The sequence below is a fragment of the Streptomyces aureus genome (assembly GCF_001418135.1).
In the GTDB taxonomy this organism is placed as follows: domain Bacteria; phylum Actinomycetota; class Actinomycetes; order Streptomycetales; family Streptomycetaceae; genus Streptomyces; species Streptomyces aureus_A.
In genome coordinates this window covers 538-50041 of record NZ_LIPQ01000180.1, presented here as the reverse complement: position 1 = coordinate 50041, position 49504 = coordinate 538, and the positions used below count along the sequence as shown (strand labels likewise).

Sequence of the window (49504 nt, the reverse complement as noted above, 5' to 3'; positions counted from 1 at the left end):
CCGCGGACCGTACTCCTGGGCCATGACACCGGCGAACACACCCGCCTGGGTGCCACGCAGGGAGTCCGGGGCGATCCCGGCCCGCTCCAGGGCCTCCCAGCAGGTTTCGAGGAAGGCGCGCTGCTGCGGATCCATCGCGAGCGCTTCACGCGGCGAGATCCCGAACAGCTCGGCGTCGAACTCCGCCGCGCTCTCCAGGAAGCCACCGTCGCGCACATAGGTGGTGCCCACATGGGCGGGGTCGGGGTGGTAGAGACCGTCGAGGTCCCAGCCCCGGTCCGCCGGGAAGCCCGAGATGACGTCGCGCTGCTCGGCGACGACCCGCCACAGCGCCTCGGGGGAGTCCACCCCGCCCGGGTAGCGGCAGCCCATGCCGACGATCACGATCGGATCGTCGTCCTGGCCGGCCCGGTCCTCGGGGGCCGCCGCGTCGTGCTGCCCCTCGGCCAGCACCGCGGCGAGCGCCGCGGGGCTCGGGTGGTCGTACACCACGGTCGTGGGGAGCTTGCGCCCGGTGGCGGCGACGAGCCGGTTGCGCAGCTCGACGACCATCACCGAGTCGATGCCCAGCTCCTTGAACGTCCGCCGCGGCTCGATCTCGGCGGCGGAGTCGTAACGGAGCACGGCGGCGGTGTGGGCCCGCACCAGCTCAAGGGCGGCCGGGCCGGTGAGCGAGCGGGCCGGCTCGGCGTCCCGCGCGTCCTCGGTGTCCTCCGGGGCCCGAACGGAGGCCGCCGGCGTCGATGCGGTGCCGGCCGACGGCAGTGCGCGAGCCACGTCGGGCTGCCCGGCGATCCAGTGGCGGCGCCGCTGGAAGGCGTACGTCGGCAGCTCGGCGCGCGTGCCGCCGGAGGGCAGGACGGCGGACCAGTCCACGTCCGCGCCGTGGCAGAACGCCTCGCCGAACGCGAGCAGCAGCCGCTGCGGGCCGCCCTCGTCGCGGCGCAGGGTGCCCAGCGCGGCGACCGGCAGGTCCGCGGCCTCCGCGGTCTGCTGGACGGCGAGCGCGAGCACGGGGTGCGGGCTCATCTCGATGAACAGCTCGTGCCCCGCGTCGAGCAGCGCCCGCACGGCGGGCTCGAACTGCACGGGTTCCCGCAGGTTGCGGTACCAGTAGTCGACATCCAGCTCGGACCCGTCGAGCGCGGTGGCGGTCACGGTCGAGTGCAGCGGCACGGTTCCGGTACGCGGTGCGATTCCGGCCAGCTCCGCCGGCAGGGTGTCGCGTACGGCGTCGACGTGCGGGCTGTGCGAGGCGTACGCGACCGGCACACGCCGGGTGCGGACGTCCTCGCCGTACCGGGCGGCCAGGGCGTCCAGGGCTGCCCCGTCACCGGCGACCACGGTCATGCCGGGCGAGTTGACGGCGGCCACGCTCAACCCCGGGTGTGCCGCGAGGTCTTCGCGCACCCGGTCGGCGGGCAGCGACACGGTGAGCATGCCGCCGCCGCGTCCGGCCAGCGCGCCGAGGGCGGCGCTCCGTACGGCGACCAGCCGGGCCGCGTCGTCCAGGGTGAGGGCGCCGCTGACGGTGGCGGCGGCGATCTCGCCCTGCGAGTGGCCGACGACCGCGGCCGGTTCGACACCCGCGGCGCGCCACAGCGCGGCCAGCGCGACCATCACGGCCCACAGCGCGGGCTGCACGACGTCGTCACGGTCAAGGGCCGGGGCGCCGGGACGGCCGCACAGCACATCGGTCAGCGACCAGTCGCGGTACGGGCGCAGCGCGCGCTCGCAGTCCTCGACGACGCGGGCGAAGATGGGGGAGCTGTCGAGGAGTTCGGCGGCCATGCCGGCCCACTGCGAACCCTGACCGGGGAAGACGAACACGGCCTCGCGGACGCCCTGGTGGCTGCTGCCCCCGACCGCGCCCCGATGGACGCCGGCGTCGGCGACCGCGTCGAGGGCGGCCAGCAGCCCGTTCCGGTCGGCGCCGACCAGGACGGCCCGGTGGCTGAAGGTGGTCCGGTCGTGCGCGAGAGCCCGGGCGATCTCGGCGGCACCGAAATCCTGGTGTGCGTCGAGATATTCGCGTAAGCGGGCCGCCTGGGCGCGCAGTGCCTTGTCACCGCGCCCGGACAGCACCCAGGCGAGGGATTCGGAACGATCCGAATCGTCCCGCTGATGCGGCTGGTCCGGCTTGTTCCCGGCGGCTGGGGCGATGTCATCCGGCCATGATCCGAGCACCAGGTGGCAGTTGGTTCCGCCCATTCCGACCGAGGTCACACCGGCGACGAGCGGCCCGTCGGGATTCGGCCATGGTCCGGTTTCGGTGGCGGCGGAGAGCCGAAGATCGGCGAAAGGAATCTGCGGATTCGGCGTCTCGTAGTTCAGGGTCGGTACGAGTTCCCGCTCGGCGAGGCAGAGAATCGTCTTGACAAGTCCCGCGATGCCCGACGCGCCTTCGAGGTGGCCGATATTGGTCTTGACGGATCCGAGCCTGAGGGGATTCTCCGGAGAGCGGGAGGAGGCGAAAACAGCGCCCAGAGCAGATGCTTCGATGGGGTCGCCGACCCGGGTGCCCGATCCGTGTATTTCTACGTACTGTGCTTGTTCCAGTGGTATTCGCGCGTTATCCCAGGCATCGCGTATGACGCGTTCCTGGGCCTTTCCATTCGGGGTGGGAAGGGTGTCGCTCGCGCCGTCGCTGCCGACGGCCCCACCGTGCAGCACACAGTGGACGCGGTCCCCGTCGGCCAGCGCCCGGCTGAGGAGCTTCAGCGCCACCACACCGCCGCCCTCGCCCCGGACGTAGCCGTTCGCCCGGGCGTCGAGTGCGTAACATCGACCGTCGGGCGAGAGGCTGCCGAAGGCGGCCAGGGCGTGGGTGCTCTCCGGCGCGAGGTTGAGGTTGACGCCGCCGGCGAGGGCCACCACGGACTCGCCGCGACGCAGACTCTCGCAGGCCAGGTGCACCGCGACCAGCGCGGACGACTGGGCGGTGTCGACCACCATGCTGGGTCCCCGGAGCCCGAGGACGTACGAGACCCGGTTGGCGATGATGCCCCGGTGCAGCCCGGTGACGGTGTGCGCGGAGGTGGCGTCGGGGCCGGCCGCGTGCGTGAGGGCCGCGTAGTCGTCGGCGATCGCGCCCATGAAGACGCCGGTGGCGGTGTCGGCGAGGGTGGCCGGAACGATGCCGGAGTCCTCGAGCGCCTCCCAGGCGAGTTCGAGGACGAGTCGCTGCTGCGGGTCCATCGCGGCTGCTTCACGCGGGGAAATGCCGAAGAACTCGGCATCGAAGGTGTCGACCCTGGGCAGAAAACCACCGGGGCGCGGCGACCCGTCGGCCATGGAGGCAAGGTGTGCGCGATCTGCGGGCGGCTCGGCTATGGCGTCTCGGCCGTTCCTGAGAAGATCCCAGAATTCGGCGGGGTTCGCCCCGCCGGGAAAGCGGCAGGAAAGCCCGACGACGGCGACCGTACGGTCGTCGATGCCATCAGGTACCCGCTGCGACGGTCCATCCTGGACCGTCGGTTCCCGCTTTTCCGCCGCACCGCCTGAAGGGCCTCGTACCGCGCTGTCTGATGGCGTTGCTGCCGCCTGAATTTGGGCATGGCGGATCATGATGTTCTTGCTCCCCCCGTGAAGCACGATCAACGGCACGGCCGACTCGGCGGCCCAGCCTGACTCAATCTCAATTTGGACCCTAGCATCGAGTCGGCGCTCCGTAAACCAATGGCCAGGGCGCGGGAGTTGGTCCAGGAATCAATATGCCGGTAATCGGGGGGACCGGCATCGAGGACCCGTCTCGCGTAACCGCGCAGTTAACCACACAGAAACAGCGCGTACTTGTGCAGCACGCGCTTTCTCGCCTCGGAAGACGTATGCCGTCAGAGAACGGCGGTCCCTCCGGCACCCCGTGCCTTCCGGCCCGGCGACCTCACCCAGGTCGCTCGACAAGGGTGAGAATCAGCCGGGCCGGAAGGCCGGAAACCCTCGGACCGAGAGCCGCGGGGAAGCCGGCGGGGCGGGCGCGTGCGGGGCACGTGGTCCACGGTTCGACCGTGGACCGGTCACCGGGAAGCGGCCGGGACGTTCCTGTCGGCCGCCGGCTCGCCCGCGGCCTTCGCCGCCGGGTCCGCCTTGGTGAGGGTGCAGACGCCGTCGACGCACTGGCGCTCCAGCCGACCGCGCGAGATCGTCTGAGCCAGGCCGACCATCCAGCAGGTGGGGCAGCCACGGAAGGCGATCAGGGCGAGCGGGGCCGCGAGCAGAGTGGCCGGACCGGCGACGGGCACCATGGCGATCGAGCCGATGATCAGCCCGAAGCCGATGGCGCCGCGCGCCAGGTGGCGCGGGACGGACTTGCTGGCGAAGTTCATGTCGTTCGCCGGGGCCTTCGTGGTGACCCGGATCTGGTCGCCCTGTGCGGGCTTCACGATGTTCACGGTCGTGACTCTCCTCCGACGGGGTGGTCGATGGCTCGATCAAGCCGCCTGGTCGGTGGCCTGTTCGGGTGCTTGGTCGATCGCTTCCAGTGACTGACGTACCGCCGCGCGTGCTCGGTGCAGCCGGGACTTCATCGCGGCGTTGCTCAGACCGAGGGAATGGGCCACGGTCCTGCCGGGCAGCCCCTGGACGTCCCGCATGATCAGGACCTGCCGCTGCTCGCGGGGCAGTGCGCCGACCGCGGCCGCGATCCGCTCCACTTCCAGCCTGTGCAGCACCGCTTCCTCGGCGGACGGTTCCGCGGACGCCTCCGGCCCGGTCGGCGGCTCGTCGTTGCGATGGACGAGAAACCGCACCTGCCGGAGGCATTCGTTGCGCACGATCCGGAACATCCAGGAGGCGAGCGCACCGGTGGCCCGCAGGGTGCCGATCTTCCGGTAGAGGATGATCAGCGCCTCCTGCGCGGCGTCCTCGGCGTCCTGAGGCGAGGCGCACAGCGACTTGGCGAACTTCCGCACATGAGGCTGCGATTCCATGACGACGGTGGTGAGCGACGTGACGTCGCCGTCCTGAGCAGCCTTGATCAGCCGCTCGTCCGGCCAGGAGAAACGTGGGTTCATGTGCTACTCATACCCGGCGGGCGCGCCGCGCGCAGGCACTCGTCAGCTTCGGCTCTTGTAGCGCCGCATGAGGTGCCAGCTGCACGCGCCCACGAGCAGGACTCCGATGACTACGAGGGCCGTGACCATTGTGTTCCTCCTGTTGTTCCGCCGGCGCGTTCGGCCGGTACACACATAAGAGACGGCGACCCCCCAAGAGGATTCAGCTCCGGCCGAAGTTTTTTCGCCGAGCACCGCGCGGGGGCCGTCCAGGGGTGTCGTGACCGTCCGCAGCGCTCGCGTTGGGCCAGGTCAGCGCCTTGTGGGCAGGTGTCTCCGGGGGCTACCAGGAGGACTTGGTCACGCCGGGAAGGAAGCCCGCGTGCGCCTGCCGCCGGGTGCGGACGCGGGAGAGCCCGAACCTCCGCAGGTAGCCGCGGGGCCGGCCGTCGACGCTGTCGCGGTTGCGGACCCGGGTGGCGCTGGCGTCGCGCGGCTGCCGGTCGAGTTCCTCCCGCGCGGCCAGACGCTGCCCGGCGGTCGACGACGGGCGACGGACGATCTCCTTCAGCTCGGCCCGCCTCGCGGCGTACCGCTCGACGATCGCCTTGCGCTTCTCGTTCCGTGTGATCTTGCTCTGCTTCGCCATCAGACCTTCCCCCCGCGCGCCCGGATCCGGGCCACGGCCGCCTCGACGCCGATCGCGTCCACCGTCCTGATCGCCCGCGCGCTCAGGGTCAGCCGGACGCTGCGGCCCTCGCCGGGCAGCCAGTAGCGCTTGTGCTGGATGTTCGGGTCGAAGCGGCGCGAGGTGCGCCGGTGGGAGTGGGAGATCGTGTTGCCGAAGCCGGGCCTGGCGCCGGTCAGCTGGCAGTGGGCGGACATGGGTGGTACCTGCCTCTCTCCGTGGCCGTCGCCGGCCATCGCTTATTGGAAATGAAAACCGTTGCCATATACTAGCCCCATGGCACGCAACGAACTCCGCCCCGTCATCAAGCTGCGCTCCACCGCGGGCACCGGCTTCACCTACGTCACCCGCAAGAACCGGCGGAACAACCCCGACCGGCTGGTGCTGCGCAAGTACGACCCGATGGCCCGCCGCCACGTCGACTTCCGTGAAGAGCGCTGACCGCACCCCGCCGCACGGTGCGGCACGAAGCGGCATCCAGCGCCGTGGAGAGCGGCCTGAGTCGCACAGAAGAGCGGCCTGAGCCGCACAGAAAGCCATACAGAAGGAAGGTCCTGCCATGAAGCCCGGCATCCACCCCGCCTACGGCCCCGTCGTCTTCCGCGACACCGCCTCCGGCTCCGCGTTCCTCACGCGCTCCACCCTCACCGGCGAGAAGACGATCGAGTGGGAGGACGGGCGGACGTACCCGGTCGTCGACGTCGAGATCTCCTCGGTGAGCCACCCCTTCTACACGGGCACCGCCCGTGTGATGGACACCGCCGGCCGCGTCGAGCGCTTCGAGCGCCGCTACGGGGCCCGCTGATGGCCCGGGATCCCCGGCTGCCCGTCGTGATCGTCGCCGGAATCCACTCGGACGCCCGCAAGGAGGCCGTCGACCGCCTCCTGCGGGCCGTCCCCGGCAGCGTCGCCCTCCATCACGACCTGACGGGCGCGCAGGACGGCACGGTGCGCCGCCTCGTCCGCGACGCGAGCGGGCTCCTGTCCGAGGACGGGACGCCCCTCGTCAACGACTGCGCGTGCTGCGCGCTGCGCGAGGACCTCGTACCGGAGCTGGAACGGCTGGCCGGTGGCGGCCTGACCCGGCTCGCCGTGGTCGAACTGTGGGACTCGGTCGAGCCGAAGGCGATGGCCGAGGTCGTGGCGGCGCACGCGGGAGACGATCTGGTCGTCACGAACGTGATCACCGCGGTGGACCCGGCTCTCGTCCTGCCCTACCTCGCCAACGGCGACGACCTCGCCGAAGCCGGCCTGGCGGCCGCTCCCACCGACCGGCGCACCGTCGGCGACACCTTCGCCCGCCAGCTGGAGTACGCGCCCGTCCTCGCCCTCGTCGACAAGGAGGAGGCCGACGACGAGGACCGTGCGCTGCTCGCCCAGCTGCACCCCACCGCCCGCCGGGTGGCGGCCGACTCGGGTGATCTGGCCGAGGCCGCCTTCGCCGGCTTCGACGTCGAGGCCGCGGCGGCGGCGCAGCACCCCGCGTGCGCGCTGCTGCCGCAGGACGCGGACGACGCCGGGGTCACGACCCTCGTCTGGCACCGCCGACGCCCCTTCCACCCCGAGCGCCTGTACGCGGCGCTGGAGGACCTGTGCTGCGCCGCCGCACGCAGCCGCGGCCGGTTCTGGCTGGCCGACCGCCCCGACACCCTGCTGGCCTGGGACGCCGCGGGCGGTGCGCTGTGCGTCGAGAGCGCCGGCCCGTGGCTCGCCTCCCTGCCGGACGCCGCCTGGGAGCTGGTCCCCCCGATGCGCCGGGCCGCCGCCGCTCTGGACTGGGACCCCGAGCACGGCGACTGCTGCCAGCACCTCGTCTTCACCTCGCCCGGGCTCGACCGGGACGGACTGGAACGGCTCCTGGAGTCCTGCCTGCTCACGGACGAGGAGTACGCGTCCGGGCCGGACGGCTGGAGGCATCTGCCCGCCGCCTTCGACTCCCTCCTCGACGCCGCCTGACCCTCGAACGACCCGGCCCCGGAAGAACGACCCGGGCCGGCCGGACATCCCGCCCCCGGAAGGACATCCCCATGGCGCGCCGCCAGGAACCCCGTAAGCCTCTGAAGTCCCGCCCCAACCCGCTCGACGCCGCCGGGATCACGTACATCGACTACAAGGACACCGATCTGCTGCGGAAGTTCGTCTCGGACCGCGGCAAGATCCGTAGCCGCCGCGTCACCCGGGTCACCGCCCAGCAGCAGCGGCAGCTCGCCGCCGCCGTCAAGAACGCCAGGGAGATGGCACTGCTGCCGTACGTCACCCGGTGAGATCCGGGAGGGGCCGCCCGCCGGCCCGGCCGGGGGAGCGCCCATGGCCACGGTCCGACGTCCCCTGCTGCGTCCGGCAGGCGGGACCCATGAAAAGCCCGGCACTTCGCGTGCCGGGCCCGTGGGATGGCCGGCCGCGCGGGGACGCGTTCTCACCCGTTCGTCCTGCCCCGTCTGGCCGGAACAGTGCGGGCGGGATTGGCTGAGCGCACACCGCGAGGAGGCGCCCGTGCCGGACGAGAATCAGAACGAACTGGCCGCGTTGCGCGCGCGGGTCGCCGCGCTGGAGGGGGAGGCGGCCGCCCGGCCCGCTCCCCGCCATCGAGGCCGTTCGTTCCTGGCCGCCGTGCTCATCGTGATCGGATGCGTCCTCGCTCCGCTGGGCATCGTCGCCGCGTGGACCGCCGACATCGTCGGAGACACCGACCGGTACGTCTCCACGGTCGCCCCGCTCGCCTCCGACGCGGACGTGCAGGCGGCGGTCGCCAACCGGGTCACCGGTGCGGTGATGGAGCACATCGACCTGGAGTCCCTCCTGGAGGGGGTCGCCCCCGACCAGCGTCCGTTGCTCGCCAAGGCGCTGGGGAAGCTCGGCGGCTCACTGGAGAGCGCGGTCAGCAGCTTCGTCCACGACAAGGCGCAGGAGGTCGTCGCCTCGGACGCCTTCAAGACGGTCTGGACCGACGCCAACCGGGCCGTCCACACCTCCGTCGTCCGCGCCCTGACGGGCAGCGGCGACGGAGCCGTACAGATCAACAACAACACCGTGACCGTCGATCTCGCACCCGTGATCGAACGGGTCAAGGAGCGGCTCGTCGACGCGGGGCTCACCGTGGCCGGCAAGATCCCGGAGATCCACACCGACTTCACGGTCGTCAAGTCCGATGACATCGGCAAGGTCAAGACCGGGTTCCGCCTGCTTCAGGTGATGGGGCTGTGGCTGCCGGTGCTCGCGGTGCTGCTGGTGGTCGCCGGAGTCCTGCTGTCCACCCATCGCCGTCGCACCGTGATCGCCTCGGCGATCGGTGTCGCCGTCGCGGCCCTGGTCCTCGGCATCGCTCTGACCGTGTTCCGTACGGTCTACCTCAACGCCCTGCCCGACACCGTCTCCCAGCCCGCCGCGGGGTCCGTCTACGACGCGCTGATCCACTTCCTGCGCACCACGGTCCGCATGGTGGTGACCCTCGGCCTGGTGGTAGCCCTCGCCGCTTGGCTCACCGGCCCCAGCCGTCCCGCCGTCGTCACCCGCCGCATGTGGAATTCCGGCATCGACGCGACCCGTGCCGCGGCGGACCGGGCGGGACTGCGGACGGGACCGGTCGGCCCCTTCGTCCGCGGGCACCGCACGTGGATCACCTGGATCCTGGTGGCCGTGGCCGTCCTCGTGTACGTCCTGTGGGACCACCCCACCGCCTGGGTGGTCGTCGGTCTCGCGCTGGCCCTGCTGTTCGCCTTCGCGGTGGTCCGGTTCCTCGGGGCGGAGCCCGCGGACGCCGACGCGGAAGAGTCCGTCCGGGCGTAGGGCGGATGTCCGCAGGAGGCCGGATGGCGCGCTGGGCGGCCCGAGGGCGGCAGCTGCGCGCGAGGGCGGAGCACCGGCTGCCCGTCCTGACCGAGATCGCGAGCCGGCTGCTCGGCGGGAACCTGCTGGACGCGGGGACCCGGCTCGCGGCTCAGGCCTTCCTGGCCGCCGTGCCGCTGCTGTTCGCCGTCGCGGCGTTCGCCCCGGCCTCCGTGCGCGACCAGCTGCGGGATTCCCTGCGCGCCATGTTCGGCCTGACCGGGCGCTCCGACGTCGAGCTGGGGCAGGTGCTGGACGGCTCCGCCGACGACGAGCTCCGGGAGACGACCGGTGCGGTCGGCCTGGTCATCGCACTGGCCTCGGCCACCAGTTTCAGCCGGGCCATGGCCAGGGTCTGCGAGCGGGCCTGGGCCCTGCCCAAGGCCAAGACGCGGCTCGCGGCCTGGCGGTGGGTGGTGTGGCTGCTCGCGCTGCTCCTGGTCGTCCTCGTGCAGGGGCCGCTGCGGGACGGCTTCGGCGCGGGCCTGTGGCTCGGGGTGCCGGTCTTCTTCCTCGTGAGCGTGGGCATCTGGATGTGGACACAGCACCTGCTGCTGGCCAAACGGGTTCCCTGGCTGCCGCTGCTGCCCGGCGCGGTCCTGGCGGCCGCGGCGACGAGCGCCATGGCCCTGACGGCCCGGCTGTACATGCCTGCCGCGCTCAACAAGGCGCTGGCGGAGTACGGATCCCTCGGGCTCGTCCTCACGATGCTGTCCTGGCTGATCGTCGTCTGCGCGGGCATCACCTTCGCGTTCACCATCGGAGCGGTCCTGGCTCAGGAGCCGCCGCTGTCGCACCACCTCGGGCCGAGGGGCACCCCGCCGGGCGGGGCGGCGGACGGAGACACGGCACCCGCGCCCGAGCCGGGTCCGTGACGGGCGGACGGGCGGACCGCTTCGGCGCGTGCCGTGTCCCGTCGCCGCCTCACCGCTGTGCGCGGCGCCGGGCGACGAGCAGGCCGAGCACGACGCCCACGAGGAGGGTGACGGTCAGGACGATCCAGAGCGGCAGGGTGACCGTCGGGATCCAGAGCCTGACGGTGACCGAGCCGGTGTTGGCCGCGATGAACCAGATGGCCAGGGCGGCGAGAATCACGAAACCGATGGTGCGCAGGCGCATGTCCCGCCCCTTGACCGTCAAGGTCGACGGGCCATGCGGCTTGCTCGCGGTCTTCTGGTGCATAGATCCCATTATCGACCGATCGTGCCGCCCGGTCGATCGGACGGCGCGGGCGACCCGCTCGGCCCCTCGGAGCGGGTTATAGGGTGAAGCGCTTCAGAGGTCGGAGCCAGAAGTCGGGTGGGGTGGGGAATGCCGAAGCACCGGTTGTCCAGAAGAGGTCGCTACATCGCGTGGGCGGCGACCGGCGTCGTCGTCGTGGCCGGCGCCGGGGTCGCGGCGCAGACCTCGATGGCGGCCCCGGCCTGGCCGGCGCAGAAGACCTATACGGGCCGGGCGTTCGACGCCTGTACGGCGCCCTCCCCCGCCGCGATGAAGGCGTGGAGGAAGGACGCGTACTACGGCGGCGTCGCGGTCTACATCGGCGGCAGGAACCGTGGCTGCGCCCAGCCCCATCTGACGAAGTCCTGGGTGAAGTCGGCGGACACGCTCGGCTGGCGTGTCATCCCGCTCTACGTCGGGGCCCAGCCGCCCTGCCAGAAGAGCAGGAACAAGGAGAGGTTCACCGCGGCCACGGCCGCCTCGGTCGGGGCGAGCAACGCCAACGACGCGATCGCGAAGGCGTCGGCGCTCGGCATGAAGCCCGGCAGCCCGGTCTACCTCAACATGGAGTCGTACGACATCGCCGACAAGGCGTGCAACGACGCCACCCTGACCTACGTGCGCTCCTTCACCAAGACCCTGCGCGCCAAGACCTACCGCGCCGGCCTCTACGGCTTCAGCAGCTCCAGCGCCAAGGCGATCGCCACCGCCAAGAACCGCACGGACCTGCCGGGGAACCTCTGGTACGCCCTGTGGAACGGTCAGGAGACCACCACCAGGGACTGGCCCTGGGACCCGAAGCTGTACACCGACCACAGCCGCGGCCACCAGTACAAGGCCAACAGCAGGGAAACCCGCGGCGGCCACACCATCACCGTCGACCGCAACGCCTGGGACGCCCCGGTCGCCATCATCGGCTGACCCGGTCGGACCCGTACAGCCGTGACAGCCGTGCCCCCGGTCAAAGGGGCGGTCGTGAGAGATGAGAGGGTCTAGCGGGTGAGCGAGACATCACCGAACACCCTGCAATACCGTGTCGACGGGCAAGAAACGGCTCCCGTCCTCGTCCTGGGCCCCTCGCTGGGTACCACATGGCACATGTGGGACCGGCAGATACCGGAGCTCACCCGGGACTGGCGCGTCGTCCGTTTCGACCTTCCCGGGCACGGCGGGGCGCCCGCCGAGCCCTTCACCTCCGTCGCCGAGCTCGGCGACCGGCTCCTCGCCACCCTCGACTCGATCGGCGTCCAGCGCTTCGGGTACGCGGGCTGTTCCCTCGGCGGCGCCGTCGGCCTCGATCTGGCCCTGCGCGCGCCCCACCGGGTCGCCTCCCTCGCCCTGGTCGCCACCTCGCCCCGGTTCGGCAGCGCCGACGAGTTCCGCCAGCGCGGTGTCATCGTCCGCGCCAACGGGCTGGAGCCGATGGCCCGCACCGCGCCCGAGCAGTGGTTCACCTCGGTGTTCGCCGGCGCGCAGCCCGCGATCGTGGACTGGGCCGTCCAGATGGTCCGGACGACCGACCCCGCCTGCTACATCGCCGCCTGCGAGGCCCTCGCCGTCTTCGACGTGCGAGAGGCCCTCGACCGGATCGCCATCCCGGCCCTCGTCCTCGTCGGCTCGGAGGACCAGGTCACCGGCCCCGCCGAGGCCCGCACCCTGGTCGCGGGGATCGCCGACGCCCGGCTCGCCGTCGTCCCCGGCGCCTCGCACCTGGCTCCCGTCGAGCAGCCCGCCGCCGTCACCGACCTGCTCATCGAGCACTTCGCCGGTACGGCCCCGGACACCAGCGGCACCCTCACCGTGCCGCCGCTCCCCGCGGCCCCGGCGCCCCCGGCCGAGCCGGTCCCGGACGCCGAGCCCGCCGAGGCCGGCCGCCCCGACCCGTACGAGAAGGGTCTCGGGCTGCGGCGCGAGGTCCTCGGCGACGCCCATGTGGACCAGGCCCTCTCCGGCGACGCCGACGGCGCCTTCCAGGACCTCGTCACCCGTTACGCCTGGGGCGAGGTCTGGAGCCGGGACGGTCTCGACCGGCGCACCCGGAGCGTCGTCACCCTGACGGCCCTCATCGCCGGAGGCCACCGGGAGGCCCTCGCCGACCACACCCGCGCGGCCCTCCGCAACGGCCTCTCCGCCGAGGAGCTCCGCGAAATCGTGCTCCACGCGGGCGTGTACTGCGGCTTCCCCGCCGCCGAGACCGCGCTGCGGGTGATCGCCCGGGTCGTCGAGGAGGAGACGACGCCCCCGGCGTAGCCTGGCCCCGTGAAGCTGACGAAGAAGTCCCACGCGTGCGTGCGGCTGGAGAAGGACGGGCGGACGCTCGTCCTCGATCCCGGCATGTTCACCGAGGAGGACGCGGTCCTCGGGGCCGACGCCCTGCTCGTGACCCACGAGCACCCCGACCACTTCGACGAGGGTCACCTGCGGGCCGCCCTGGAGGCCAACCCGGCCGCCGAGATCTGGACACTGCGCAGCGTCGCCGACCAGCTCGCGGCGGCCTTCCCGGGCCGCGTGCACACCGTCGGGCACGGCGACACGTTCACGGCCGCCGGGTTCGACGTCCAGGTGCACGGCGAGCTGCACGCCGTGATCCACCCCGACATCCCGCGCATCACCAACGTCGGATACCTCGTCGACGGCGGCGCCGTCTTCCACCCCGGCGACGCGCTCACCGTGCCCGACCACCCCGTGGACACGCTGCTGCTCCCCGTCATGGCCCCGTGGAACAAGATCTCCGAGGTCATCGACTACGTGCGCGAGGTCGGGCCGCGCCGCGCGTACGACATCCACGACGCCCTGCTCACCGACCTCGCCCGGCCCATCTACGACCGCCAGATCGGCGCGCTCGGCGGCACCGACCACCAGCGGCTCGCCCCCGGCGCCTCCGCCGAGCTCTGAGCCCCTCCGCCGGGCAGCCGCGGCCGCTCCAGCCCGGCACGGCGTCGATTGTCGGACCCCGCACGTAGGCTTGCGCACATGCGCATCGCCACCTGGAACGTCAATTCGATCACCGCCCGGCTGCCCCGACTCCTCGCCTGGCTGGAGAGCAGCGGCACGGACGTGCTGTGCATCCAGGAGACCAAGTGCACCGCCGAGCAGTTCCCCACCGAGGAGCTGCGCGCCCTCGGCTACGAGTCCGTGGTCAACGCCACGGGCCGGTGGAACGGCGTGGCCCTGGTCTCCCGAGTCGGACTCGCGGACGTGGTCACGGGCCTGCCCGGCGGCCCGGAGTACGACGCGGCGGAGGAGCCCCGGGCGATCTCCGCGACCTGCGGCCCGGTCCGCGTCTGGTCGGTGTACGTGCCGAACGGCCGGGAGGTCGAGCACGAGCACTACGCCTACAAGCTGCGCTGGCTGGAGGCCCTGAAGGCGGCCGTCGCGGAGGACGCGGCGGGGGACCGGCCCTTCGCGGTCCTCGGCGACTACAACATCGCGCCGACCGACGACGACGTCTGGGACCGGGCGGTATTCGAGGGCCTGACGCACGTGACGGAGCCCGAGCGGGCCGCGCTCGCCGGCCTCCGCGAGACCGGCCTCGCCGACGTGGTCCCGCGCCCCCTCAAGTACGACCATCCCTTCACGTACTGGGACTACCGCCAGCTGTGCTTCCCGAAGAACCGGGGCATGCGCATCGACCTGGTCTACGGAAACAAGCCCTTCGCCGAGGCCGTCACGGACAGCTACGTGGACCGCGAGGAGCGCAAGGGCAAGGGCGCCTCGGACCACGCGCCCGTCGTGGTCGACCTCGACGTGTAGCGGACGCGGGACCCAGCCGGCGTCGGGACGATCTCCGCGCGCCGGGTGGTCGACGGGCAGGTGACGGTGCGACGCTGTTCGGATGAACATTCCATTCCTGGACATCTGGCGCAAGCGGCACGCACCCGAACCGCCCGGCTCCCCGCTGGCCGCGGCCTTCGACCGTGACCCTGACGGTGTGGCCGCGCTGCTCGCCGAGTGCGAGCTGCTGCGCACCAGGGTCGCGCAGTCCGGGGTGGCACTCGACGACACCCCGCGTTCCCTCCAGGAGCTCGACCAGCTGCCGCCCCGCTGGCGTGACGACCCGGAGGAGCTGCCGTGGATCGGGAACGACGCCGGGCTCTACCTCGGCACCGTGATCGTGCGGAACGTGCCCGGCGCGCGCTGGCAGGTGTGGCCCGGCGGCGGCCCGGTGGTGCGGCTCGCCTCCGGCCGGGAGATCCAGGTCGTCGAGGCCGGCCTCGACTGGGCGATGACGGGCTCGCCGGAGCTCTCCCAGATGTACGCCGAGGCCGCCGAGTACTGAGTCCGCAGCCCCGCTCGGCACGGTCCCACATCTCCACCCCGCCACCCTTTTGCAGTAAATACGGCTTATCTCCGTTTCATGCGTGTCGGGCGTGAAGTCCCTTTTCTGGTGGATAGTTTGCGCTGACTCGACACCGCTGGGAAATGGGGCAGGGCAGCGTATGGCCGTCGTCGATCCGCTGATCGAACTGCGTGGCGTCAACAAGCACTACGGCACGTTGCACGTCCTCCGGTCCATCGATCTCACCGTCGGCCGGGGCGAGGTGGTGGTCGTCATCGGCCCGTCCGGATCCGGCAAGTCCACCCTCTGCCGGGCGATGAACCGCCTGGAAAGCGTGGAGTCGGGCGAGATCGTCATCGACGGACGGCCCCTCCCCGAGGAGGGCAAGGCGCTCGCCCGGCTGCGCGCCGAGGTCGGCATGGTCTTCCAGTCGTTCAACCTCTTCGCGCACAAGACCGTCCTCGCCAACGTCTCCCTCGCGCAGATCAAGGTCCGAAAGCGCAAGAAGGAGGAGGCCGACCGGCGATCGCGCGAACTCCTCGACCGGGTCGGACTCGCCGCGCACGCGGACAAGTACCCCGCCCAGCTCTCCGGCGGCCAGCAGCAGCGCGTGGCCATCGCCCGAGCCCTCGCCATGGACCCCAAGGCGCTCCTCTTCGACGAGCCGACCTCGGCCCTCGACCCCGAGATGATCAACGAGGTCCTGGAGGTGATGCAGCAACTCGCCCACGAGGGAATGACGATGGTGGTCGTCACCCACGAGATGGGCTTCGCCCGCTCCGCCGCCGACCGGGTCGTCTTCATGGCCGACGGGAAGATCGTCGAGGACCGCGCTCCGGAGGACTTCTTCACCGCCCCGCGCAGCGAGCGCGCCAAGGACTTCCTGTCCAAGATCCTCAAGCACTGAGCGGGGTGGGAACGATGCTGCGTACGCACCGCTCGCACCGCACCCCGGCCGTGCTCGCCGTGCTGCTCGTCCTGACGGCGGCGCCCGTCGGCTGCGGCAGGGAGGGCAGCCCGCCCGTCAAGGGCCCGCAGCCCGACCAACTCCCCGTCTACCAGGTCCAGTCCGGATTCACCCTGCCGGACTCCAGCACCTGGAACCGGGCGAAGAAGCGCGGCCGGCTCGTCGTCGGCGCCAAGGAGGACCAGCCGTACATGGGCGAGAAGGACCCGGCGACCGGCCGCTACTCCGGCTTCGACATCGAGATCGCCAGGATGATGGCGGCCTCCCTCGGGTTCGACCCGGCCGGCATCGACTTCCGCACGATCGCCTCGGCCAACCGAGAAACCGCCCTGCAGAACGGACAGATCGACTACTACGTCGGCACCTACACCATCAACGACAACCGCAAGAAGCTCGTCGGCTTCGCCGGGCCCTACTACATGGCCGGCCAGTCCCTCCTGGTCCGCACCGAGGAGAACGACATCGACGGCCCCCAGGACCTGGCCGGCAAGCGGGTCTGCTCGGCCGCCGGCTCCACCCCGTACCAACGCGTCGAGAAGGACTACCCGAAGGCCGAACTCGTCGCCTACGACACGTACTCCGCCTGCGTGGACAACCTGCTGACCTACCAGGTCGACGCGGTCACCACCGACGACACGATCCTCATGGGCTACGCCGCCAAGGTCCCGGACGAACTCAAGGTCGTCGGCGAACCGTTCTCGGAGGAGCCGTACGGCATCGGCGTCCCGCGCGGCGACAACGCCCTGCGCTTCGCCCTCGACGACGCCCTCGCCGCCCACGAGAAGAACGGCGACTGGAAGAAGGCCTACGACGCCACCCTCGGTCTCTCCGGGGTCCCCGCCCCGGCACCGCCCCCCATCGACCGCTATCCGGCGAGCTGACGAGAGGAGCCTCCCGACATGGACGTCCTGACGGACAACTTCTCGCTCTACGCCGAGGGATTCCTCGGCACCGTCGAACTCACCGTCTACGCCTCGGCGCTGGCCCTCGTCCTGGGCTTCCTGATGGCATCGTTCCGGGTCGCGCCCGTGGGATCCTTCCGGGTCTTCGGCACGGTCTGGGTGACCGTGCTGCGCAACACCCCTCTGACCCTGCTGTTCTTCGCCGTCATGCTGGGTCTGCCCCGGTTCGGACTCGTGCTGCCCTTCGAGCTGTTCGCGGTCCTCGCGCTCGGCTGCTACACCTCGGCCTTCATCTGCGAGGTGCTGCGCTCCGGCATCAACACGGTGCCGCGCGGCCAGGGCGAGGCCGCCCGCAGTCTGGGGATGAGCTTCAGCCAGTCCCTCGGCACGGTCGTCCTGCCCCAGGCCTTCCGTACGGTCATCCCGCCGATCGGCTCCACCCTGATCGCCCTCGCCAAGAACTCGGCCATCGCCGGCGCGTTCAGCGTCACCGAACTCCTGGGCACCTACAAGACCTTGAGCGAGCTCGGCTACAACATCGTCTGGACCTTCGTCTGGATCGCCGTCGGATACCTCATCATCACCCTCACCATCAGCGCCCTCTTCAACGTCCTCGAGAAGCGCTGGGGAGTCGCCCGATGACCGATTCCACCGCCCTCTACGACATCCCCGGGCCGCACGCCCGGCGGCGCCACCTCCTCTACGGCGTCGCGTCCACCGTGGTGATCCTCGCGCTGGCCGGCTGGATCCTCCATCTCCTCTTCGACAACGACCAGTTCACGTCCACCAAGTGGTCGCCCTTCCTCTACGAGGGGATCCAGGAGCTGCTGCTCGAAGGGCTCGGCAACACCCTCAAGGCCTTCGCCTACGCCTCGGTGCTGTCGCTCGCCCTCGGCGCGCTCCTCGCCACCGGACGCCTCTCCGACCACCGGGTGCTCCGCTGGATCTCGACCCTCCTCGTCGAGTTCTTCCGTGCCATGCCCGTCCTCGTGATGATCTTCTTCATCTTCGTGGCACTCAAGGTGCAGGCACTGCCCGCACTCGTCGCCGGACTGACCCTCTACAACGGCTCCGTCCTCGCGGAGGTCTTCCGCACCGGCGTCCACGCCGTCGCACGCGGCCAGGGCGAGGCCGCGTACGCCCTCGGCATGCGCAAGACGCAGGTCATGACCTACGTCCTGGTGCCCCAGGCCGTCCGCGCGATGCTCCCGGCCATCATCAGCCAGTTGGTGGTCGCCCTGAAGGACACCTCGCTCGGATTCCTCATCACCTACGAGGAGTTCCTCCACGCGGGCAAACTGATCGCCTCCAACCTGGACTACGACCTGCCGTTCATCCCGGTCGTCCTGGTGATCTCACCGATCTACATCGGGATGTGCATGCTGCTCTCCTGGTTCGCCACCTGGGTGGCCCGCAGGGAGCGCCGCAGCCCGAAGACGAAGGCCGTGGACGTCGCTCCGGCCGAACCAGAGACGCTGCTGCCGGGACCGCAGTAGCGAGCGAGGGCCGCACCCGCCCGGCAGCAGCCGGTGATCACTCCTTCCGCAGCGGTACCGACACGTACGACGGGTCGGCCGAGGGGGAGGAGAAGGTCAGCTGCGCGCCGGTCGGGTTGTGCTCGATGTAGAGCGGGTCGACGGTGTCGACGACCAGCGCGAGCCGGTGCCCCGCCGGGACGTCGTACGCCGTGGAGAACAGCTCCAGATCGACGCCGAACGCCTTGCCCGGGGGCCGGTCGTGGAAGGTGTACGGGGCGTTGCTGACGAGCTTGCCGACGCCGAGCGGACCCACGTCGTAGAGGTACGCCACGAGGGTGCCGCTCTCCTTCGTGGAGGTGACGGTGGTGTGCACCTTCACGGTGCCGCGCACCCGCTGCGGGGTGTCGTACCGCTCCGAATGCCAGACGCCGGCGAAGGCACGGGGGAGCAGGGGGACGGAGACGACGGGCGGGATGCGGAGGAACTGGTCCAGGGCGTTGGTGAGCAGGGTGATGCCGCCATTGGCGCCGGAGTCGATGTTCGCCCAGACCCGCTGCGTACCGCCGAGGTCGAACTTCCGCTGGTTCGCGTGCACGGACTTCCAGTCCGGGTAGCCCTCGTAGCCGCCGGTGGACCGGGACTTGAGCTGGACGGGCTGCTCGCGGTCGATGCCGTTGTCGACGCCCTTGAGATGGCGGTCGAACCAGCGGTGCGCGCTGGTCCAGGTGTCGTTGGGCAGGCCGAACAGGCCGGTGGCCTCGGCGGTGGCGTGGTCGCCGGGGCGGAACTCAAGCCGCTTGGGGCCGGTGAGCTTCTCGAAGAAGCTCGCGTACTGGTTGGGCGGGAAGATGGTGTCGCCCCAGGCGTTGCCGAGCATGATCGCGGCGCCGTTGGCGTTGATCCGGTCCAGCTGCTCGACGGGGGAGCGCTTGCGGCCCCAGGCGATCATGTCCTCCTCCTTGTCCAGGTTGGACGAGAGGAAGTCGCCGAGGATCTGCTTGAGTTCGGGACCGGGGCGGCCGGTGAGGTAGCCGGCGCCGCCGAGCAGGGCGGCTGCCTGGACGTGCTGGGTGCGGCCGCTGTAGATGGACTCGATGAGGTCGGCCCAGCCGCTGAGCGCGGCGACGGCCTTGATGCGCGGGTCGGCCGCGGCGGCGAGCAGGCTGATCCCGGCGCCGTACGAGACGCCCGCCATGCCGATGTGGGCGGGGTCGGCGGCGGTGTTGGCGAGCGCCCAGTCGATCACCTTGGAGGCGTCGGCGATGTCCTTGGGGCCCGCGGTCTCGATCTCGCCGCCGGACTGCCAGAAGCCGCGTGAGTTGTAACTCACCACGACGTAACCCGAGTCGGCGAGCAGCTTGGCCTGGACGAGGTATTCGACCTGGGGCATGGCCCAGCTCGTGGGCAGCACGATCAGGGGGTGGCGGCTGGTGCCGGTGGACCCGGCGGGGGTGACGACGTTCGCCTTGAGGACGGTGCCGCCCTCCCCGACGATGTCGACGAAGCGGATGCCGGTGCCGGCGGTCTCTCCGGCTTCGGCGGCCTGGGCGGCGGGTGCGAGCCCGAGGGCCGTCCCGGCCACGAGGGCGGCCGAGACGGCGAGGGACAGGGGTGTGCGTCGCACGGGTCACTCCTCACTGGGGTACTGCTGGGGCGGCAGTACGGGCACTGATGGGGGGCAGTGAAAGTGACCCGACGGTAACCGCGAGGCCTTACCCGTGGTAACCGGTCGGTAAGTTACGTGCGGGTAACGATTGATGCGCGCGTGGCCCCGTCCAGGAGGGCGACGGCCTCCGCGAAGTCCGCGTGGGCCTCCCCGTAGCGGGCGGCGGCGACGAGGAACATGGCGCGGTCGGTCAGGGACCGGGCGACCGTCTCCGGCGCGTCGGGAACGCGCCGGGCGAGCGCCACGCCCTCGTCGAAGAGCGGGCGCAGGGGTTCCTCGATCCGATGCGAGTGCCGTTCGTGGAGGACGGCGGAGCGCCGGACCAGCCGGTGATGCGCTTCCACCGCCTCGGAAAGGCGGCCGGTGCCGGTCAGCTCGGCGACCCGGGTCTCCAGGGCGGAGACCGCACCGAGATAGGACTCCTTCGTGTCGGGCGACCAGTGGCCGAACTCGGTACCGAAAGGCGGCACGGGTGCCTCCCGTGACCCGGCGGGCTCGGCCGCCCGGCCCGACAGGGCGAACAGGGTGAGCCACCAGGAGCGGGCGTTGCCCCGGCGGCCGGGCTCGCCCGACTCCGCCAGCCGGGCGAGGGCCCGGAGGGCCTCCTGTCGATCCGCCGCGGCCTCCTCCCGCCGGCCGCGGGCGTCGAACATCCCGGAGCGGTGGACGAGTTCCCACACCAGGCCGGCCAGCGGGTACGCCTCGGCCTCCGTCTCGGTCCGGGTGCGGTCCACGAGCTCCGTGAAGGTCGCCAGTGCCTCCTCGTGCCGTCCGGCGGCGTCCAGCACCGCCGCCCACTCGACCGCGGTCCAGAAGTGGAAGTCCAGCCAGCTCGACGGGGTGCCCCTGCCGTGGATGTCGGCCGCCTCCCCGTGCCGCCCCTCCTCGGCGAGCATCGTCGCCAGTCGCCACTGCCCGTACGCGGGACTCCGCACCTGGCCCCGTGCGAAGGCGAGCCGCCCGGCCTCCGCCATCTCCTCGCACACCGCGAAGGCCTCGGCCCGCCGCCCGACGGTGAGCAACGTGCGCTGGTACGAGCTCAGGACGCCGCAGAGCACGTCGGCCCTGTTCGGTTCGTCGGCGTCGACGCGGCGGGCGGCGTCCGCGGCCTCCGCGTGGCGGGCGAGCCGCAGTTCCACGTCGTCCCGGTCCCCGGCCTCGTACCCGTACGAGACCAGCGCCCTCGCCAGCTTCGGCAGGTAGGACGCCGGGCTCACCTTCGCGAGCACCCGGTACGCCCGGACCTCCTGGGAGGTGCTCGGCCGGTCGGATCCGAGCAGCATCGTCCGTGCCCGCAGCACCGCGTCGTGATCGACGTTGTCGGAGTGATTCATGACGGCGATTCTGGGATCCGGAGAGGGGCCGGACAAGGCCGTCGAAGTGTGCGATCAGTCCTACGAAAACCGCCCCTGACCTGTCATGATGGAAACGTCTTCACCCCTGACTGGGAGGCGCGGTGCAGGAGTCGAGCGGCGTACCGGACGTCTTCGACCCGCGGATCTACGCGACCGGGATCCCGCACGACCGCTTCCGCGACCTGCGCGACCACGCGCCCGTCGCCTGGCAGCCGGAGCCCGGGATCCTGGGCTGGCCCGCGGGTTCCGGTTTCTGGGCCGTCACCCGGCACGCCGACGTCGTCCGGGTGCTGAAGGACTCCCTCACGTACTCCTCGTGTCTCGGCGCCACCCAGATCCGCGACCCCGACCCCGCCGACCTGCCCTTCATCCGGCGCATGATGCTCAATCAGGATCCTCCGGGACACGGCCGGTTGCGGCGGCTCGTCAGTCGGGCCTTCACCCCGGGGCGGATCGAGCGGTTCGCCGCCACCGCGCGCGAACGGGCCCGCCGACTGCTTGCCGGGGCGATCGACGCCGGGGGCGAGGTGGACCTCGTCCGGGCCGTCACCGACGACTACGCCCTGCTCAACCTCACCGATCTGCTCGGAGTGCCCCCGAGCGACCGGGGCCTGCTGCACGCCTGGACCGAGCGGGTCATCGCGTACCAGGACCCCGACGAGCCGCCCGTCCTCGACGACGAGGGACGACCGGTCAATCCGCGGTCGCCCGCGATGCTCGCCGAGATGTTCGACTACGCGCAGGAACTCGCCGCCCACAAGCGCGAGCATCCCGCCGACGACGTGATGAGCGTGCTCGCCGGCTCCGAACTCGCCGACGCCGAGCTGGAGATGTTCTTCTTCCTGCTGACCGTCGCCGGGAACGACACTGTCCGCAGCGCCGCCCCCGGCGGTCTCCTCGCCCTCGCCGAACACCCGGACGAGCAGCGGAGGCTGTGGGCGGGCGAGGTGGACACCGACACCGCGGTGGACGAACTCCTGCGCGTGCACCCGCCCGTGCTCTCCTTCCGGCGCACGGCCGCCATCGACACCGAACTCGCCGGGCAGGCGATCCGCCGCGGCGACAAGGTCGTCGTCTTCCACGCCTCCGCCAACCACGACGAGCGCGTCTTCCCCGCCCCGCACCGACTGGACCTCGGCCGGACCCCGAACCCCCACGTGTCCTTCGGTGACGGTCCGCACGTCTGCCTCGGCGCGCACTTCGCCCGGCTTCAGCTCCGCGTGCTCCACGAGGAGGTGCGCCGGGCCTGCGGCGGTGTCGAACGCGCCGGAGAACCCCGGCGCCTCGTCTCCAACTTCATCAACGGCGTCAAGTCGCTGCCGGTGCGACTACGGGAACCGTCCGCGCCGCGCGCGTGACATCGGCCACCAGATCCACCACATCGGGGCCGTACGCCTGCGAGTTGACGACCTTCAGGAGCACCACGAAGGACCCGGAGCGGTGCAGGCGCGCCAGCTCCTCGTAGTGGCGGGCGAGATAGCGGGTCGCGGCCTGGTTGGTGATGGCCCGCTGACCGCAGAAGAGGAACACCGGCCGGCCGCCCTCCCCGGCGGTGAGCCGGGCGAGGATCACGTACTCGCTGACCCCCGGCTCAGAGGGGTAGCGCTCCCCGCCGATCAGGAACGCCCCGCGGTCCGCGCTCGGCTCGACCTCGACGTTCACCTCGATGCCCGGGAGCAGGGTCGCCAGATGGGCGGCCATCCGCCGGTTCGAGTAGGGGCCGCCCACACAGAACTCCGTCCGGTCGCCGAACCCCTGATGGGTCTGATCGTGCGAGAGGATCCGGGCCTGCGCCCCGCAGTCCTTGATCAGCGCGGACAGCTCAAGGAGGGCGAACACGTCGAACCGGTGGACCGAGCGGTCGCCACCCGACTCCCTGTTCACCACGAGCAGGCACTCCGAGTTCCCCGGCAGGCCGAAGAACTCCTGCTTCCGGCGGAGCTTCCGCCGCCAGAGGTACGTGCGGCCCAGCCAGCCCAGCGACGCGCTGACCCCCGTAGCGAGCACCCCGAGCACGATGTTGCGCAGGTCTTCGTCCATGGGCGCGCATGCTAGCGGGGAAACGGCCTCCTGTTCGAGGCGGTCCTGACGGGAGGGGCAGGGGGAAGTTACGCTGCGCGGACGGTCATTGACTGGAGGTAGGGAATGCGTCGCTCCGCCGCTGGCAAGGTCTCCGTTCTCGCCGTCGCGGCGACGGTGCTCTCGATGGGTGCCGCCGCCCCGCCCACGGCCCCACCGGCCGCACCGCCACCGCCCGTCAAGGAACCCGTCGCCGTCGGCTACGGCGGCGCGGTCGCCAGTGTGGACGCCGACGCCTCGGCCGCCGGTGTCGAGGTGCTCCGCGAGGGCGGCAACGCCGTGGACGCCGCCGTCGCCGTCGCTGCCGCGCTCGGCGTCACCGAGCCCTACTCGGCGGGCATCGGGGGCGGCGGCTACTTCGTGTACTACGACGCGAAGAGGCGTACGGTCCACACCGTCGACGGACGCGAGACCGCGCCGCGCTCGGCCGACGCGAACCTCTTCGTGGAGAACGGCGCGCCGATCCCCTTCGAGGAGGGGATGACCAGCGGCCGCGGCGTCGGCACCCCCGGCACCCCGGCGACCTGGAAGACCGCCCTCGACGCCTGGGGCAGCAAGAGGCTCGGCACCCTGCTCGAACCCGCCGAGCGGCTCGCCCGCGAGGGCTTCACCGTCGACGCCACGTTCCGCGCGCAGACCGCGGGCAACGAGGCGCGGTTCCGCGACTTCCCCGCAAGCTCCGCACTCTTCCTGCCCGGCGGACAGCTGCCGGTCGTCGGCTCGGTCTTCAAGAATCCCGATCTGGCCCGTACGTACGAGAAGCTCGGGCGCGAGGGCGTCGGCGCGCTCTACCGGGGGCCGTTGGCCCGGGACATCGTGAACACCGTCCGTACGCCCCCCGTCCGAGAGGGCGCCACCCGGAAGGTCAGGTCCGGTGACCTGACGGAACGTGACCTCGCGGCGTACCGGACCGAGTTCCGCAAGCCCACCAAGGTCTCGTACCGGGGTCTCGACGTCTACGGCATGCCTCCGTCCTCCTCCGGCGGTACGAGCGTCGGCGAGGCCCTCAACATCCTGGAGGGCACCGACCTCGCGAACGCCTCCCCGGCCCGCTATCTGCACCGCTTCATCGAGTCGAGCCGCATCGCCTTCGCCGACCGGGGCCGCTGGGTCGGCGACCCCGCCTTCGAGTCCGTGCCGACGCGCGGGCTGCTCTCCCAGCGGTACGCCGACTCGCGCGCCTGCCTGATCCGGGACGACGCCGCCCTGACCAGCCCCCTCGCGCCCGGCGACCCGAACAGCCCGGTGCCGTGCGCGAGTGGTGGCACGTCGGCCCCGACCACGTACGAGGGGGAGAACACCACCCACCTCACGGTGGCCGACAAGTGGGGCAACGTCGTCGCCTACACCCTCACGATCGAGTCCACCGGCGGCAGCGGGATCACCGTGCCGGGCCGGGGCTTCCTGCTCAACAACGAGCTGACCGACTTCTCCTTCGCCCCGGCGAACCCGGCCGTGCACGACCCGAACCTGCCCGGCCCCGGCAAGCGGCCGCGCTCCTCGATCTCGCCGACGATCGTCCTCGACGGACACGGCCGGCCGGTGCTCGCACTCGGGTCGCCGGGTGGCGCGACCATCATCACGACGGTCCTCCAGACCCTCACCGGGGTCGTCGACCGGGGCCTCCCGCTGGTCGACGCCATCGCCGCGCCGCGGGCCAGCCAGCGCAACCAGGCCACCACCGAACTCGAACCCGGCCTGTGGAACAGCCCGGTCAGGGCGGAACTCGAAGCCATCGGGCACGGCTTCCGGCAGAACCCGGAGATCGGCGCGGCGACCGGCGTCCAGCGTCTGCCGGACGGCCGCTGGGTGGCCGCGGCCGAGACCGTCCGCAGGGGCGGCGGGTCGGCGATGGTGGTCAGGCCGGCGGGGAGGTAGTGGCGGGAGGGGGCACGCGGGTGCCCCCGCCGCGTCCCGCGGGGGACGCGCGTCCTTCACGTCCCGCAGCGGACGCCTGCCCCACCCGTGCGTCCTTCGCGTACTCCGGTGGGTGTGCGTCCCCCCCCGTGCGTCCGGTGCGTCCTCCGGTGGGTGTGCGTCCTGCCGTGCCCCCGCCGCGTCCTACAGCGCCGTCAGCACCAGCGGGCCCTCGTCCGTGATCGCCACCGTGTGCTCCGCGTGCGACGCGCGCGAGCCGTCGACCGTGCGGATCGTCCAGCCGTCGCGCGCCGTGTAGTGGTCGTCGGTGCCGCCCCCGATGAGCATCGGCTCGATCGCGAGCACCATCCCGTGGCGCAGCTTCATGCCCCGGCCCGGTCGTCCCTCGTTGGGGACGCCCGGGTCCTCGTGCATCGTGCGGCCGATGCCGTGGCCGCCGAAGCCGTCCGGGATGCCGTATCCGGCGGCGCGGCACACCCGGCCGATCGCGTGTGCGATGTCGCCGATGCGGTTGCCGACGACCGCGGCCGCGATGCCCGCCTCCAGGGCCTCCTCCGCCGCACCGATCAGCCGGGTGTCCTCCGGCCGGGCCGGGCCGACCGTGAAGCTGATCGCCGAGTCGCCCGCCCAGCCGCCGAGCAGGGCCCCGCAGTCCGCCGAGACCAGGTCGCCCGGGGCGAGCCGGGTGTGGTCCGGGATGCCGTGGACGATCGCGTCGTTCACGGAGACGCACACGACCGCGGGGAACGGCACCGGCGCCCACTCCGGGCGGTAGCCGAGGAAGGGCGATCCGGCGCCCGCTTCGGCGAGGACCTCCCGCGCGGCCCGGTCGAGGTCGGTCAGCGGCACACCGGGTGCCGCCTTCTCCCGTACGGCCGCGAGGGCGCGGGCCACGACCCGCCCCGTCTCACGCATCGCGGCCAGGTTCTCGTTCGTCTTGATCTCCACCATGCCAATTACTATACCGGTATTAGTATGGCCTCATGGTGCGCACACCCCTGACCCCCGAAGAGCGCGAGCGCGGCGAGCGCCTCGGCCTGTTCCTGCGCGAAGCGCGCGGCGAGCGGTCGATGGTGGAGATCGCCGCGGCCGCCGGCCTGTCCGCCGAGACCCTCCGCAAGATCGAGACGGGCCGGGCCCCGACCCCGGCGTTCTTCACCGTCGCGGCCCTCGCCCGGGTCCTCGGCCTCTCCATGGACGAGCTGGTCGTCCGCTGCGCGCTCGCGCCCGTCTGACGGCCCGCACCCCGGGTGCGCGGGAATTCGGTGGCGCGGCGGACCGGAACCGTCGATCATGCGACGCATGAGCGACGCACCCGCGCGATGGACCACGGCGACCGTCTACCCCGACATGTGGGCGGACCCGGACGACGACCCCCGCAACAACAACGGAGGTCCCGGCTCGGAGGGTGAACTCGCGACGTTGCGGGACGGCCTGCGGGACTTCCGCCTGACCCTCCGGATGAAGTGCGAGGGGCTGGACGCGGAGCAGCTGGCCCGCCGGTCGGTCCCGCCGTCGACCATGTCTCTGCTCGGCCTGGTCCGGCACCTCGCCGAGGTGGAGCGGGACTGGCGCAACTGGATCACCGACGGTGAACCGCTGCCGAAGCTGTACGGCGAGAAGGACGCGGACTTCCACGGAGCCGTCGCCGAACAGGCCGTGGTCGACGCCGCTTTCGCCGATCTGGAGCGCGAGCAGGCGGCGCTCGACGCCGAGCTGGCGGAGCACCCGGACCTGGGTGCGCGCGTGGGGCGGGAGAAGATCGCCATCCGGGAGCTGATGGTGCACCGGATCGACGAGTACGCCCGCCACTGCGGCCACGCCGACCTGCTGCGCGAGTGCGTCGACGGCAGGGTCGGCCAGTGACGGGCGCCGGGCGGCTCCAGGGCCGGGCCCGGCGCCGGGGATTGTCATGTCGATCGGGCCGGGCCCGCGAGGTCCGCCGGTCCCTGTCGTCGCGGGGCGGACGGGAGTTCGACGACAGGGCCTAGACCGAGACCGCCAGCTGGACGCGGCTGTGGCGCGGGATCTCGATCTCGTCGAGGAGCGCCCGGGCCAGGTCCGCGTGGGCGATCCGGCCCGCGCCGTCGATCACCGTGCCCACGGCCGTCCGGTAGCCCCCGGTCACCTCGGCCTCCGCGTTCAGGTCCTGCGGCGGCACGACCATCAGCCAGTCGAGCCCGGGCCCGGCCTCCGCGGTCAGCAGCGCGAACTCGGCCACGTGCCCCTGCGAGAACACCCGCCACTCCTCGGGGAATCCGGGTGCGTCCATGATCCGCACCCCGGGCTCCGTCTCCAGGGTCGTGGCGATGCCCAGGGTCAACAGCCTTCGTACCCCCGCCTCTTCGAGGCCCGTGACCAGCGCCCTGGCCGCCGTCGTGAAGTACTCCTCCGAGGAGACGTCGAGGCGGACCGACGTGTTCACGGCCGCGTCATGGCCGGCCGCGAGGGAGGCCACCGAGACCGGGTCGGTGACGTCGCCCCGTACCAGCGCGACCGAAGTCCCCTCCAGATCACCGTACTTCGACGGGTCGCGCACCACCGCCGTCACCCGGTGACCCCGGGCCACCGCCTCCGCGACCGCCGCGCGGCCGACCCGTCCACCCGCTCCGAAGACGACGATGTTCCTGCTCGCGCCGTTGCTCATGTCGTTGCTCATGGCAGGACCGTAGAACCGGAGCACCTGGTTACTTCAACGGTACTGGGCTAGCTTCGGGCGCATGAACCAGCCGCTGCCCGCCGACCTCTTCCACGACCCGGACTGCTCCGACCGCGCCCAGCCCATCCGCGTCGGCGGCAAGTGGACCGCCGTGGTGCTCCGCTGTCTGGAGGACGGACGGCCCCGCCGCTTCTCCGAGCTGCGCGTCCCGCTCCACTGGATCACCCCCAAGGTCCTCACCGAGACCCTGCGCACCATGGAGCGCGACGGCTTCCTCACCCGCACCGCGTACGACGAGAACCCGCCGCGCGTCGAGTACGCGCTGACCGCCCTCGGCCGGTCGCTGATCGACCCCCTCGACGCCGCCTGCGCGTGGGCCCGCGCCCACGTCCCGGAGATCACCGAGGCCAGGACCGCTTACGCGCAGGGCGGCTGACGCCGGAGCGGCGGCCGGGTCCGGAGCCGCGGTCGCGGGGAGTCGTTCGCCGTCCGGGAGGCCCTGGCCCCCGCCTCCGGCCCGACCCCGGCATAGGCTCCCGGGCATGATGCCCGAAGAGCTGCGGCGCGGCCGCTACGTCAGTCTGACCACCTACCGCAAGAACGGCACGGGGGTCGCCACACCCGTCTGGTACGCGGTGGACGGCGACGAGCTGTACGCCTGGACCCGCACGGACTCCTGGAAGGTCAAGCGGCTGCGGAACGACCCCAGGGTCGAGGTCGCCGTCTGCGACCTGCGCGGCAACATCGCCGAGGACGCCGAGCGTTTCACCGGCGAGGGCCGGCTGGTGACGGGGGAGGAGCTGCGCCGGATCCGGGGGCTGCTCTCGCGCAAGTACACCTGGCAGTACTGGCTGACCGACGTGCCCGCCATGCTCGTCCGGCTCGGTAAGCGCCCGCATACCGGGATCGTCGTGCGATTCGGGTGAACTGGGCGGGAGGGCACGCGCAGGAAAACGGTCCGTAGTCGTCCCGTAACACGACTGCGGTCCAATACCCGCGGACCGGAAGGTTCCAGTCGACGGCGGGGCAGGTGTGAAGCGCATGACGGTGTATCAACTCCCGGTGGAAGTCGCCACGTTCAGGCACTGGCTGACGGAGCTCACGCGCCGCGTCCCGTCGGGCGGCGGCTGGTACGACGTCTTCGCGCAACGCGACCCGGACGGGCTGCGGGCCTGCTTCGACGGGACGGAGATCCTGCCCTGGGACATCGTCGAGTCGCTGCTCCAAGACGCCGGCGAACCGTTCGGGGGGCCGTTCGCCCTCCGGGGCGGGGCACTGTACGCGGCGGCCACCGCCGCCCACGACCGCCGCCCCGGCGGAGCGGAGGCGCTCGCCGGACGCCGCGAGCTCATGGACCGCGAACGCCGGTACGCCGAGTCCCGCGCCCGCGAACTGAGCGACCGGCTCCGCGCGACCCCGGCTCCCGGCCCGGACGACACGGCCCGCCTGGAGCACGATCTGGCCTGGACGCGAGACGATCACGCGCGGGCGACCGCCCGGGTCGCCGACCTGACGGCCCGGCTCGCACGCCTGGGGGAGTGGGGCGAGGACGGGGCGACCCAGGGGCCACCGGCCCCGGTCGCCACGGCCGGCCCGCCCGGACCCGTTCCGCCGCCGGCGACGACGGCATCCGCCTCGCCTGCCGAGCCGCCGGCCCCGACCGCCGGGCCACCCGCCCGCCCCGCCAGGACCAAGCGCCGCCCGCGCGGCGCGCGCTACGCGTGGCTGGACGGCGGTGCCGAGGACCAGGGCCCGGTGGCCGAACCCGCCCTCGTTCCCGTACTTCCCGCCGGGGGAGCGGCGCCGCGAGGGGCCCGGTTCGGGGGCGCCGCCCAGCCTTCCGAGCCCGCCGCGCCCGGCGGCGCCGACCCGGCCGTACGCTCCGACGCCGACCCCGCGGAGGCGGGCCGCGCCGCGGCCAACGCGGTCTACGCGCTCCAGCGGCTCCGCGCCCAGGGCCGTAGCGGCGAGGCCCACGCCCTGCTCTGCGAGGCGCTCAGCGGGCCGCCCGCCCGGCTCCCGGCCCTCGCCGGGGAACTGGACCGGGCGGGTCTCGGTGCCGACTGGTCCATCCTGCTCTGGGAGGCGGCCTCGCTGCCGCCCGGCCGGCTCGCCGCCGTCGCCGGGGTGCTCGCCGACGCGGGCCGGGCCGCCGACTGCGATCAACTCCTTCGCCAGGGCGTGGCACGCCCCGTCGAGGAGCTCGCCGGGGCGTGCGCCGCCCTGCGGGCCGAGGGTCACCACCGCGAGGCCCACGCGCTGCTCACCGCCTTCGTCCGGGTCCGCGCCCCCGAGGACGCGGCCCGCCTCGCGGCCGAGGACCCGCGGGGGCTCGCACCCCAACTCCTCGAAGCCGCCCGAGCGGTGTCCGCGGCCCGCGAGGGCGATCTGCTGCACGCCCTCCGCGTGGCCGGCCTCGCGGGCGCTTGATCCGGGTCGGGCAGGCTCCGACATGGCCCGGTGGGCACCCTCGCACGGCCCGGAGCCCCGCTCCGGGCGGGAGGTCTGTCCGTGGACGTCTCCGTCATGCCCGGACGTGCCGGTACGTGTCGGTACGTGTCCGACGTGGACCACTCGGGTATGAAACATGATCGACCCCGCCGCTTCCCGGCGGCGGTCTTGCTCCGAGGTGTGACGGGGCTTACGTTCTCCTCCTACGCATCGCGTCTACGTGCGTAGAGGCTCTCTGACGCCGTGCCGAAGGAGCAGATCATGACCGACGTCGTACGCGCCGCGCTCGTCCAGGCGACCTGGACCGGCGACACCGAATCCATGATCGCCAAACACGAGGAGTACGCCCGGGAGGCCGCCCGCCAGGGTGCCAAGGTGATCGGCTTCCAGGAGGTGTTCAACGCCCCCTACTTCTGCCAGGTCCAGGAGCCCGAGCACTACCGGTGGGCCGAGCCCGTCCCCGACGGCCCCACCGTCAGCCGGATGCGGGACCTCGCCCGGGAGACCGGGATGGTGATCGTGGTGCCCGTCTTCGAGGTCGAGGGCGAGGGCTTCTACTACAACACCGCCGCCGTGATCGACGCCGACGGCAGCTACCTCGGCAAGTACCGCAAGCACCACATCCCCCAGGTCAAGGGCTTCTGGGAGAAGTACTACTTCCGCCCGGGGAACGCCGGCTGGCCGGTCTTCGACACCGCCGTCGGGCGCGTCGGCGTGTACATCTGCTACGACCGGCACTTCCCCGAGGGCTGGCGTCAACTCGGTCTCAACGGAGCCCAGTTGGTATACAACCCGTCGGCCACCCACCGCGGTCTCTCCTCCTACCTCTGGCAGCTGGAGCAGCCCGCCGCGGCCGTCGCCAACGAGTACTTCGTCGCCGCCATCAACCGCGTCGGCATCGAGGAGTACGGCGACAACGACTTCTACGGCACGAGTTACTTCGTCGACCCCCGCGGGCAGTTCGTCGGCGACGTCGCCTCCGACAAGACCGAGGAACTCCTCGTCCGGGACCTCGACTTCGGACTGATCGAGCAGGTGCGCCAGCAATGGGCGTTCTACCGGGACCGGCGCCCCGACGCGTACGACGGGCTGGTGCGGCCGTGAGCAGTCTCTTCGACCGGCACAAGGCCGTCATCCCCGACTGGGTCGCCCTCTACTACAAGGACCCCGTCGAGATCACCCACGGCGAGGGCCGCCACGTCTGGGACGCCGACGGACGCCGGTACCTCGACTTCTTCGGCGGCATCCTCACCACCATGACCGCCCACGCCCTGCCCGAGGTCACCAAGGCCGTCGCCGAACAGGCCGGGCGGATCATCCACTCCTCGACGCTCTACCTCAACCGCCCGATGGTCGAGCTCGCCGAGCGGATCGCCGGACTCTCCGGCATCCCCGACGCCCGCGTCTTCTTCACCACCTCCGGCACCGAGGCCAACGACACGGCGCTGCTCCTCGCGACCGCGTACCGCCGGTCGAACCAGATCCTCGCCATGCGGAACAGCTACCACGGCCGCTCCTTCTCCACCGTCGGCATCACCGGCAACCGCGCCTGGTCGCCCACCAGCCTCTCGCCGCTGCAGACCCTCTACGTCCACGGCGGCGTCCGTACGCGCGGTCCGTACGCCCAGTACACCGACGAGCGGTTCATCGAGGCCTGCGTGGCCGACCTCGAGGACCTCCTCGGCCACACCCGGGACGTCGCCGCGCTCATCGCCGAACCCGTCCAGGGCGTCGGTGGCTTCACCGCCCCGCCCGACGGTCTGTACGCCGCCTTCCGCCGGGTCCTCGACCGGCACGGAATCCTGTGGATCTCCGACGAGGTGCAGACCGGCTGGGGCCGTACCGGCGAGCACTTCTGGGGCTGGCAGGCGCACGGCCAGGCCGGGCCGCCCGACATCCTCACCTTCGCCAAGGGCATCGGCAACGGCATGTCCGTCGGCGGGGTCGTCGCCCGCGCCGACATCATGAACTGCATCGACGCCAACTCGATCTCCACCTTCGGTGGTTCGCCGATCACCATGGCCGCCGGCCTGGCCAACCTCTCGTACCTCCTGGAGCACGACCTCCAGGGCAACGCGCGCCGGGTCGGAGGTCTGCTCATTGAGCGGATCAGGGCCGCCTGCGCCGGAGTCGAGGCGGTACGGGAGGTCCGGGGTCGCGGTCTCATGATCGGCATCGAGCTCACCGAGCCGGGCACCGAGCGGGCGAACCCGGACGCGGCCGCCACCGTCCTGGAGGCCGCCCGCGAGAACGGTCTGCTGATCGGCAAGGGCGGCGGCCACAACACCAGCATCCTGCGCGTCGCGCCACCGCTCTCGCTCACCGTCGCCGAGGCGGAGGAGGGCGCGGCGATGCTCGAAGCGGCCCTGCGGGAGCTGTAGCCACACCGCCCCGCCGTATCGAGAGCCACACCGCCCCCGCCGTGGCGGGAGCCGCACCCGTCCCGCCGTGTCGAGATCGGCCCGCCGTATCGAGCAGGGAGAGTCCCGTGAGCATCCGAACCGTCATCCGGGGCGGCCTCGTCGTCACCGCCGCCGACGAACTCCACGCCGACGTGCTGATCGAGGACGGCCGCGTGGTCGCCCTCGCGGCCCACGGCTCCGACGCGACGGCCGCCTGGACCGCCGACCGGACGATCGACGCCACCGACCGCTACGTGCTGCCCGGAGGCGTCGACGCACACACCCACATGGAGCTGCCCTTCGGCGGCACCTCCGCCTCCGACACCTTCGAGACCGGCACCCGCGCCGCCGCCTGGGGCGGCACCACCACCATCGTCGACTTCGCCGTGCAGAGCGTCGGCCAGGCCCTGCGCGAAGGGCTCGACGCCTGGTACGCCAAGGCCGACGGCAACTGCTCGATCGACTACGCCTTCCACATGATCCTCTCCGACGTCAACGAGCACACGCTCAAGGAGATGGACAAGCTCGTCCAGGAGGGCATCACCTCCTTCAAGCTCTTCATGGCCTACCCCGGTGTCTTCTACAGCGACGACGGCAAGATCCTGCGGGCCATGCAGCGCTCCGCCGAGAACGGCGGGCTGATCATGATGCACGCCGAGAACGGCATCGCGATCGACGTCCTCGTCGAGCAGGCCCTGGCCCGCGGCGAGACCGACCCGCGCTACCACGGGGAGGTCCGCAAGGCGCTCCTGGAGGCGGAGGCCACCCACCGGGCGATCCAGCTCGCCCGGGTGGCGGGAGCGCCGCTGTACGTCGTGCACGTCTCGGCGGAGGAGGCGGTCGCCGAGATCGCGACCGCCCGCGACAAGGGGCTGCCCATCTTCGGCGAGACCTGCCCCCAGTACCTCTTCCTCTCCACCGACAACCTCGCGGAGCCGGGCTTCGAGGGCGCGAAGTACGTGTGCAGCACCCCGCTCCGGCCGAAGGAGCACCAGGCGGCGCTCTGGCGCGGACTGCGGACGAACGACCTCCAGGTGGTCTCCACCGACCACTGCCCGTTCTGCTTCGTCGGGCAGAAGGACCTCGGCCGCGGCGACTTCTCGAAGATCCCCAACGGTCTGCCGGGGGTGGAGAACCGGATGGACCTCCTGCACCAGGCCGTCGTCGACGGGCACATCTCGCGGCGCCGCTGGATCGAGATCGCCTGTGCGACGCCGGCCAGGATGTTCGGCCTGTACCCGCAGAAGGGCACGATCGCCCCGGGCGCCGACGCCGACGTCGTGATCTACGACCCGCACGCCGTGCAGACCCTGTCCGCCGAGACCCACCACATGAACGTCGACTACTCGGCGTACGAGGGGAAGACGGTCACCGGCCAGGTCGAGACCGTCCTCTCCCGGGGCGAGGTCGTCATCGACCAGCGCACGTACGTCGGGCACGCCGGTCACGGCACCTTCGTGCCGCGTTCCACCTGCCAGTACCTGAACTAGGAGAGCGACGTTGGATTTTGGACTCGTCCTGCAGACCGACCCGCCCGCGTCGCAGGTCGTCGGGCTGATGCGCCGGGCGGAACGCAACGGCTTCCGCTACGGCTGGACCTTCGACTCCGCCGTCCTGTGGCAGGAACCCTTCGTCATCTACAGCCAGATCCTCGAACACACCACCAAGCTGCACGTGGGCCCGATGGTGACCAACCCGGGGACCCGTACGTGGGAGGTGACCGCCTCCACCTTCGCCACCCTCAACGACATGTTCGGCAACCGGACCGTCTGCGGCATCGGCCGCGGAGACTCGGCGATGCGCGTCGCCGGCCGCAGGCCGAACACCCTGGCCCGCCTCGGCGAGGCCATCGACGTCATCCGTGACCTCGCCGAAGGACGGGAGGCGCAGGTCGACGGCAACCCGGTCCGCATCCCCTGGATCAAGAACGGGAAGCTCCCCGTCTGGATGGCGGCGTACGGGCCCAAGGCGCTCGCGCTGGCCGGACAGAAGGCCGACGGCTTCATCCTCCAGCTCGCCGACCCCTTCCTCACCGAATGGATGGTCAAGGCGGTCCGCCAGGCCGCCGCGGACGCCGGCCGCGACCCCGACGCGCTCACCGTCTGCGTGGCCGCGCCCGCCTACGTCACCGCCGACGACTCCCCGGAAGCCCTGGCGCACGCCCGCGAGCAGTGCCGCTGGTTCGGCGGCATGGTCGGCAACCACGTCGCCGACCTGGTCGCCAAGTACGGCGAGCACTCCGACATGGTCCCGGAGGAGCTCACCGCGTACATCAAGGACCGGCACGGCTACGACTACTCCCACCACGGCCGCGCCGGGAACCCCGACACCCGGTTCGTCCCCGACGAGATCGTCGACCGCTTCTGCCTTTTGGGCCCGGCCGAGGCCCACATCGAGAAGCTCCGCCACCTGAGGACCCTGGGCGTCGACCAGTTCGCCGTCTACGACATGCACGACAACCGCGAGGGCACCATCGACGCGTACGGATCCGACATCATCCCGGCCTTCGCCGGCTGAGTCGCGCGGCGGCCCGACCCTGCCGTCCTGCCGGGGGCGCCGCGGTCGGCGCGGCCGTCACCGAGGAGGGCCGCACCCCCGCCCGTCCTGCCGGGGCGACGATGTCAACGGCGCGGCCGTCGGCACGCGGGCCCGCACCCCCGACCGTCCTGCCGGGGCGATCCTCCCACCCGACGTCCCGCCCGGGGACTACCCCGTGCGTCACGACGGGTGGGAGAATCACCCCCGCTCCCAGCCGCGAACCGTTGTTGACGGAGCGTCATGGAGTCCTGCCGGTAGCGCACCCCTCGCCCCTCCGGGGCGACACCTCGTTCCGTCCTCCCCGCCGAACGAAGGGTTCCTCCGTATGACCGCGACCGTCCCTCCGGAAAGATCCGTAGGCCCCTGCGAACCCGCCGCACCCGGCGGCCGTGTCGAACTCGCCCCCGGCGCCGCTGCCGACGACCTCCGACCTTCGTCAACGAGGACCTGCTCCCCGTCCCCGTCGCCCGACGCCGCTGGACCACCTACAACTTCGCCGCCCTCTGGGTCGGCATGGCCCACAACATCCCCTCCTGGATGCTCGCCTCCGGTCTCGTCGCCCTCGGTATGGACTGGAAGCAGGCGGTGCTCACCATCGCCCTCGCCAACGTCGTCGTCCTGCTGCCGATGCTGCTCACCGGGCACGCCGGACCCAAGTACGGCATACCCTTCCCCGTCCTCGCCCGCGCCTCCTTCGGCCTGCGCGGAGCGAACCTGCCCGCCCTGATCCGGGCGGGGGTCGCCTGCGCCTGGTTCGGCATCCAGACCTGGATCGGCGGCCAGGGCGTCTTCGTCCTGCTCGACAAGGTCTTCGGCGGCGGGTGGGCGGAGGCGTCGAGGATCGGCGGCCAGCCCTGGACCCTGTGGCTCTGCTTCGTCCTCTTCTGGGCCCTCGAACTCGCCATCATCTACCGGGGGATGGAGGCCCTTCGCCGCTTCGAGAACTGGGCCGCGCCCTTCGTCATCGTCGGCGCGCTCGTCCTCCTCGGCTGGATCGCCGTCAAGGCCGGCGGCCTCGGCCCCCTGCTCGACCAGCCGTCGAAGCTCGGCTGGGGCGCCGACTTCTGGCCCGTCTTCTTCCCTGCCCTGATGGGCATGATCGCCTTCTGGGCGACGCTCAGCCTCAACATCCCCGACTTCACCCGCTTCGGCGCCGGCCAGCGCTCCCAGGTCCTCGGTCAGTCCCTCGGACTCCCCACCACCATGACCCTGTTCGCGCTGCTCTCGGTGCTCGTCACCTCCGGCTCGCAGGCCGTGTACGGGGCGCCGGTCTGGGACCCGGTGGCACTCGCCGCCAAGACCGACAACGTCTTCGGACTGCTCTTCGCCCTGGTGACGGTGCTGGTCGCCACCCTGTCGGTGAACATCGCGGCGAACGTCGTCTCCCCGGCGTACGACCTCGCCAACCTCGCCCCGAGACTGATCGACTTCCGTACGGGCGCGCTGATCACCGGAGTCGTCGGCGTGCTCATCATGCCGTGGAAGCTCACCGCCACCCCCGAGCTGTACATCTTCACCTGGCTCGGCCTGGTCGGCGGTCTCCTCGGTACGGTCGCGGGCATCCTGATCGCCGACTACTGGCTCGTCCGCCGTACAGTCCTCGACCTGGCGGGGCTCTACCGGGCCGACGGACCCTACTGGTACCGGGGAGGCTGGAACCCGGCGGCCGTGCTCGCCTTCGTGGTCGGCGGCGTCCTCGCCGTCGGCGGCTCCCACTCGGCCCCGGGCACCGGTCCCTTCCCCGAGGACGGTCTGATCCCCTTCCTGAAACCCCTGTCCGACTACGGCTGGGCCGTCGGCCTCGCCGCCTCGCTGCTCCTCTACACCGCCCTCATGAGGCGCGGGGCAGCCGGCCGATCGTCCGCTCGATCCAGCTGAGATAGGAGCGCACGCGGGTGTTCACGGCGGGGGTGTCAGTGGCGCACTCCCTGCCGTAGGACACCAGGCCGACGACGTACGGCCGCCCCCGGACCACCCGGACCAGTGGACCGCCGGAGTCGTACTGGCAGGTGTCGCGCCCGGGGGCGTACGTGCAGATCTGCGTGGGGGCGATCTGCGCCATGCCCCGGCTCGCGCAGGCCGAGTTGCTCATGGTGGAGAGGGCCACGGTCCGCAGCACGTCCGACGTGCGGCCGCCGAACGAGGTGGTGCCCCAGCCCGGCACCTCGACCTGGGTGCCGTCGACGCTGCCGGGGGCGGGCGTCACGGGCAGCTCGATCGGACGCACGTCCCGGTTGAGGGCGAGCGGCTCGGCGAGCTCGACCAGGGCGATGTCGTTCCGCTGGGTGCCGGGGTCGTAGTCGGGGTGCGGGACGAAGCGCGCGGGCGAGGCCAGGACCGCGTGGGGGCTCTCGGACCCGGTCGTCAGGTCGTGGTCGCCGAGCAGTACGCCCACCCGCGCGGGATCGCTGTACGAGCCCGTCAGGCAGTGGGCGGCGGTGAGGACGTACCGGTCGCCGATCAGCGCCCCACCGCACATCACCCGCCGTTCGAGGACGTCCACGAGCCCCGCCATGAAGGGGTACTGGTGGGGCCGTGCCTCCCGTCCGCCGACCACCGCCTGCGCGGGCGGCGCGATCCCGAGGGGGCTCACCGTGAGCAGCGCGCCCGCGACCGCCGCAAGGAACCTCTTCGCCCGTGCCACCTGATCTCCGTACCGTCGACGCCGTGTTCCCGGGGCCGTCGGTGTGCGGAGACGTTTCCGCACGTCCACCACCCGCCGTCCCGGCCCGCATGGGCTCAACGACGCGGGCCGGATACGGTCACCTGCCCGCGGGGCCGTACCGGTGACCGATGCCGTGATCGGTGCGTCGGTGCGTCGGTGCGTCGGTGCGTCGGTGCGTCGGTGAGCAGGTGAGCAGGTGAGCAGGTGACACAGTGACACGGCGACCGGGTGGGTCAGCGGTCGGCGTCCGGGGCCCAGCCGGGGACGTGCGTCGCCGCGGCCGCGTCCCAGGCGGGGGCGCCGCCGGGGAAGGGCCAGGCCCGGGTGAGGTCGTACCCGCTGGTGATCGCTCTCAGCTCGGCGGCGAGACGGCGGCCCTGGTGCGCGATCCGCGACGCGGCGAGCGGCCCCTCCAGGGCGGCGACCCGCTTCTCGTACTCCTCCACGGGACGGGCGGAGAGGAGCGCCACCCCCCGGGAGTCCCCGGCCGCCCGCGCAAGGATCAGCACCTCCGGTCGCCCGCCCTCCGCGAGCGCCGCCGTCAGGCGGTCGTGACCGTCCAGCACCACGGGGGAGTTGAGCCCGCTGATCCACCAGACGAACACCGGCGGCAGGACACCCTCCCGGAACTGCCGGCGGTTCGCCTTCACCCGCGGCGCCTCCGGGGCCGACAGTGCCCGCAGTGGCAGCAGGTCGCGCGCGTCCTCCACCGGATCGCCGTATCCGAACCAGGTCAGATGCCCCCGGTCCGGATCGTGGGTGAGGAGTGTGGGCCAGTTGACGGCCTTGAACCACCGGTGGACGTCCGGGGCCAGCAGCCACTCGCCCGCGTGGAGCGGCCCCTCGGCGGCCCCGCGCAGCTCCACTTCCGCGTGCGCGGCCCAGCGCTCCGACCACTCCGCCGACCCCGGTTCCGCGAACTCCGCGACCGTACGGGCCCGTTCGGCCCGCAGCGGGGCGAACGGGGAGGAGTACCGGCCGGTGCGCGCGTAGTGCAGGCCACGGTGGGTGGCCCGCTGCCGGGCGAAGAGCACGGGGGCGGCGCCCTGCGTCAGCACCAGCCGCCGCCCGTCGGCGCACTCCATCCGCAGCCCCGGTTTCACCGGCCCCTCGACACGCATGCCGCCACCCTACGCAGCGGGCCCGCCCGCGGGGCGCGGGGCCCGGGCGGCGTCCCCGGCCCCCGAGCAGCGGCTACGGCACCCGCCCCGTCCACTCCGCCGTCCCGAACTTCGTCTCCGCGAGCTCCTTCGCCCGTGTCAGCTCGTCCTCCGTGACCTGGCCCTCCGACAGGCCGTACCGGCCCCGGAAGGAGGCGATCATCCGGTCGATCACCGTCTCGCGCGGCAGGCCGGTCTGGCGCCGCAGCGGGTCCACCCGCTTCTTCGCGCTCTTCGTGCCCTTGTCGGAGAGCTTCTCGCGGCCGATCCGCAGCACCTCCGTCATCTTGTCGGCGTCGATGTCGTACGCCATCGTCACGTGGTGCAGGACCGCCCCGTGCCCCGTCACCATCCGCTTCTGCGCCGCGCCCGCGATCTTGCCCGCGTCCGTGGCGATGTCGTTGAGCGGCTGGTACCAGGCGCGGATGCCCATGTCGCCGAGCGCGCCGAGCACCCAGTCGTCGAGGTAGGCGTAGCTGTCGGTGAAGGACAGGCCCTGCACGAGGGCGTCGGGCACGGAGAGCGAGTACGTGATGGTGTTGCCGGGCTCGATGAACATGGCCCCGCCGCCGCTGATCCGGCGCACCACCTGGATGCCGTGCCGCTCGGCCGCCTCGGGGTCGACCTCGTTGCGCAGGGACTGGAAGCTGCCGATGACCACCGCGGGGGCGCCCCACTCCCAGACCCGCAGGGTCGGCGGCCGGCGGCCCGCGGCGACCTCGGCCGTGAGCACCTCGTCGAGCGCCATGTGCAGGGCGGGGGACTGCGGCGGCTCGTGGATGAGCTGCCAGTCGTAGTCGGTCCAGTCCGTGGCGTGGGCGAGCGCCCGGCGGACCGCGACCCCGATGCCCTCCGTGGTCAGCCCGAACATCTGCGTGCCCGGCGGCAGTGCCGCGTCGATCCGCGCCGCGAGCCCGGACGCGTCGGTGTCGACCGGTGCGCCCTCCAGGGCGCGGTCGATCGCCAGGATCGCCTCGTCCGGTTCGAGGAAGAAGTCGCCGGCGACCCGGACGTTCCGCAGGACCCCGTCCTCGGCGTCGAGGTCGACGACCACCAGCTTGCCGCCGGGAACCTTGTACTCACCGTGGTACGCGCCGTGCACGGAACCCTCCCTGTATGTAAGGGGTGAACTCGGCCAAAGGGTACTCCCCGGGGAAACAGAGGGTGACAAGTCCGCCGGTCCGGTTGTCAGCGCCCCGTGCTTAGCTGGACGCATGAGCGAAGAGTTCCTTGACCTTGTCCTGGCCGGCCGTACGACCGAGGTGGAGGAGGCGGTCCGCAAGGCGGCCGCCGCCGAGATCATGCCGCGCTTCCGGCAGCTCGCCGCCGACGACATCGTCGAGAAGAACGGCCCGCACGACCTGGTCACCGTCGCCGACCGGGCCGCCGAGGCCCACCTCACGGAGTCCCTGACCGCCCTGCTCCCCGGCTCGGTGGTGGTGGGCGAGGAGGCGGTCCACGCCGACCCCGCCGTCTACGACGCCCTGCGCGGCGACGCCCCCGTCTGGATCGTCGACCCCGTCGACGGCACCCGCCAGTTCGTCCACGGCGACCCCGGCTTCTGCACCCTCGTCGCCCTCGCCCGGCACGGCGAGCTGCTCGCCTCCTGGACGTACGCACCGGCCCTCGACGAGTTCGCCGTGGCCGTACGGGGCCGGGGCGCCACGCTCAACGGGCAGCCGCTGCGCGCCGGTTCACCCGCTCCCGGCGAGGTCCTCGAGGTCGCCACCTCACACCCCGACTACACCACCCCGGACCAGAAGCGGGCCCTCCTCGGCCTGCTCACCGAGGGTGTCGCCCCCCGGCCCTGCGGCTCCGCGGGACTGGAGTACCTCGCCGTGGCGCGCGGCGCACTCTCCGGCACGGCGTTCTCCTGGGAGTACGCGTGGGACCACGCGGCCGGGCTGCTCCTCGTCACCGAGGCGGGCGGGACGCACACGACCCTCGCGGGCGAGCCCTTCAGGACCACCGGCGGGAACGCCCTGCCGTTCACCGCGGCCCGGGACGCGGCGACCGCCGACCGGATCCTCGCCCTCCTCAGGGGGCAGTGAGGGCCCCGGAACCACCGGCCTATCCTGGGAGTCTTGGCCATCGGCTGACGAAGGAGTCCGAAGGTGTCGAAGGTGACGTCGATGCTCGATGCCGTCGTCGTGGGGGCGGGGCCCAACGGACTGACCGCCGCCGTCGAACTGGCCCGCCGCGGCTTCTCCGTGGCCGTCTTCGAAGCGAGGCCGACCGTCGGAGGGGGCGCCAGGACCGAGGAGCTCACCCTCCCCGGCTTCCGCCACGACCCCTGCTCCGCGGTGCATCCCCTCGGGGCCGGCTCGCCGGTCTTCGGGACGATGCCCTTGAAGCGGTACGGACTTGAGTGGCTCCACCCCGAACTGCCCATGGCCCACCCCTGGGACGACGGCACCGCCGCCGTCCTCGCCCGCTCGGTCGCCGAGACCGCCGCCTCCTTCGGGCCGCGCGACGCGGGCGCGTACCGCAGACTCGTCGCCCCCTTCGCCGGCAAGTGGGACGTCCTCGCCCGGGACTTCATGCAGCTGCCGCTCACCGCGCTGCCCCGCGACCCGGTCACCCTGGCCCGCTTCGGCCTCGCCGGACTGCCGCCGTCCACCTGGCTGATGCGCCGCTTCCAGGACGAGAAGGCGCGGGGACTGTTCGCCGGGCTCGTCGCCCATGTCATGGCCCCGCTCGGCGGTTTCGCCACCGGCGCCGTCGGCCTGGTCTTCGCGCTCGCCGCCCACGCGGGCGGCTGGCCCGTGCCCCGGGGCGGCTCGCAGTCCATCTCCGACGCCCTCACCGCGTACCTCAGGGACCTCGGCGGCGCCGTCCACACCGACTTCGAGGTCAAGCGGCTCGACGACCTGCCGCCCGCCCGCGCCTACGTCTTCGACACCTCGCCCAGGGCCCTCGCCCGGATCGCCGGCTTCGGCGGCCACTACGACCACTACCGGTACGGCGCCGCCGCCTTCAAGATCGACTACGCCCTGGACGGCCCCGTCCCGTGGACCGCCGAAGCGGCCCGGCGCGCCGGAACCGTGCAGATCGGCCCCACCGCCGGCGAGATCGACACCGCCCTGCACCAGGCCTCCACCGGCACCGCGCCCGACGTGCCCTTCCTCATCACCGCCCAGCCCAGCGTCGTCGACCCCTCCCGCGCCCCCGAGGGCAAGCACGTGTTCTGGGCGTACGGCCACGTGCCGAACGGCTGGCAGGGCGACCTCACCGACGCGATCGAGCGCCAGATCGAGCGCTTCGCCCCCGGCTTCCGCGACCGCGTCCTGGCCCGCGCCACGGCGGGACCGCCCCAACTCGCCGAGCGCAACGCCAACTACATCGGCGGCGACATCGCCTGCGGAGCCGCCCGCGGCCTCCAGCTCGTGCTGCGCCCCACGCTCTCGCTCCGCCCCTACGCCACCCCGCACCCGGCGGTCTTCCTCTGCTCCTCCGCCACCCCGCCCGGGCCGGGTGTGCACGGCATGTCCGGGCACAACGCGGCGAAGGCCGTCTGGCGCCTGCTGCGAAAATAGACTGCCCCCATGGCGAAGTACTTCGACGTGCACCCCGACAACCCCCAGTCGCGCACCATCGGCACGGTGGCCGACAGCATCCGGAACGGTGCGCTCGTCGCGTACCCGACCGACTCCTGCTACGCGCTGGGCAGCCGACTCGGAAGCAAGGACGGCATCAGCCGCATCCGGGCGATCCGCGACCTCGACGACCGGCATCACTTCACGCTCATGTGCCAGAACTTCGCCCAGCTGGGCCAGCTCGTGCACATCGACAACGACGTCTTCCGCGCGGTCAAGGCGGCGACCCCCGGCCCCTACACCTTCATCCTGCCCGCGACGAAGGAGGTCCCCCGGGCGCTCCTCCACCCCAAGAAGAAGACGGTCGGCGTCCGCATCCCCGACCACGTCGTCACCCAGGCCCTCCTCGCCGAGCTCGGCGAACCCCTGCTCTCCAGCACCCTGCTGCTGCCCGACGAGGCGGAGCCGCTGACACAGGGCTGGGAGATCAAGGAGCGGCTCGACCACCTGGTGGACGCGGTCCTCGACTCCGGTGACTGCGGAACCGAACCCACCACCGTCGTCGACTTCTCCAGCGGCGAGCCCGAGGTCCTGCGCCGCGGCGCGGGGGACACCACGCGGTTCGAGTAGCGGGCCCGCCCGCGGCGGGCCACCGCTGCGGCGAGCGGTCCACCGCTCGGGAAGCGGCCCTTACGGCACGGACCACGATCACCGTACGGTCGGGTGGGTATCCGCCCGCCCGACCGACGGAGGACCGAGCCACGTGATCGTGATCGCTCATGTCAGCGACATCCATGTCGACTTGGAGCAGCGCAGCGCCGACCGCACCCGTGCGGTCATGCGCCACCTGGAGGAACTGCCGTACGACCTGGCGGCCGTGCTCGTCACCGGCGACCTCGCCGACCACGCGAGCCCGGCCGAATACGCCCTCGTGCGGGAGCTGCTGACCTCCCGTCATCCGCTGCTCCTCTGCCCGGGGAACCACGACGACCGGGCCGTCCTCCGGAAGGTCCTCCTCCCCGGGACGACCGGAACCCGCCCGTACGCCCCCGTCAACCAGGTGCTCCGGGGCGAGGGCTTCGTGATCGCCCTCTGCGACTCGTCCGTGCCCGGCAAACACGACGGATACCTGGAGGACGAGACCCTGGAGTGGCTGGACGGCGTCCTCGACGCCACCCCGCGCGACGTACCCGTCCTCGTCGGCTTCCACCACCCGCCGGTCCCGCTGCACACCCCGTACGTCGACGAGATCCGGCAGTTCGGCGAGGAGCGGCTCGCCGCGGTCGCCGACCGCCACCCGCACCTGACCGCCTTCCTCGCGGGACACGTCCACACCGCCGCCGCGACGACCTTCGCCGGGCGTCCGCTGCTCGTCGCGCCCGGGGTCGTCTCCTCGATCCGCCTCCCCTGGGAGCGCCCGGTGACGCATCCGCACATCCACCTCGACCAGCCGCCCGCGCTCGCCTTCCACGTCCTGGGGGACGACGGCAGGCTGACCACCCACTACCGGTCGGTCGCGGTCTGACCCCGCCGGGGGGCCTCCCGGTCGGGTCGACTGAGGTCCGACCCCGCCGGGGGCTTCCCGGCCGGCCGTGGCCCGAGGGGCGGGCCGGGCCAGGGACGGACCTGGGAGGCGGCGACGTCCATGTCGTTTTCTCGCCAGCCCGCGAGCCGTCCGTCCCCGATCCTGGACTCATGCACACCGACACCGAGCGCTGCGTACGGGCCGTCCAGTCGAAGGACGCCCGCTTCGACGGCGTGTTCTTCACCGCGGTCCGCACCACCCGGATCTACTGCCGGCCCAGCTGCCCGGTCGTCCCGCCCAAGCCCGAGAACATGGAGTTCCACGCCAGTGCCGCCTCCTGCCAGCGCGCCGGATTCCGGGCCTGCAAGCGGTGCCGGCCCGACACCAGCCCCGGCTCGCCCGAGTGGAACGTCCGCGCCGACGCCGTCGCCCGCGCCGTTCGCCTCATCCAGGACGGCGTCGTCGACCGGGAGGGCGTCCCCGGGCTCGCCCGGCGGCTCGGCTGGTCCACCCGCCAGATCGAGCGCCAGCTCCTCGCAGAGCTGGGCGCGGGACCGCTCGCCCTGGCCCGCGCCCAGCGCGCCCAGACCGCCCGGGTCCTCATCGAGACGACCCCGATGCCGCTCGGCGAGGTCGCCTTCGCGGCGGGTTTCGCCTCGATCCGCACCTTCAACGACACCGTCCGCGAGGTCTTCGCCCTCACCCCGGGCGAGCTCCGCGGCCGCGCCTCCCGACCCGCCGCCGGCCGGGCGCCCACCCCCGGGGTGATCAGCCTCCGGCTGCCGTTCCGCACCCCGCTGGAACCCTCCAACCTCTTCGGCCACCTCGCCGCGACCGCCGTCCCCGGCGTCGAGGAGTGGCGCGACGGTGCCTATCGCCGGACCCTCGCCCTCCCGTACGGGCACGGCATCGTCGCCCTCGCACCCCGCGCCGACCACATCGCCTGCCGGCTCTCCCTCACCGACCCCCGTGACCTCACCCACGCCATCAGCCGCTGCCGACGGCTCCTCGACCTCGACGCCGACCCCGTCGCCGTCGACGAGCGGCTGCGCGCCGACCCGCTGCTCGCGCCGATCGTCGACGCCGCCCCCGGCCGCCGGGTGCCCGGGACCGTCGACCCCGCCGAGTTCGCCGTCCGGGCCGTCCTCGGCCAGCAGGTCTCCACCGCCGCCGCCCGCACCCACGCCGCCCGGCTCGTCACCGCGTACGGCACTCCCGTCGACGACCCCGAGGGCGGCCTCACCCACCTCTTCCCGGGCCCCGAGGCGCTCGCCGTACTCGATCCCGAGACCCTGGCCCTGCCCCGCAGCCGCCGCACCACCCTTGTCACCCTGGTGCAGGCGCTCGCCGACGGCTCACTGCCCCTCGGCCCCGCCGACGACCGCGAGGAGGCCCGCGCCCGGCTGCTCGCCCTGCCCGGATTCGGTCCCTGGACCACCGAGATCATCGCCATGCGCGCCCTCGGCGACCCGGACGCCTTCCTCCCCGGCGACCTCGGCGTCCGCCGCGCCGCCGAGGGACTCGGCCTCCCCGGCACCCCGGCCGCCCTCACCGCCCGCGCGGCGCACTGGCGCCCCTGGCGCGCGTACGCCGTCCAGTACCTCTGGGCGACCGACGACCACCCGATCAACCACCTGCCCGCGTAAAGACCGTGAGGACCCCTCCCATGCCCGCCATCCAGCACACCGTCGTGGACAGCCCGTACGACCCGCTGACCCTCGTCGCCGTCGACGGCGTCCTCAGCCGCGTCCACATGACCGGCCAGCGCCACCGCCCGCCGGAGGAGACCTTCGGCGAGCCCGACCCGCGCCCCTTCGGGGAGGCGATCCACCAGCTCGACGCCTATTTCGCGGGCGAACTCACCGAGTTCGACCTGCCGTTGAACCTGATCGGCACCCCGTTCCAGCTGCGGGTCTGGGAGGGGCTGCGGCGCATCCCGTACGGGGAGACCCGGACGTACGGCGAACTCGCCGGGGAACTCGGCAACCCCGGCGCCTCCCGGGCCGTGGGCCTCGCCAACGGCAAGAACCCCGTCAGCATCATCGTTCCCTGCCACCGGGTGATCGGGGCGGGCGGCGGCCTCACCGGCTACGGCGGCGGCCTGGACCGCAAGCAGCGGCTGCTCGCCTTCGAATCGGGTACGGCGGAACCGGCCGCCCTCTTCTAGCGGAGCCGGTCGAGGAGCGCCGGCAGCGCCGTTCCGATCGGCTCGCGCACGACCTCGTCGGCGACGGGGTCGTACGGGGTGGGCTCGGCGTTCACGATGATCAGCCGGGCGCCGTGTTCGGCCGCGATCCCCGCGAGGGAGGCCGCCGGCTGGACCTGGAGGCTGCTGCCCACCACGACGAACACCTCGGTGGCCTTGGCGATCGACATGGCGTCGCCGAGCACCACCGGATCGAGCCGCTGCCCGAACATCACCGTCGCCGACTTCAGGATCCCACCGCACTCCCGGCACGCCGGGTCGTCCTCACCGGCCCGGACCCGGTCGAGCGCCTCCGCCATCGCCGAGCGCGCGTGGCAGGCCGTGCACACCACCGCCCGCGCCGAGCCGTGGAGTTCGAGGACCTTCCGCGCGGGCACCCCGGCGGCCTGGTGCAGTCCGTCCACGTTCTGCGTGATCACCCGCAGCGGGTTGCCGCTCGTCCGCTCATACGCGGCGATCGCGCGGTGCGCCACGTTCGGCTCGGCGCTCAGGACCGGACCGTCGAACCGCATCCGCCACGAGCGCCGGCGGATCTCCGGATCGGCCATGTACGGCCCGTACGTGACGAGCCGCTCGGCCTCGGGGTCCTTCCGCCACACGCCGTTCGGCCCCCGGTAGTCGGGGATGCCGGAATCGGTGGAGATACCGGCGCCGGTGAAGATCGCGACCATCGTCATACGACGAGCCTAGGCACCACCGAACCCCTCCCGCGAGCGGGTTTCCCGGTGCTAGGTTCCCGCCATGGCCAAGGTGAACATCGGTCTCGACGCCGAACTCGTCGTGGAAGTCATGGTCCTGGCCGGCATCGGCAACCCCCAGGACGCCGTCGAGGCGGTGGTCCGCGACTACATCGCCCGCGGCCACCGCACGGAGGCCCGAGCCGTCAGCCGCGACGAGGCCGTCCGCACCGGCGAGGTGGTCCAGCCGGAACCACCCCAGGGCTGACGGGGGTCAGGCGGACTCTGCCAACCGTACGGTCCGCTCCGCCAGTTCACGGATCCCGACCCCGTCGAAGCCGAAGACGGCGCTGCTCACCCGGTCCCGCAGCGGCTCCGACCACTGCGGCGGGATCGCCTCCGCCCCGCACCTCACGCCCGCGACCGACCCGGCCGTCGCGCCGTTGGAGTCCGTGTCCAGGCCGCCTCGGACGGTCAGGGCGATCGTGCGGCTGAAGTCCCCCTCCCCGTACAGGAGCCCGGCGGTCAGCACGGCCGCGTTGGGGACGGTGTGGATCCAGCCGAGCCCCGCCGTCCGCTCCGCCTGCGTGGTCAGCGTCGCCGACCAGTCCAGGCCCGCCTCGTACAGCGCCATCGTGTCCCGTACGGTCCGGGCGAGCCGGCAGCTCGCCGGAATCGGCTCCAGGGACGTCTCCAGGGCCGACCGGATGTCCGGTGCGGTGAACGCCGCCGCGATCAGCGCGGCGGCCCACATCGCCCCGTACACCCCGTTCCCGGTGTGCGAGAGGACCGCGTCCCGCCGGGCGAGCGAGGCGGCCCGGCGCGGATCCCCAGGACTGGTCCAGCCGTGGACGTCGGCCCGGATCAGCGCGCCGATCCACTCCTGGTACGGATTGTCGTACGTGGCCGTCAGCGGCGGCCGCAGCCCGTTGGCGAGGTTCCGGTACGCGGCCCGCTCGGCGGTGAACGTCTGGAGGTACGGCATCCGCAGCAGCCACTCCCGACCCACCTGCTCGGTCGTGAAGGCGGAGCCGTACGTCTCCAGGATGCGCAGCCCCAGGATCGACCAGTCGATGTCGTCGTCCCGGCAGCTGCCGTCGATCCCGCCGCGCACGCACTGCCGCCACTCCGGGCGCAGCTCGAAGCCGGCGGCGCCGGGCGGCGGGGGCGGCAGGTAGTCGGTGAGCGGGAGCGCGTCGGTCAGCCGCAGATAGGCGTCGATGCGCTCCCGGGTCCAGTGGTCACCCTGCTCCACGGGCTTGCCCAGCATGTTCCCGGCGATCCGGCCGGTCCAGCCGCCCAGGACACGGTCCGCGAGCTCCCCGCGGGTGAGTCCCCCGTGAGTGCGCTCCCCGTACGTCAGGCCCATACCTCCGGTCTACCGAACCGGGCGGCCGCCCGCGCGCCGGAGGGTCTCCCGGTCAGCCCCGGGGTGCACTCCGGGGGATCCGTGTCCGTGCGCGCCTTCGCCGCCCGGCCGGCGCAGCCGGTGGTGGAGGCGCCGCCCCCTCCCGAAGGGCCCGTTCGTGGGGTTCCGTACTCATGTGACCCCGCTATGGTGCGACATATCCGCCGATCCGGGGGTGGCACGCCGTCCGGCGGTACGGATAGGGTCGGCCTCGGCGCGACTGCACGTTCGAAAGCAAGGGATGCAAGGTGACGGACGGGGCAGCAACTCAGGTCGCTCACGTGCTCGTGGCGGCCGACAAGTTCAAGGGTTCGCTCACGGCCGTGCAGGTCGCGGAGCGGGTCACGGCAGGACTGCGACGGGTGATCCCGGAGCTCACGGTGGAGACCCTGCCCGTCGCGGACGGCGGCGACGGCACCGTCGCCGCGGCCGTCGCGGCCGGATTCGAACGCCGCGAGGTCCAGGTGACGGGACCGCTCGGCGAGCAGGTCACCGCCGCGTTCGCGCTGCGCGACACCACCGCGGTCGTCGAGATGGCCGAGGCCTCCGGGCTCCAGCTCCTCCCGGCCGGCGTGTTCGCCCCGCTGACCGCGACCACGTACGGCTCCGGTGAACTGCTCCGCGCGGCGCTCGACGCCGGCGCGACCACCGTCGTCTTCGGCGTCGGCGGCAGCGCCACCACCGACGGCGGCGCCGGCATGCTCGCCGCGCTCGGCGCCCGCTTCCTCGACGCGTCCGGCGCGCCCGTGGGCCCCGGCGGCGCGGCCCTCGCCGACCTCGCCACGGCCGACCTCACTGGCCTCGACCCCCGCTTCGCCTCGGTCGACCTGATCCTCGCGAGCGACGTCGACAACCCGCTCACCGGGCCCAAGGGCGCCCCCGCGGTCTACGGGCCGCAGAAGGGCGCCACGCCCGACGACGTCCGGACCCTGGACGCGGCCCTCGCCC

Annotated in this window: 50 protein-coding genes and 1 pseudogene; 35 read left to right on the top strand and 16 right to left on the bottom strand. The window is 72.3% G+C overall.

Annotated features, from left to right (window positions below; translation table 11 throughout):
* The 5 genes from AOK00_RS16965 to rpmB all read right to left on the bottom strand — a co-directional run.
* On the bottom strand, nucleotides 1-3435 hold a 3435-nt coding region (locus AOK00_RS16965), incomplete at its 3' end, for a type I polyketide synthase (RefSeq protein ID WP_437441423.1).
* 581 nt (nucleotides 3436-4016) lie between these two features.
* Nucleotides 4017-4391, bottom strand: coding sequence for a hypothetical protein (locus AOK00_RS16960; RefSeq protein WP_107097406.1), 375 nt, complete (start codon nucleotides 4389-4391; stop codon nucleotides 4017-4019).
* Nucleotides 4392-4430: 39 nt separating this feature from the next.
* Nucleotides 4431-5012, bottom strand: coding sequence for an RNA polymerase sigma factor (locus AOK00_RS16955; RefSeq protein ID WP_079042039.1), 582 nt, complete (start codon nucleotides 5010-5012; stop codon nucleotides 4431-4433).
* Between the two features lie 322 nt (nucleotides 5013-5334).
* The gene (gene rpsN, locus AOK00_RS16950; protein WP_055601146.1) at nucleotides 5335-5640 is read right to left on the bottom strand and encodes a 30S ribosomal protein S14; all 306 of its coding nucleotides are present in this window, start codon (nucleotides 5638-5640) and stop codon (nucleotides 5335-5337) included.
* Nucleotides 5640-5876 carry a 50S ribosomal protein L28 gene (rpmB, locus tag AOK00_RS16945; RefSeq protein WP_055601145.1) on the bottom strand — a complete coding sequence of 79 codons (237 nt, stop codon included), beginning with the start codon at nucleotides 5874-5876 and terminating at the stop codon, nucleotides 5640-5642. Before rpmB ends, rpsN begins: the two co-directional genes overlap by 1 nt.
* 79 nt (nucleotides 5877-5955) lie before the next feature.
* Between rpmB and rpmG the strand changes: the two genes are divergently transcribed.
* The 6 genes from rpmG to AOK00_RS16915 all read left to right on the top strand — a co-directional run bounded on the left by rpmG (nucleotide 5956) and on the right by AOK00_RS16915 (nucleotide 10379).
* Nucleotides 5956-6120: a 50S ribosomal protein L33 gene (rpmG, locus tag AOK00_RS16940; RefSeq protein WP_055601144.1), complete on the top strand. Its 165-nt coding sequence runs from the start codon at nucleotides 5956-5958 to the stop codon at nucleotides 6118-6120.
* Between the two features lie 118 nt (nucleotides 6121-6238).
* Nucleotides 6239-6484, top strand: a complete 246-nt coding sequence (locus AOK00_RS16935) for a type B 50S ribosomal protein L31 (RefSeq protein WP_055601143.1) — start codon at nucleotides 6239-6241, stop codon at nucleotides 6482-6484.
* Nucleotides 6484-7635, top strand: a complete 1152-nt coding sequence (locus AOK00_RS16930; RefSeq protein WP_055601142.1) for a CobW family GTP-binding protein — start codon at nucleotides 6484-6486, stop codon at nucleotides 7633-7635. Before AOK00_RS16935 ends, AOK00_RS16930 begins: the two co-directional genes overlap by 1 nt.
* Before the next feature lie 71 nt (nucleotides 7636-7706).
* Entirely contained in the window at nucleotides 7707-7943 is a 237-nt protein-coding gene (gene rpsR / locus AOK00_RS16925) for a 30S ribosomal protein S18 (protein ID WP_055601141.1), read from the top strand.
* 229 nt (nucleotides 7944-8172) lie between these two features.
* Nucleotides 8173-9465: a hypothetical protein gene (locus tag AOK00_RS16920; RefSeq protein WP_254047385.1), complete on the top strand. Its 1293-nt coding sequence runs from the start codon at nucleotides 8173-8175 to the stop codon at nucleotides 9463-9465.
* 23 nt (nucleotides 9466-9488) lie between these two features.
* The gene (locus AOK00_RS16915; protein ID WP_107097405.1) at nucleotides 9489-10379 is read left to right on the top strand and encodes a YhjD/YihY/BrkB family envelope integrity protein; all 891 of its coding nucleotides are present in this window, start codon (nucleotides 9489-9491) and stop codon (nucleotides 10377-10379) included.
* Nucleotides 10380-10428: 49 nt separating this feature from the next.
* Here the strand turns inward: AOK00_RS16915 and AOK00_RS16910 are convergent, their stop codons facing one another.
* The gene (locus AOK00_RS16910; protein WP_055601139.1) at nucleotides 10429-10686 is read right to left on the bottom strand and encodes a lipopolysaccharide assembly protein LapA domain-containing protein; all 258 of its coding nucleotides are present in this window, start codon (nucleotides 10684-10686) and stop codon (nucleotides 10429-10431) included.
* 129 nt (nucleotides 10687-10815) lie between these two features.
* Between AOK00_RS16910 and AOK00_RS16905 the strand changes: the two genes are divergently transcribed.
* The 9 genes from AOK00_RS16905 to AOK00_RS16865 all read left to right on the top strand — a co-directional run bounded on the left by AOK00_RS16905 (nucleotide 10816) and on the right by AOK00_RS16865 (nucleotide 18369).
* The gene (locus AOK00_RS16905; RefSeq protein WP_055601138.1) at nucleotides 10816-11646 is read left to right on the top strand and encodes a glycoside hydrolase domain-containing protein; all 831 of its coding nucleotides are present in this window, start codon (nucleotides 10816-10818) and stop codon (nucleotides 11644-11646) included.
* Between the two features lie 78 nt (nucleotides 11647-11724).
* Nucleotides 11725-12975, top strand: coding sequence for a bifunctional 3-oxoadipate enol-lactonase/4-carboxymuconolactone decarboxylase PcaDC (gene pcaDC, locus AOK00_RS16900; RefSeq protein WP_055601137.1), 1251 nt, complete (start codon nucleotides 11725-11727; stop codon nucleotides 12973-12975).
* 9 nt (nucleotides 12976-12984) lie between these two features.
* The gene (locus tag AOK00_RS16895) at nucleotides 12985-13620 is read left to right on the top strand and encodes an MBL fold metallo-hydrolase (RefSeq protein WP_055601136.1); all 636 of its coding nucleotides are present in this window, start codon (nucleotides 12985-12987) and stop codon (nucleotides 13618-13620) included.
* A gap of 78 nt (nucleotides 13621-13698) precedes the next feature.
* A complete protein-coding gene (locus AOK00_RS16890; protein ID WP_055601135.1) occupies nucleotides 13699-14478 on the top strand; it encodes an exodeoxyribonuclease III in 780 nt (259 codons plus the stop codon).
* An 82-nt stretch (nucleotides 14479-14560) separates the two neighbouring features.
* Nucleotides 14561-15004, top strand: coding sequence for a DUF6278 family protein (locus tag AOK00_RS16885; RefSeq protein WP_055601134.1), 444 nt, complete (start codon nucleotides 14561-14563; stop codon nucleotides 15002-15004).
* A 160-nt stretch (nucleotides 15005-15164) separates the two neighbouring features.
* On the top strand, nucleotides 15165-15911 hold the full coding sequence (locus tag AOK00_RS16880) for an amino acid ABC transporter ATP-binding protein (RefSeq protein ID WP_055601133.1): 747 nt from the start codon (nucleotides 15165-15167) through the stop codon (nucleotides 15909-15911).
* 14 nt (nucleotides 15912-15925) lie between these two features.
* Complete coding sequence (locus tag AOK00_RS16875) at nucleotides 15926-16852, top strand: glutamate ABC transporter substrate-binding protein (RefSeq protein WP_055601148.1); 927 nt, start codon at nucleotides 15926-15928, stop codon at nucleotides 16850-16852.
* Between the two features lie 18 nt (nucleotides 16853-16870).
* Entirely contained in the window at nucleotides 16871-17515 is a 645-nt protein-coding gene (locus AOK00_RS16870) for an amino acid ABC transporter permease (RefSeq protein ID WP_055601132.1), read from the top strand.
* Nucleotides 17512-18369: an amino acid ABC transporter permease gene (locus AOK00_RS16865; RefSeq protein ID WP_055601131.1), complete on the top strand. Its 858-nt coding sequence runs from the start codon at nucleotides 17512-17514 to the stop codon at nucleotides 18367-18369. The genes AOK00_RS16870 and AOK00_RS16865 overlap by 4 nt, the downstream gene beginning before the upstream one ends.
* Before the next feature lie 37 nt (nucleotides 18370-18406).
* Here the strand turns inward: AOK00_RS16865 and AOK00_RS16860 are convergent, their stop codons facing one another.
* On the bottom strand, nucleotides 18407-19975 hold the full coding sequence (locus AOK00_RS16860) for an alpha/beta fold hydrolase (protein WP_055601130.1): 1569 nt from the start codon (nucleotides 19973-19975) through the stop codon (nucleotides 18407-18409).
* Between the two features lie 113 nt (nucleotides 19976-20088).
* Entirely contained in the window at nucleotides 20089-21351 is a 1263-nt protein-coding gene (locus AOK00_RS16855) for a hypothetical protein (RefSeq protein WP_055601129.1), read from the bottom strand.
* Nucleotides 21352-21473: 122 nt separating this feature from the next.
* Between AOK00_RS16855 and AOK00_RS16850 the strand changes: the two genes are divergently transcribed.
* On the top strand, nucleotides 21474-22730 hold the full coding sequence (locus AOK00_RS16850; RefSeq protein WP_055601128.1) for a cytochrome P450: 1257 nt from the start codon (nucleotides 21474-21476) through the stop codon (nucleotides 22728-22730).
* On the opposite strand, the gene AOK00_RS16845 is transcribed toward AOK00_RS16850, so the two are convergent.
* A complete protein-coding gene (locus AOK00_RS16845; protein ID WP_055601127.1) occupies nucleotides 22681-23412 on the bottom strand; it encodes a hypothetical protein in 732 nt (243 codons plus the stop codon). The genes AOK00_RS16850 and AOK00_RS16845 overlap by 50 nt on opposite strands.
* 105 nt (nucleotides 23413-23517) lie before the next feature.
* Between AOK00_RS16845 and ggt the strand changes: the two genes are divergently transcribed.
* Nucleotides 23518-25329: a gamma-glutamyltransferase gene (gene ggt / locus AOK00_RS16840; RefSeq protein WP_055601126.1), complete on the top strand. Its 1812-nt coding sequence runs from the start codon at nucleotides 23518-23520 to the stop codon at nucleotides 25327-25329.
* Nucleotides 25330-25512: 183 nt separating this feature from the next.
* On the opposite strand, the gene map is transcribed toward ggt, so the two are convergent.
* A complete protein-coding gene (gene map, locus AOK00_RS16835; RefSeq protein WP_055601125.1) occupies nucleotides 25513-26280 on the bottom strand; it encodes a type I methionyl aminopeptidase in 768 nt (255 codons plus the stop codon).
* Between the two features lie 32 nt (nucleotides 26281-26312).
* Between map and AOK00_RS16830 the strand changes: the two genes are divergently transcribed.
* Both AOK00_RS16830 and AOK00_RS16825 read left to right on the top strand, forming a co-directional pair.
* On the top strand, nucleotides 26313-26564 hold the full coding sequence (locus AOK00_RS16830; protein ID WP_055601124.1) for a helix-turn-helix domain-containing protein: 252 nt from the start codon (nucleotides 26313-26315) through the stop codon (nucleotides 26562-26564).
* A gap of 58 nt (nucleotides 26565-26622) precedes the next feature.
* Complete coding sequence (locus tag AOK00_RS16825; protein ID WP_055601123.1) at nucleotides 26623-27195, top strand: DinB family protein; 573 nt, start codon at nucleotides 26623-26625, stop codon at nucleotides 27193-27195.
* Nucleotides 27196-27316: 121 nt separating this feature from the next.
* Here AOK00_RS16825 and AOK00_RS16820 read toward each other — a convergent pair whose 3' ends face one another.
* On the bottom strand, nucleotides 27317-27988 hold the full coding sequence (locus tag AOK00_RS16820) for an NAD(P)-dependent oxidoreductase (protein WP_055601122.1): 672 nt from the start codon (nucleotides 27986-27988) through the stop codon (nucleotides 27317-27319).
* A 61-nt stretch (nucleotides 27989-28049) separates the two neighbouring features.
* Here AOK00_RS16820 and AOK00_RS16815 point away from each other — a divergent pair, with 61 nt between their 5' ends.
* The 8 genes and pseudogenes from AOK00_RS16815 to AOK00_RS16780 all read left to right on the top strand — a co-directional run bounded on the left by AOK00_RS16815 (nucleotide 28050) and on the right by AOK00_RS16780 (nucleotide 37257).
* On the top strand, nucleotides 28050-28424 hold the full coding sequence (locus tag AOK00_RS16815; protein WP_055601121.1) for a winged helix-turn-helix transcriptional regulator: 375 nt from the start codon (nucleotides 28050-28052) through the stop codon (nucleotides 28422-28424).
* Between the two features lie 106 nt (nucleotides 28425-28530).
* Nucleotides 28531-28914 carry a PPOX class F420-dependent oxidoreductase gene (locus AOK00_RS16810; RefSeq protein WP_055601120.1) on the top strand — a complete coding sequence of 128 codons (384 nt, stop codon included), beginning with the start codon at nucleotides 28531-28533 and terminating at the stop codon, nucleotides 28912-28914.
* Nucleotides 28915-29029: 115 nt separating this feature from the next.
* A complete protein-coding gene (locus tag AOK00_RS16805) occupies nucleotides 29030-30418 on the top strand; it encodes a hypothetical protein (RefSeq protein WP_055601119.1) in 1389 nt (462 codons plus the stop codon).
* Nucleotides 30419-30700: 282 nt separating this feature from the next.
* Nucleotides 30701-31543, top strand: a complete 843-nt coding sequence (locus tag AOK00_RS16800; protein ID WP_030320074.1) for a nitrilase-related carbon-nitrogen hydrolase — start codon at nucleotides 30701-30703, stop codon at nucleotides 31541-31543.
* On the top strand, nucleotides 31540-32820 hold the full coding sequence (locus AOK00_RS16795; RefSeq protein WP_055601118.1) for an aspartate aminotransferase family protein: 1281 nt from the start codon (nucleotides 31540-31542) through the stop codon (nucleotides 32818-32820). The genes AOK00_RS16800 and AOK00_RS16795 overlap by 4 nt, the downstream gene beginning before the upstream one ends.
* Before the next feature lie 107 nt (nucleotides 32821-32927).
* Entirely contained in the window at nucleotides 32928-34331 is a 1404-nt protein-coding gene (hydA, locus tag AOK00_RS16790; protein WP_055601117.1) for a dihydropyrimidinase, read from the top strand.
* Nucleotides 34332-34341: 10 nt separating this feature from the next.
* On the top strand, nucleotides 34342-35358 hold the full coding sequence (locus tag AOK00_RS16785; RefSeq protein ID WP_055601116.1) for a TIGR03842 family LLM class F420-dependent oxidoreductase: 1017 nt from the start codon (nucleotides 34342-34344) through the stop codon (nucleotides 35356-35358).
* Between the two features lie 346 nt (nucleotides 35359-35704).
* Nucleotides 35705-37257: pseudogene (locus tag AOK00_RS16780) on the top strand (NCS1 family nucleobase:cation symporter-1).
* Here the strand turns inward: AOK00_RS16780 and AOK00_RS16775 are convergent.
* The 3 genes from AOK00_RS16775 to AOK00_RS16765 all read right to left on the bottom strand — a co-directional run bounded on the left by AOK00_RS16775 (nucleotide 37211) and on the right by AOK00_RS16765 (nucleotide 40306).
* Complete coding sequence (locus AOK00_RS16775; protein ID WP_055601115.1) at nucleotides 37211-38023, bottom strand: serine protease; 813 nt, start codon at nucleotides 38021-38023, stop codon at nucleotides 37211-37213. The pseudogene AOK00_RS16780 and the gene AOK00_RS16775 overlap by 47 nt on opposite strands.
* A 254-nt stretch (nucleotides 38024-38277) precedes the next feature.
* A complete protein-coding gene (locus tag AOK00_RS16770) occupies nucleotides 38278-39165 on the bottom strand; it encodes a hypothetical protein (RefSeq protein WP_055601114.1) in 888 nt (295 codons plus the stop codon).
* 73 nt (nucleotides 39166-39238) lie between these two features.
* The gene (locus tag AOK00_RS16765; RefSeq protein WP_055601113.1) at nucleotides 39239-40306 is read right to left on the bottom strand and encodes a lipoate--protein ligase family protein; all 1068 of its coding nucleotides are present in this window, start codon (nucleotides 40304-40306) and stop codon (nucleotides 39239-39241) included.
* A gap of 112 nt (nucleotides 40307-40418) precedes the next feature.
* Here AOK00_RS16765 and AOK00_RS16760 point away from each other — a divergent pair, with 112 nt between their 5' ends.
* The 6 genes from AOK00_RS16760 to AOK00_RS16735 all read left to right on the top strand — a co-directional run bounded on the left by AOK00_RS16760 (nucleotide 40419) and on the right by AOK00_RS16735 (nucleotide 46432).
* Complete coding sequence (locus tag AOK00_RS16760; RefSeq protein ID WP_055601112.1) at nucleotides 40419-41255, top strand: inositol monophosphatase family protein; 837 nt, start codon at nucleotides 40419-40421, stop codon at nucleotides 41253-41255.
* Nucleotides 41256-41327: 72 nt separating this feature from the next.
* The gene (locus AOK00_RS16755) at nucleotides 41328-42740 is read left to right on the top strand and encodes a phytoene desaturase family protein (protein ID WP_055601147.1); all 1413 of its coding nucleotides are present in this window, start codon (nucleotides 41328-41330) and stop codon (nucleotides 42738-42740) included.
* Between the two features lie 9 nt (nucleotides 42741-42749).
* On the top strand, nucleotides 42750-43370 hold the full coding sequence (locus AOK00_RS16750) for an L-threonylcarbamoyladenylate synthase (RefSeq protein WP_055601111.1): 621 nt from the start codon (nucleotides 42750-42752) through the stop codon (nucleotides 43368-43370).
* 133 nt (nucleotides 43371-43503) lie between these two features.
* A complete protein-coding gene (locus AOK00_RS16745) occupies nucleotides 43504-44265 on the top strand; it encodes a metallophosphoesterase (RefSeq protein ID WP_055601110.1) in 762 nt (253 codons plus the stop codon).
* 170 nt (nucleotides 44266-44435) lie between these two features.
* The gene (locus AOK00_RS16740) at nucleotides 44436-45911 is read left to right on the top strand and encodes a DNA-3-methyladenine glycosylase 2 (RefSeq protein WP_055601109.1); all 1476 of its coding nucleotides are present in this window, start codon (nucleotides 44436-44438) and stop codon (nucleotides 45909-45911) included.
* Between the two features lie 20 nt (nucleotides 45912-45931).
* Nucleotides 45932-46432 carry a methylated-DNA--[protein]-cysteine S-methyltransferase gene (locus AOK00_RS16735; RefSeq protein ID WP_055601108.1) on the top strand — a complete coding sequence of 167 codons (501 nt, stop codon included), beginning with the start codon at nucleotides 45932-45934 and terminating at the stop codon, nucleotides 46430-46432.
* Here the strand turns inward: AOK00_RS16735 and AOK00_RS16730 are convergent.
* Entirely contained in the window at nucleotides 46429-47148 is a 720-nt protein-coding gene (locus AOK00_RS16730) for an SIR2 family NAD-dependent protein deacylase (RefSeq protein WP_055601107.1), read from the bottom strand. The genes AOK00_RS16735 and AOK00_RS16730 overlap by 4 nt on opposite strands.
* Nucleotides 47149-47212: 64 nt before the next feature.
* On the opposite strand from AOK00_RS16730, the gene AOK00_RS16725 reads away from it, so the two are divergent.
* Nucleotides 47213-47416 carry a type II toxin-antitoxin system VapB family antitoxin gene (locus tag AOK00_RS16725; protein ID WP_055601106.1) on the top strand — a complete coding sequence of 68 codons (204 nt, stop codon included), beginning with the start codon at nucleotides 47213-47215 and terminating at the stop codon, nucleotides 47414-47416.
* Between the two features lie 6 nt (nucleotides 47417-47422).
* On the opposite strand, the gene AOK00_RS16720 is transcribed toward AOK00_RS16725, so the two are convergent.
* Entirely contained in the window at nucleotides 47423-48517 is a 1095-nt protein-coding gene (locus AOK00_RS16720; protein ID WP_055601105.1) for an ADP-ribosylglycohydrolase family protein, read from the bottom strand.
* A gap of 287 nt (nucleotides 48518-48804) precedes the next feature.
* On the opposite strand from AOK00_RS16720, the gene AOK00_RS16715 reads away from it, so the two are divergent.
* Nucleotides 48805-49504, top strand: a 700-nt coding sequence (locus AOK00_RS16715; RefSeq protein ID WP_437441422.1) for a glycerate kinase, incomplete at its 3' end; no start/stop codon positions are given.

What these genes read in the sequence shown, in the direction of transcription:
- AOK00_RS16955 (WP_079042039.1), bottom strand. Translation starts at nt 5,012, where the DNA reads ATGAACCCACGTTTCTCCTGGCCGGACGAGCGGCTGATCAAGGCTGCT.
- rpsN (WP_055601146.1), bottom strand. Translation starts at nt 5,640, where the DNA reads ATGGCGAAGCAGAGCAAGATCACACGGAACGAGAAGCGCAAGGCGATC.
- rpmB (WP_055601145.1), bottom strand. Translation starts at nt 5,876, where the DNA reads ATGTCCGCCCACTGCCAGCTGACCGGCGCCAGGCCCGGCTTCGGCAAC.
- rpmG (WP_055601144.1), top strand. Translation starts at nt 5,956, where the DNA reads ATGGCACGCAACGAACTCCGCCCCGTCATCAAGCTGCGCTCCACCGCG.
- AOK00_RS16935 (WP_055601143.1), top strand. Translation starts at nt 6,239, where the DNA reads ATGAAGCCCGGCATCCACCCCGCCTACGGCCCCGTCGTCTTCCGCGAC.
- AOK00_RS16930 (WP_055601142.1), top strand. Translation starts at nt 6,484, where the DNA reads ATGGCCCGGGATCCCCGGCTGCCCGTCGTGATCGTCGCCGGAATCCAC.
- rpsR (WP_055601141.1), top strand. Translation starts at nt 7,707, where the DNA reads ATGGCGCGCCGCCAGGAACCCCGTAAGCCTCTGAAGTCCCGCCCCAAC.
- AOK00_RS16915 (WP_107097405.1), top strand. Translation starts at nt 9,489, where the DNA reads ATGGCGCGCTGGGCGGCCCGAGGGCGGCAGCTGCGCGCGAGGGCGGAG.
- AOK00_RS16910 (WP_055601139.1), bottom strand. Translation starts at nt 10,686, where the DNA reads ATGCACCAGAAGACCGCGAGCAAGCCGCATGGCCCGTCGACCTTGACG.
- AOK00_RS16905 (WP_055601138.1), top strand. Translation starts at nt 10,816, where the DNA reads ATGCCGAAGCACCGGTTGTCCAGAAGAGGTCGCTACATCGCGTGGGCG.
- AOK00_RS16890 (WP_055601135.1), top strand. Translation starts at nt 13,699, where the DNA reads ATGCGCATCGCCACCTGGAACGTCAATTCGATCACCGCCCGGCTGCCC.
- AOK00_RS16885 (WP_055601134.1), top strand. Translation starts at nt 14,561, where the DNA reads ATGAACATTCCATTCCTGGACATCTGGCGCAAGCGGCACGCACCCGAA.
- AOK00_RS16880 (WP_055601133.1), top strand. Translation starts at nt 15,165, where the DNA reads ATGGCCGTCGTCGATCCGCTGATCGAACTGCGTGGCGTCAACAAGCAC.
- AOK00_RS16875 (WP_055601148.1), top strand. Translation starts at nt 15,926, where the DNA reads ATGCTGCGTACGCACCGCTCGCACCGCACCCCGGCCGTGCTCGCCGTG.
- AOK00_RS16870 (WP_055601132.1), top strand. Translation starts at nt 16,871, where the DNA reads ATGGACGTCCTGACGGACAACTTCTCGCTCTACGCCGAGGGATTCCTC.
- AOK00_RS16865 (WP_055601131.1), top strand. Translation starts at nt 17,512, where the DNA reads ATGACCGATTCCACCGCCCTCTACGACATCCCCGGGCCGCACGCCCGG.
- AOK00_RS16855 (WP_055601129.1), bottom strand. Translation starts at nt 21,351, where the DNA reads ATGAATCACTCCGACAACGTCGATCACGACGCGGTGCTGCGGGCACGG.
- AOK00_RS16845 (WP_055601127.1), bottom strand. Translation starts at nt 23,412, where the DNA reads ATGGACGAAGACCTGCGCAACATCGTGCTCGGGGTGCTCGCTACGGGG.
- ggt (WP_055601126.1), top strand. Translation starts at nt 23,518, where the DNA reads ATGCGTCGCTCCGCCGCTGGCAAGGTCTCCGTTCTCGCCGTCGCGGCG.
- map (WP_055601125.1), bottom strand. Translation starts at nt 26,280, where the DNA reads ATGGTGGAGATCAAGACGAACGAGAACCTGGCCGCGATGCGTGAGACG.
- AOK00_RS16830 (WP_055601124.1), top strand. Translation starts at nt 26,313, where the DNA reads ATGGTGCGCACACCCCTGACCCCCGAAGAGCGCGAGCGCGGCGAGCGC.
- AOK00_RS16825 (WP_055601123.1), top strand. Translation starts at nt 26,623, where the DNA reads ATGCGACGCATGAGCGACGCACCCGCGCGATGGACCACGGCGACCGTC.
- AOK00_RS16820 (WP_055601122.1), bottom strand. Translation starts at nt 27,988, where the DNA reads ATGAGCAACGACATGAGCAACGGCGCGAGCAGGAACATCGTCGTCTTC.
- AOK00_RS16815 (WP_055601121.1), top strand. Translation starts at nt 28,050, where the DNA reads ATGAACCAGCCGCTGCCCGCCGACCTCTTCCACGACCCGGACTGCTCC.
- AOK00_RS16810 (WP_055601120.1), top strand. Translation starts at nt 28,531, where the DNA reads ATGATGCCCGAAGAGCTGCGGCGCGGCCGCTACGTCAGTCTGACCACC.
- AOK00_RS16805 (WP_055601119.1), top strand. Translation starts at nt 29,030, where the DNA reads ATGACGGTGTATCAACTCCCGGTGGAAGTCGCCACGTTCAGGCACTGG.
- AOK00_RS16800 (WP_030320074.1), top strand. Translation starts at nt 30,701, where the DNA reads ATGACCGACGTCGTACGCGCCGCGCTCGTCCAGGCGACCTGGACCGGC.
- AOK00_RS16770 (WP_055601114.1), bottom strand. Translation starts at nt 39,165, where the DNA reads ATGCGTGTCGAGGGGCCGGTGAAACCGGGGCTGCGGATGGAGTGCGCC.
- AOK00_RS16760 (WP_055601112.1), top strand. Translation starts at nt 40,419, where the DNA reads ATGAGCGAAGAGTTCCTTGACCTTGTCCTGGCCGGCCGTACGACCGAG.
- AOK00_RS16750 (WP_055601111.1), top strand. Translation starts at nt 42,750, where the DNA reads ATGGCGAAGTACTTCGACGTGCACCCCGACAACCCCCAGTCGCGCACC.
- AOK00_RS16740 (WP_055601109.1), top strand. Translation starts at nt 44,436, where the DNA reads ATGCACACCGACACCGAGCGCTGCGTACGGGCCGTCCAGTCGAAGGAC.
- AOK00_RS16735 (WP_055601108.1), top strand. Translation starts at nt 45,932, where the DNA reads ATGCCCGCCATCCAGCACACCGTCGTGGACAGCCCGTACGACCCGCTG.
- AOK00_RS16730 (WP_055601107.1), bottom strand. Translation starts at nt 47,148, where the DNA reads ATGACGATGGTCGCGATCTTCACCGGCGCCGGTATCTCCACCGATTCC.
- AOK00_RS16725 (WP_055601106.1), top strand. Translation starts at nt 47,213, where the DNA reads ATGGCCAAGGTGAACATCGGTCTCGACGCCGAACTCGTCGTGGAAGTC.
- AOK00_RS16720 (WP_055601105.1), bottom strand. Translation starts at nt 48,517, where the DNA reads ATGGGCCTGACGTACGGGGAGCGCACTCACGGGGGACTCACCCGCGGG.